The organism is Ensifer adhaerens, assembly GCF_013283195.1.
GTDB classification, from domain to species: domain Bacteria; phylum Pseudomonadota; class Alphaproteobacteria; order Rhizobiales; family Rhizobiaceae; genus Ensifer; species Ensifer adhaerens_G.
On sequence record NZ_JABEKT010000001.1, the window covers coordinates 2,863,473 to 2,919,211 of the forward strand.

General features: G+C 62.8%; 50 protein-coding genes, 1 tRNA gene, 1 pseudogene and 1 other annotated feature. Of the genes and pseudogenes, 20 read left to right on the plus strand and 32 right to left on the minus strand.

The window, feature by feature from the left end; genetic code table 11:
- Nucleotides 1-164: 164 nt before the first annotated feature.
- From LPJGGPFB_RS13685 to LPJGGPFB_RS13695, 3 genes are all read right to left on the minus strand, one after another.
- A complete protein-coding gene (locus LPJGGPFB_RS13685; protein ID WP_173420400.1) occupies nt 165-869 on the minus strand; it encodes an SOS response-associated peptidase in 705 nt (234 codons plus the stop codon).
- 207 nt (nt 870-1,076) lie between these two features.
- Nucleotides 1,077-1,152 (minus strand) — tRNA-Lys (locus LPJGGPFB_RS13690).
- A gap of 267 nt (nt 1,153-1,419) precedes the next feature.
- Complete coding sequence (locus tag LPJGGPFB_RS13695; protein WP_173420401.1) at nt 1,420-2,337, minus strand: PhzF family phenazine biosynthesis protein; 918 nt, start codon at nt 2,335-2,337, stop codon at nt 1,420-1,422.
- A gap of 375 nt (nt 2,338-2,712) precedes the next feature.
- Between LPJGGPFB_RS13695 and LPJGGPFB_RS33045 the strand changes: the two genes are divergently transcribed.
- The 5 genes from LPJGGPFB_RS33045 to LPJGGPFB_RS33715 all read left to right on the plus strand — a co-directional run bounded on the left by LPJGGPFB_RS33045 (nt 2,713) and on the right by LPJGGPFB_RS33715 (nt 5,586).
- Nucleotides 2,713-3,414 (plus strand): DUF930 domain-containing protein, encoded by a 702-nt coding sequence (locus tag LPJGGPFB_RS33045; protein WP_234902807.1) that lies wholly within the window; start codon nt 2,713-2,715, stop codon nt 3,412-3,414.
- A gap of 340 nt (nt 3,415-3,754) precedes the next feature.
- Nucleotides 3,755-4,375, plus strand: coding sequence for a TetR/AcrR family transcriptional regulator (locus tag LPJGGPFB_RS13705; RefSeq protein WP_173420402.1), 621 nt, complete (start codon nt 3,755-3,757; stop codon nt 4,373-4,375).
- 12 nt (nt 4,376-4,387) lie between these two features.
- Nucleotides 4,388-4,924 carry a GFA family protein gene (locus LPJGGPFB_RS13710; protein WP_173420403.1) on the plus strand — a complete coding sequence of 179 codons (537 nt, stop codon included), beginning with the start codon at nt 4,388-4,390 and terminating at the stop codon, nt 4,922-4,924.
- A gap of 132 nt (nt 4,925-5,056) precedes the next feature.
- Complete coding sequence (locus tag LPJGGPFB_RS33050) at nt 5,057-5,359, plus strand: hypothetical protein (protein ID WP_234902808.1); 303 nt, start codon at nt 5,057-5,059, stop codon at nt 5,357-5,359.
- Nucleotides 5,359-5,586 (plus strand): GNAT family N-acetyltransferase, encoded by a 228-nt coding sequence (locus tag LPJGGPFB_RS33715; protein WP_427858240.1) that lies wholly within the window; start codon nt 5,359-5,361, stop codon nt 5,584-5,586. Before LPJGGPFB_RS33050 ends, LPJGGPFB_RS33715 begins: the two co-directional genes overlap by 1 nt.
- 247 nt (nt 5,587-5,833) lie before the next feature.
- Here LPJGGPFB_RS33715 and LPJGGPFB_RS13720 read toward each other — a convergent pair whose 3' ends face one another.
- The 3 genes from LPJGGPFB_RS13720 to LPJGGPFB_RS13730 are packed head-to-tail and all read right to left on the minus strand — an operon-like array spanning nt 5,834 to nt 8,045.
- Nucleotides 5,834-6,568, minus strand: a complete 735-nt coding sequence (locus LPJGGPFB_RS13720) for an NUDIX hydrolase (protein WP_173420404.1) — start codon at nt 6,566-6,568, stop codon at nt 5,834-5,836.
- 2 nt (nt 6,569-6,570) lie between these two features.
- Nucleotides 6,571-7,677 carry an endonuclease/exonuclease/phosphatase family protein gene (locus tag LPJGGPFB_RS13725; protein ID WP_173420405.1) on the minus strand — a complete coding sequence of 369 codons (1,107 nt, stop codon included), beginning with the start codon at nt 7,675-7,677 and terminating at the stop codon, nt 6,571-6,573.
- 32 nt (nt 7,678-7,709) lie between these two features.
- On the minus strand, nt 7,710-8,045 hold the full coding sequence (locus LPJGGPFB_RS13730) for a hypothetical protein (protein ID WP_173420406.1): 336 nt from the start codon (nt 8,043-8,045) through the stop codon (nt 7,710-7,712).
- Between the two features lie 33 nt (nt 8,046-8,078).
- On the opposite strand from LPJGGPFB_RS13730, the gene LPJGGPFB_RS13735 reads away from it, so the two are divergent.
- Entirely contained in the window at nt 8,079-8,945 is an 867-nt protein-coding gene (locus LPJGGPFB_RS13735; RefSeq protein WP_234902809.1) for an amino acid ABC transporter substrate-binding protein, read from the plus strand.
- Between the two features lie 189 nt (nt 8,946-9,134).
- On the opposite strand, the gene LPJGGPFB_RS13740 is transcribed toward LPJGGPFB_RS13735, so the two are convergent.
- On the minus strand, nt 9,135-10,841 hold the full coding sequence (locus tag LPJGGPFB_RS13740) for an adenylate/guanylate cyclase domain-containing protein (protein WP_173420408.1): 1,707 nt from the start codon (nt 10,839-10,841) through the stop codon (nt 9,135-9,137).
- Between the two features lie 530 nt (nt 10,842-11,371).
- Here LPJGGPFB_RS13740 and LPJGGPFB_RS13745 point away from each other — a divergent pair.
- A complete protein-coding gene (locus LPJGGPFB_RS13745) occupies nt 11,372-12,769 on the plus strand; it encodes an MATE family efflux transporter (protein ID WP_173420409.1) in 1,398 nt (465 codons plus the stop codon).
- Nucleotides 12,770-12,867: 98 nt separating this feature from the next.
- Here the strand turns inward: LPJGGPFB_RS13745 and greA are convergent, their stop codons facing one another.
- From greA to LPJGGPFB_RS13770, 5 genes are all read right to left on the minus strand, one after another.
- Entirely contained in the window at nt 12,868-13,350 is a 483-nt protein-coding gene (greA, locus tag LPJGGPFB_RS13750; protein WP_173420410.1) for a transcription elongation factor GreA, read from the minus strand.
- Nucleotides 13,351-13,657: 307 nt separating this feature from the next.
- Nucleotides 13,658-14,479, minus strand: coding sequence for a nucleotidyltransferase domain-containing protein (locus LPJGGPFB_RS13755; protein WP_210264391.1), 822 nt, complete (start codon nt 14,477-14,479; stop codon nt 13,658-13,660).
- Between the two features lie 119 nt (nt 14,480-14,598).
- Complete coding sequence (gene ftsZ, locus LPJGGPFB_RS13760) at nt 14,599-15,639, minus strand: cell division protein FtsZ (RefSeq protein ID WP_112810910.1); 1,041 nt, start codon at nt 15,637-15,639, stop codon at nt 14,599-14,601.
- A gap of 627 nt (nt 15,640-16,266) precedes the next feature.
- A complete protein-coding gene (locus LPJGGPFB_RS13765) occupies nt 16,267-16,875 on the minus strand; it encodes a glutathione S-transferase family protein (RefSeq protein WP_173420411.1) in 609 nt (202 codons plus the stop codon).
- A gap of 261 nt (nt 16,876-17,136) precedes the next feature.
- Nucleotides 17,137-17,934: an aminoglycoside phosphotransferase family protein gene (locus LPJGGPFB_RS13770; protein WP_173420412.1), complete on the minus strand. Its 798-nt coding sequence runs from the start codon at nt 17,932-17,934 to the stop codon at nt 17,137-17,139.
- A 192-nt stretch (nt 17,935-18,126) separates the two neighbouring features.
- Here LPJGGPFB_RS13770 and LPJGGPFB_RS13775 point away from each other — a divergent pair, with 192 nt between their 5' ends.
- Nucleotides 18,127-18,423, plus strand: coding sequence for a hypothetical protein (locus LPJGGPFB_RS13775; protein WP_173420413.1), 297 nt, complete (start codon nt 18,127-18,129; stop codon nt 18,421-18,423).
- Nucleotides 18,424-18,496: 73 nt separating this feature from the next.
- On the opposite strand, the gene LPJGGPFB_RS13780 is transcribed toward LPJGGPFB_RS13775, so the two are convergent.
- The 4 genes from LPJGGPFB_RS13780 to LPJGGPFB_RS13795 all read right to left on the minus strand — a co-directional run bounded on the left by LPJGGPFB_RS13780 (nt 18,497) and on the right by LPJGGPFB_RS13795 (nt 23,316).
- Nucleotides 18,497-19,522 carry an ATP-binding cassette domain-containing protein gene (locus LPJGGPFB_RS13780; RefSeq protein WP_173420414.1) on the minus strand — a complete coding sequence of 342 codons (1,026 nt, stop codon included), beginning with the start codon at nt 19,520-19,522 and terminating at the stop codon, nt 18,497-18,499.
- A complete protein-coding gene (locus tag LPJGGPFB_RS13785; RefSeq protein WP_234902810.1) occupies nt 19,510-21,261 on the minus strand; it encodes an ABC transporter permease in 1,752 nt (583 codons plus the stop codon). Before LPJGGPFB_RS13785 ends, LPJGGPFB_RS13780 begins: the two co-directional genes overlap by 13 nt.
- 29 nt (nt 21,262-21,290) lie before the next feature.
- Nucleotides 21,291-22,271: an ABC transporter substrate-binding protein gene (locus tag LPJGGPFB_RS13790; protein WP_173420416.1), complete on the minus strand. Its 981-nt coding sequence runs from the start codon at nt 22,269-22,271 to the stop codon at nt 21,291-21,293.
- 115 nt (nt 22,272-22,386) lie between these two features.
- Nucleotides 22,387-23,316, minus strand: coding sequence for a peptidoglycan-binding domain-containing protein (locus LPJGGPFB_RS13795; protein WP_173420417.1), 930 nt, complete (start codon nt 23,314-23,316; stop codon nt 22,387-22,389).
- A 250-nt stretch (nt 23,317-23,566) separates the two neighbouring features.
- On the opposite strand from LPJGGPFB_RS13795, the gene LPJGGPFB_RS13800 reads away from it, so the two are divergent.
- Nucleotides 23,567-24,034 (plus strand): carboxymuconolactone decarboxylase family protein, encoded by a 468-nt coding sequence (locus LPJGGPFB_RS13800; RefSeq protein WP_173420418.1) that lies wholly within the window; start codon nt 23,567-23,569, stop codon nt 24,032-24,034.
- Entirely contained in the window at nt 24,034-24,891 is an 858-nt protein-coding gene (locus LPJGGPFB_RS13805) for a sigma-70 family RNA polymerase sigma factor (RefSeq protein WP_173420419.1), read from the plus strand. Before LPJGGPFB_RS13800 ends, LPJGGPFB_RS13805 begins: the two co-directional genes overlap by 1 nt.
- A gap of 73 nt (nt 24,892-24,964) precedes the next feature.
- Here the strand turns inward: LPJGGPFB_RS13805 and LPJGGPFB_RS13810 are convergent, their stop codons facing one another.
- The 3 genes from LPJGGPFB_RS13810 to LPJGGPFB_RS13820 all read right to left on the minus strand — a co-directional run bounded on the left by LPJGGPFB_RS13810 (nt 24,965) and on the right by LPJGGPFB_RS13820 (nt 27,933).
- Entirely contained in the window at nt 24,965-25,762 is a 798-nt protein-coding gene (locus LPJGGPFB_RS13810) for a DUF1194 domain-containing protein (RefSeq protein ID WP_173420420.1), read from the minus strand.
- Between the two features lie 252 nt (nt 25,763-26,014).
- Nucleotides 26,015-26,251: a hypothetical protein gene (locus LPJGGPFB_RS13815; protein ID WP_173421042.1), complete on the minus strand. Its 237-nt coding sequence runs from the start codon at nt 26,249-26,251 to the stop codon at nt 26,015-26,017.
- Between the two features lie 215 nt (nt 26,252-26,466).
- Nucleotides 26,467-27,933, minus strand: a complete 1,467-nt coding sequence (locus LPJGGPFB_RS13820) for a SulP family inorganic anion transporter (RefSeq protein WP_173420421.1) — start codon at nt 27,931-27,933, stop codon at nt 26,467-26,469.
- Between the two features lie 70 nt (nt 27,934-28,003).
- Nucleotides 28,004-28,059: a sequence feature (sul1 is cis-regulatory element that is thought to sense ions involved in sulfur or methionine metabolism; They are found in Alphaproteobacteria), on the minus strand.
- Between the two features lie 157 nt (nt 28,060-28,216).
- Between LPJGGPFB_RS13820 and LPJGGPFB_RS13825 the strand changes: the two are divergent.
- Nucleotides 28,217-28,378, plus strand: a pseudogene (locus LPJGGPFB_RS13825) (RNA polymerase sigma factor SigJ); the annotation flags it as partial.
- 1,768 nt (nt 28,379-30,146) lie between these two features.
- Here LPJGGPFB_RS13825 and LPJGGPFB_RS13830 read toward each other — a convergent pair.
- Both LPJGGPFB_RS13830 and LPJGGPFB_RS13835 read right to left on the minus strand, forming a co-directional pair.
- Complete coding sequence (locus LPJGGPFB_RS13830; RefSeq protein WP_173420422.1) at nt 30,147-31,670, minus strand: M81 family metallopeptidase; 1,524 nt, start codon at nt 31,668-31,670, stop codon at nt 30,147-30,149.
- A gap of 340 nt (nt 31,671-32,010) precedes the next feature.
- Complete coding sequence (locus LPJGGPFB_RS13835) at nt 32,011-32,805, minus strand: transporter substrate-binding domain-containing protein (RefSeq protein ID WP_234902812.1); 795 nt, start codon at nt 32,803-32,805, stop codon at nt 32,011-32,013.
- Nucleotides 32,806-33,052: 247 nt separating this feature from the next.
- Between LPJGGPFB_RS13835 and LPJGGPFB_RS13840 the strand changes: the two genes are divergently transcribed.
- A complete protein-coding gene (locus LPJGGPFB_RS13840; protein ID WP_173420423.1) occupies nt 33,053-33,973 on the plus strand; it encodes a LysR substrate-binding domain-containing protein in 921 nt (306 codons plus the stop codon).
- 38 nt (nt 33,974-34,011) lie between these two features.
- Here the strand turns inward: LPJGGPFB_RS13840 and LPJGGPFB_RS13845 are convergent, their stop codons facing one another.
- From LPJGGPFB_RS13845 to LPJGGPFB_RS13860, 4 genes are all read right to left on the minus strand, one after another.
- Nucleotides 34,012-34,350: a hypothetical protein gene (locus LPJGGPFB_RS13845; protein WP_173420424.1), complete on the minus strand. Its 339-nt coding sequence runs from the start codon at nt 34,348-34,350 to the stop codon at nt 34,012-34,014.
- Nucleotides 34,351-34,607: 257 nt separating this feature from the next.
- A complete protein-coding gene (locus LPJGGPFB_RS13850; protein ID WP_173420425.1) occupies nt 34,608-35,813 on the minus strand; it encodes a TCR/Tet family MFS transporter in 1,206 nt (401 codons plus the stop codon).
- Nucleotides 35,814-36,403: 590 nt separating this feature from the next.
- Nucleotides 36,404-38,056 (minus strand): arylsulfatase, encoded by a 1,653-nt coding sequence (locus LPJGGPFB_RS13855; RefSeq protein ID WP_173420426.1) that lies wholly within the window; start codon nt 38,054-38,056, stop codon nt 36,404-36,406.
- Between the two features lie 541 nt (nt 38,057-38,597).
- Complete coding sequence (locus LPJGGPFB_RS13860; RefSeq protein WP_173420427.1) at nt 38,598-39,410, minus strand: sulfite exporter TauE/SafE family protein; 813 nt, start codon at nt 39,408-39,410, stop codon at nt 38,598-38,600.
- A gap of 104 nt (nt 39,411-39,514) precedes the next feature.
- Here LPJGGPFB_RS13860 and LPJGGPFB_RS13865 point away from each other — a divergent pair, with 104 nt between their 5' ends.
- Complete coding sequence (locus LPJGGPFB_RS13865) at nt 39,515-40,096, plus strand: cation efflux transmembrane domain-containing protein (RefSeq protein WP_173420428.1); 582 nt, start codon at nt 39,515-39,517, stop codon at nt 40,094-40,096.
- A gap of 353 nt (nt 40,097-40,449) precedes the next feature.
- Here the strand turns inward: LPJGGPFB_RS13865 and LPJGGPFB_RS13870 are convergent, their stop codons facing one another.
- The 3 genes from LPJGGPFB_RS13870 to LPJGGPFB_RS13880 all read right to left on the minus strand — a co-directional run bounded on the left by LPJGGPFB_RS13870 (nt 40,450) and on the right by LPJGGPFB_RS13880 (nt 44,549).
- Nucleotides 40,450-40,923 (minus strand): VOC family protein, encoded by a 474-nt coding sequence (locus LPJGGPFB_RS13870; protein WP_173420429.1) that lies wholly within the window; start codon nt 40,921-40,923, stop codon nt 40,450-40,452.
- 149 nt (nt 40,924-41,072) lie between these two features.
- On the minus strand, nt 41,073-42,395 hold the full coding sequence (locus LPJGGPFB_RS13875) for a DUF1214 domain-containing protein (RefSeq protein WP_173420430.1): 1,323 nt from the start codon (nt 42,393-42,395) through the stop codon (nt 41,073-41,075).
- Between the two features lie 195 nt (nt 42,396-42,590).
- A complete protein-coding gene (locus LPJGGPFB_RS13880) occupies nt 42,591-44,549 on the minus strand; it encodes an elongation factor G (RefSeq protein ID WP_173420431.1) in 1,959 nt (652 codons plus the stop codon).
- A gap of 281 nt (nt 44,550-44,830) precedes the next feature.
- On the opposite strand from LPJGGPFB_RS13880, the gene LPJGGPFB_RS13885 reads away from it, so the two are divergent.
- The gene (locus tag LPJGGPFB_RS13885) at nt 44,831-45,514 is read left to right on the plus strand and encodes a glutathione S-transferase family protein (protein ID WP_173420432.1); all 684 of its coding nucleotides are present in this window, start codon (nt 44,831-44,833) and stop codon (nt 45,512-45,514) included.
- 37 nt (nt 45,515-45,551) lie between these two features.
- Here LPJGGPFB_RS13885 and LPJGGPFB_RS13890 read toward each other — a convergent pair whose 3' ends face one another.
- The gene (locus tag LPJGGPFB_RS13890; RefSeq protein WP_173420433.1) at nt 45,552-46,532 is read right to left on the minus strand and encodes a SphA family protein; all 981 of its coding nucleotides are present in this window, start codon (nt 46,530-46,532) and stop codon (nt 45,552-45,554) included.
- Nucleotides 46,533-46,765: 233 nt separating this feature from the next.
- Here LPJGGPFB_RS13890 and LPJGGPFB_RS13895 point away from each other — a divergent pair, with 233 nt between their 5' ends.
- The 3 genes from LPJGGPFB_RS13895 (at nt 46,766) to LPJGGPFB_RS13905 (ending at nt 49,286) form a co-directional block, all read left to right on the plus strand.
- On the plus strand, nt 46,766-47,815 hold the full coding sequence (locus LPJGGPFB_RS13895; protein WP_173420434.1) for an aldo/keto reductase: 1,050 nt from the start codon (nt 46,766-46,768) through the stop codon (nt 47,813-47,815).
- 380 nt (nt 47,816-48,195) lie between these two features.
- A complete protein-coding gene (locus LPJGGPFB_RS13900) occupies nt 48,196-48,600 on the plus strand; it encodes an antitoxin Xre-like helix-turn-helix domain-containing protein (RefSeq protein ID WP_173420435.1) in 405 nt (134 codons plus the stop codon).
- Nucleotides 48,597-49,286, plus strand: a complete 690-nt coding sequence (locus tag LPJGGPFB_RS13905) for an RES family NAD+ phosphorylase (RefSeq protein WP_173420436.1) — start codon at nt 48,597-48,599, stop codon at nt 49,284-49,286. The genes LPJGGPFB_RS13900 and LPJGGPFB_RS13905 overlap by 4 nt, the downstream gene beginning before the upstream one ends.
- Before the next feature lie 382 nt (nt 49,287-49,668).
- On the opposite strand, the gene LPJGGPFB_RS13910 is transcribed toward LPJGGPFB_RS13905, so the two are convergent.
- Both LPJGGPFB_RS13910 and LPJGGPFB_RS13915 read right to left on the minus strand, forming a co-directional pair.
- The gene (locus tag LPJGGPFB_RS13910) at nt 49,669-50,160 is read right to left on the minus strand and encodes a hypothetical protein (RefSeq protein ID WP_173420437.1); all 492 of its coding nucleotides are present in this window, start codon (nt 50,158-50,160) and stop codon (nt 49,669-49,671) included.
- A 386-nt stretch (nt 50,161-50,546) separates the two neighbouring features.
- Nucleotides 50,547-51,446, minus strand: a complete 900-nt coding sequence (locus LPJGGPFB_RS13915) for a LysR family transcriptional regulator (RefSeq protein ID WP_173420438.1) — start codon at nt 51,444-51,446, stop codon at nt 50,547-50,549.
- Nucleotides 51,447-51,606: 160 nt separating this feature from the next.
- On the opposite strand from LPJGGPFB_RS13915, the gene LPJGGPFB_RS13920 reads away from it, so the two are divergent.
- The 3 genes from LPJGGPFB_RS13920 (at nt 51,607) to LPJGGPFB_RS13930 (ending at nt 53,856) form a co-directional block, all read left to right on the plus strand.
- On the plus strand, nt 51,607-52,017 hold the full coding sequence (locus LPJGGPFB_RS13920; RefSeq protein ID WP_173420439.1) for a (R)-mandelonitrile lyase: 411 nt from the start codon (nt 51,607-51,609) through the stop codon (nt 52,015-52,017).
- A gap of 82 nt (nt 52,018-52,099) precedes the next feature.
- Nucleotides 52,100-53,089, plus strand: a complete 990-nt coding sequence (locus LPJGGPFB_RS13925) for an aldo/keto reductase (RefSeq protein ID WP_173420440.1) — start codon at nt 52,100-52,102, stop codon at nt 53,087-53,089.
- 29 nt (nt 53,090-53,118) lie between these two features.
- Entirely contained in the window at nt 53,119-53,856 is a 738-nt protein-coding gene (locus LPJGGPFB_RS13930; protein WP_173420441.1) for an SDR family oxidoreductase, read from the plus strand.
- A gap of 89 nt (nt 53,857-53,945) precedes the next feature.
- On the opposite strand, the gene LPJGGPFB_RS13935 is transcribed toward LPJGGPFB_RS13930, so the two are convergent.
- A complete protein-coding gene (locus LPJGGPFB_RS13935; RefSeq protein WP_173420442.1) occupies nt 53,946-55,607 on the minus strand; it encodes an arylsulfatase in 1,662 nt (553 codons plus the stop codon).
- Nucleotides 55,608-55,739: the final 132 nt, after the last annotated feature.

Below are 55,739 nucleotides of genomic sequence, written 5' to 3' on the forward strand. Positions count from 1 at the left end.
CCCAACCCGAGGAGCAGCATCTCCACACCGCGCAAGGCGGGGCTCATCACGAGCACAAATAGACAATCGCTTCCCACCAAGGATGGCCGCTGCAACGATCCCGCAAATCTGCTCGATCATCGGCCGCGGCCATGGGTGCGCGGATCCACTCGCAACGAGATGGCTCACTCTACCGGGTCAAGAATGTCCACTTCGTTGTTCTTCGGCGATCCGACTTTTGTGCCGATCTTCCACATCATCATCAACTCGGCCGGAAACGGCATCATGAGATCGTGCGCTTCGGTCTCCGGAGACAGCCAGCGGTCGTAGTCCTGCCGGCGCAGGATAACGGGCATCCGATCATGGATCGTCGCCATCATTGCATTCGGTTCGCAGGTAACGACACAGAAGGTGCGGGTATCTTCATCCGTGGCTGGATCCCGCCAGGTCTCCCATAGGCCGGCGAGCACGAACGGTTCGCCTGATTTCATCGCGATGGCATAGGGCTGCTTGTTCTTGCCGGTCCCATGAATGTCCTTCCACTCGAAGAAACCATCGATCGGGACCAGGCAGCGGCGTGACTTGTAGGCGCCGCGAAACATGCCATTCGTTGCGATCGTCTCCGCTTTGGCATTGATCGGTGCGGGCTGTCCTGGCTTGCGTTCCTTGACCCAACTCGGAATGAGCCCCCAGCGCGCGGAGATGAAAACCGGTCCCATCACCCCGTCATCGCGGATCACGTCTCGAATAATGATCGGATAGTACTGCGACGGCGCACCATTGAACCTTGGCAACTGATTTGCCAGGCCTTCGACTCCCTCTCGCTTCGCAAACGAAAAAGCCCGCAACAATCCTTCGAGGTTGGTCTTCAGATAGACACGTCCGCACATGTGCGATCCTCCCCGACAGAAGGTATCGCGACCGCGAAAGTCGTCAACCGGTCACGGTGACAACCGCAATTCGTTTCGCGATCCAACGGTCATGGAAAGGCATGGAAATGCCATCCGGCTTGTCCGACAAAACAATGTCGGAAGCGTCGGAAGGAACCTCGTAAGAATTTTGGAGATTTTATTTTAGTCAGCGTTTTCAAGAAGTTTTGGTGGGTGATCACGGGCTCGAACCGTGGACCCGCTGATTAAGAGTCAGCTGCTCTACCAACTGAGCTAATCACCCATCCGGACCGCCTCGGCGTTTGCCGCTGCGGTCTGGAGGGGCGTATAAAGGCGTTCCCTCACCTTGTCTAGCGTCGATTGCAAAATTTCTGAGAAAAAATTCCAGCGGCCCGGAAAGCCGGCTTTTCCACAGGCGTCTGCCGCACCCCTGGCGCGTTGCGCCCGGGACGCTGGCGGCCAACTCACTGAATCGACACGCCCTCCTTGCCAATATTTGACCGCCACGCCACAGCCAGGCTGATATCTGCCTGCGGCCGCATGCGCCGCGTCAGAGCAAAAGTTCGCCGGCGGCGATCTTCACCGCATGGCCGCCGATGCGCGCCGAGTTGATCCGGCCGCCCGCCACATCGAGATGCAGGTGGATGTAGGACGGCCGACCCATTTCCACCCCCTGCTCGATCAGGAAGGGATGGTGACCATCGACCAGCTGGTCAAAATGGTGGATGGCGCCGGAAAGGGCTGCGGCAGCAGACCCCGTTGCCGGGTCCTCGAAAATGCCCATGTCAGACTTGAACATGCGGGTGTGGAACCGCGCCGTGTGATTGATGCCGCCGCGACAGTAGAGATAGGCCGATGCCAGCCGACCTTCGGCAAGCGGTGCCAGCTGCTCCCAACGCTGCGGGTCGAACTCGACGTTGGCGACGGCGGAGACATCGTGCAGCGGCACCATGACGAACGGCGAGCCGGCGCTCCAGAAAGACGGCGCATGATTCTCGAAGCCGATCTGCGAAGTCTTCAGGCTCAGCGCATCGGCCAGCGCTTGTTTGTCGAAGCGGGCGTCGAGCCGCGCCGATTTGCGCGGCAGGTCGAATTCGGCAAAGCTCGCCTCGCCGGGCTTGATGCGCACGGCGCAACGCACCGGCCCCACCTTTTCCTCCAGCACCTGCACCAGATCGGCATTCTCCTGAGATGTGCCATGCGCTGCCTCGGCGATCGCCACGGCCGCGCCGACCGTCGGGTGCCCGGCGAAGGGAAGCTCATGCCCGGGCGTGAAGATGCGCAGCCGCGCCGTGTGCGCAGCGCCCCCGGGCCTCCGGATGAACACCGTCTCCGAAAGGTTGAATTCCTGCGCGATCGTCTGCATCGCCTGATCGTCGAGCGCATCCGCCCCGAAGACGACGGCCAGCGGATTGCCCTCCAGCCGGTTCTGCGTGAAGACATCGTAGATCGCGTAGCTGAGCGGCATTTATTTCCCCTTGCGCATATACTCCGGCCACGAACTTGCAATGCCATCGGCCGGGCGGCAAGCGCAAAAACGCCATCCCGCGCGGCGCCGTTCGCTATCGGGATACCGCTGCCGCACCCGGCCGAAAGCGTTGCCGCCATTGGCTTCTCGCGACGCCTGAGCGGTACAATCGACCGGTCCCTCCGCCTGCCGGTGACGGGAATGTGATCGCTGCTGTTCGCAAGGCTCGACCGCGACGCGGATTTGGTGTTGATCTATCGCCTGCCGCCCGAACAATGCCTTGGGCTCGGGCCACGACATCCATTCAGCCGGGAGCAAGAAGCACGCCGCATGAGACCGACCCTGGACACCGTGGCTTAGGCAATGCGGCAAGCGATGCAGCGGACGGATGACCGGACGATCTGGGGCGCGTTGGCGCTCGCACTGATGCTGCACGCCCTCGCCTTCACGGCGCTCTCGCGCCTTCCCCCCAAGTCGATGCCGCCACCTCACGCAGAAGGCAGCATCGACGTCGAAATCCTGGCCGAAATGCCGCAGAAGGAGACGCTGATACCGTCGCGCCCCGCCGAGGCGAGCCAGCCCATGAGAGAAACGCAGCACGCGGAACCGAAAGCGCACCCCGATAGCAACGCTCAGCGCCGCGCCGCAGCCACACCCACGCGGCAGCCGCAGCCGCTGGGCATGGTGCACGCCGACACGCTCTATTCCGCCGGCATCCTGGCTTCGCCGCGCAGCCGACAGGCGCGCAAGGGTCTGGCGCAGCTGGCACCTGAAGAGCGGGTAGTGCAGCTCTGCAATCTGGAAGCGATGGAGCAGGTTCACCGTTGGAAAGCGGACTTCGATCCGGACTTCCTCGTCGCCTATGCCTTTTCAGGCGTGCGATTGTCAGGTGGGGTGTTGAAGGCCAATGGCGGGGCGTTTCGCAGCGAGCGGCAATGGTGGCGCATCGCCTATTCCTGCGAGGTCGCTGCGGACGGCAATTCCGTCGTCGGCTTCGCGTTCAAGGTCGGCGACGCGATCCCCCGTGACCAATGGCAGGACCTTGGCCTTCCCGTCGCCGACGCTGCCGGGGACTGAGGGCCCGGGAAACCTGAGCCGTCAGGCCGCATGATCGGCCCGGTGCAAAACCGCCCTTCGGCGCCCGCCAAGCCGCCGTCGCTTGTTGCCGCGGCAGAACTCGAAAACATGCTGCGTTGCATTAAAGACGCCATGTAATTCTCTGAATCGATTCAAGCATTTATCCCTCGCCCCTTGAACCCTGCGGACCGTCCCAGGCTGCACAGCCCTGACTGACCGCGCCGCTTCGATGGCGCGAACACCAATCTCGCGGTTGCATCGACACCGCTGCCTTCGCCCGACTGATCGCTCATAAGAATCAAACATTTGACACATACCAACCGTATGGTATGTTTTCCACATGCCCAGACCGACCAAACAATCACCCGAACGCGGCAACGCCCGGCACCGGCTTCTCGAGGCGGCGCGCGACATCATCCGCGCCAAGGGCTTTGCCGCCACCAGCGTCGATGATCTCTGCCGCGCGGCCGACGTCACCAAGGGCGCGTTCTTCCATCATTTCGCCAGCAAGGACGCGCTCGGCGTCGCCGTCGCCGATTTCTGGGCGGAAACGACGACCGACTTCTTCGCCGCCGCGCCGTATCACGCGCCGCCCGACCCATTGGCGCGTGTTCTCGCCTATGTCGCGTTCCGCAAGGCGATCATCCTCGGCGAGATTGCCGAATTCACCTGCCTGGTCGGCACCCTGGCGCAGGAGGTCTATGCCACCGCGCCCGACATTCGCGATGCCTGCGGCCGCAGCATCTTTGGCCACACCGATACGCTGGTCGTCGATATCGAGGCCGCGCGCATCGATCGCGGCATTGCCGATGACTGGACGGCCGAAAGCCTCGCCCGGCACACGCAGGCCGTCATCCAGGGCGGCTTCGTGCTCGCCAAGGCCGGCAACGATCCCGCGCTTGCCCGCGAAAGCCTCGACCATCTCGACCGGTACATCCGACACCTGTTTCACGTCACCTGAGGAGGATGCGACATGAGCGACACCACCCATATCGGATGCGCCTGCGGACAGACGCGGCTCAAGGTGCAGGGCACGCCGATCCTCGTGTCGGAATGCCTGTGCGACAGCTGCCGGGCGGCGGCTGCCCGCCTGTCGGGTCTGCCCGGCGCCCGCAGCATCCTGACCTCCTACGAGGCCACCCCTTCCGCCGAATATCGCAAGGACCGGATCACGATTGTCTCCGGTGAGGAAACCTTAAGCGAATTCCGGCTCTCCCCCGACGCCGGCTCACGCCGCGTCATCGCCACCTGCTGCAACACGCCGGTCTTTCTGGAGATGAAGGGCGCCCATTGGCTGAGCCTCTACCTGCACCTCTGGCCCCAGGAAACGCGCCCGAAGGCAGCGCTGCGCACCATGGTCGGCGACCTGCCCGATGCTTCGAGGCTGCCGAAGGACATTCCCAACCTGAAGACCCATACCGTGTCGTTCTATGCCAAGCTGCTCTGCGCCTGGATCGCCATGGGCTTCCGCAATCCGAAGATCGCGATCGCACGCAAGATCGAGGCCTGACGGCTGGGCCGAAGCATCGGCGCCTTGCTGTGGCCATCCAGGTGAAAAAGCAGCACGTGAGCGACGAGACCCTGCCGGGCGAAATCAATACTGCAGATTGTGCCGTTGCCTTTGGCATGTATGGTGCCGGCCATGGACAAGACCACGACATTCCCGCTTTCGCTCCCAGGCTATGAAATCGAAGGGCTGATCGAGGCGGACGCGCCGCGGCTGATGCCGCTTTATCAGAGCTGCCGGGATTATGTGGTGCTGGAGCGCGGCCACCCGCCCGACGCCGCCATTGCGCTCGAAGAATTTCAGAGCTTTCCGCCCGGACGAACCGCTGCCGACAAATTCGTCTTCGGATTGATGTCGTCAACCGGAGAGCTCGTCGGCATGCTCGCCTGCGACCGCGATTATCCGCAGGAGAAATCTGGTGGATCGCGCTTCTGCTGATCGACCCGGCCCTTCGCGGGCAAGGCGCGGCGAAAGCCCTGTGTGGCGATTTCTTCGGGTGGCTGAAGACGCAAGGGGCCGACCGCGTCGAACTCGCCGTCTTCGCCGAGAACGTGACCGGACTTCGTTTCTGGCAAGGTCAGGGTTTTACCCTGGCCCGAACGGCAGGGCCGGTCGCAATCGGCGTGAAGCAGCATAGCCTGCAGGTTTTGGCCCGGCCGTTATGAACGGCTGAACGCTGCAAAGTTAGCCTTGAAGGCTGATCGTCCGCTCAAAAACCGGCGCCATTGAGGGCAACAGCGCCTGCGGTTTGCGATCGTTGGCCGCCATCCGCGCGTCGCATGCGCATGCCCCGTGACTGTTACGCCCTGCCGAACGCGCCGCAAAGCTCACGGCGACGTTTCCAGAGCGCTGCAGGTGCCGCAGCAACACGCTGCGGCCACGCTCCCTGTCATCACGCGCTGCCGCGCGGGATCACCGCTTGCCGTCGAACAGCCAGGTAAGGATCGGCAAAATGAACGGCGGATAATTGTGTGCACCCGGGTCCGGCCCCCAGATGGCAATCGCCTCGTCGATCTCCGGTTCGGGATCATCGGCGATATGGGCTGCCACCTTTTCGACCAGCGCTTCGGCCGTTTCTGCCACGCGGTAGAGCCGGAACACCGTCACCGCCCGCCCCATATGGAGCACGTGGTAGCCAGGCTCGGCAGTTGCCGCGTCGAGGTCGATGCCGGTTTCTTCCAGCGCCTCGCGGCGGATATTGCCTGATATGTCGCAGCGCCCGTCGATGATATCATCAGGCTCCAGCGAGCCCGAGGGGCTGTAGACCCGGGCCGGATTGGCCGTGTGCGAGCCCATGCGCACCAGGATCAGCGCGCCATCGGATGACACGATCACCGGCATGGCGAACAGGTGGAAGGCGGCCTCCGTGCGCGTCTTTCGCCACCACAGGAAGGTCGAATAGGGCACCACGTGCCCCTCGCCCACCACGCGGCCGTGCTCGATGCGAAGCGCCCGCTGCAGCACCATTCGCCCGTCGAAGAGGTGCGGGTTGGCGGCGATTTCCGCCCGCCAGTTTTCCTGGGCGGCCCCCACCTGATCCAGATGGAAAGGATGCGGACTGTCCTTGACGTGGATATCGACGCCCGAGATCGGCAGGATCTCGCCTTCGTCAGGCCATTCAGCCGTGTTGCTTTCGAGGATTGCCATCGTCACACGTCCAGCGTCATCGCCACGGGGCAATGGTCCGATGCCTTCGGCCGGTCCCAGCCCGTGCGCGGATAGCGTTCCACCTCCTGTCCCGGCGGAAAGATCGTGCGGAAGGGCTGGCCGCCGCGGATGATTTCCGGCACTTGGGATGCATTGCGCCGGGCAAGGGCTGGCGACAGCCAGATATAGTCGAGCTGGCAGAGGTGCCGCTCCTGCGGCCCGCGGCTGTGAAACAGCGTCCAGCGGTCGAGCACTGGCCGGCGCAGCATCGGGTTCTCGACGAAACCGTCCGCCGTCAGCGCGTCGAGCGCGCTTTGCTCTTCCTCGCGCGGCACGAACTCGTAGCCGTTGCGGCGGTCGCCGAGAATGTCGACCTTCTCCTGGTAATCGTTCATGTCGCCGCAGATCGCGAACATCTTGTCGGCCGTGTGCCCGCGGCCGAAGCGGCTTTCGATGATGTGGCGCACGGCTTTCGCTTCCGCCACGCGCACCGGCATCGTCGCCTGGCGCCCGTCCATCCCGTCGCGCGCCGGGCCCATGGATTTGAAATGCACGACGTAAAGCGTCAGTGGCCGCCCGCCAATGCGCAGATCCAGTTCCAGGCAGTCGCGCTTGAAGATCCGGTCGGTCGGCCGGTTGGAGGAAGCGAGCGCATCGTTGAAGATATCGAGATCCGCATAGGTCAGCCCCGCGTGGCTTTTCACCTCGAGGCACTCGATCGGCTGGCCGTCGCGCGTCTCCTCGCGCATCAGCACCGCCACGTCGATCCCACGCGAATCATTGCCCTCGATCAGGTATTTCTGGCGATAGCCGTTGCCGACCATGCGGAAGAGATAATTGTATTCAAACGCCTGCAGCGACGCCATGTTGTCGGCCTCCTGCAGGCAGAGGATATCCGCATCGCAATCGGCAATCGCGAGCGCCGACATCTGCCGCGTATCGTCCGTATGCGCGATCGTGCGCGCCTCTTCCAGCCGCTGATACTCTGCCTCGCTCTTGACCTCGAAGAGCCTCAGCACCCGATCCTGCTTGAGCTGATTGCGAAAGCCGGAAAAATCGAAGCGGCTCATGAGATTTTCAATATTGAAGGTGGCAAGTCTAAGGGACATCAAGCAATTCCATGACTGAAGTGCCGCGGAGATTAGGCATTGAAGCGCAAATGTCGAGAATGATTTGGCCGGAGCGGCGTGAGGAGGATCGCCTTGCCGGAGGCTGGCGTTGACGCCTCGGCGAAACGCTCATCGTCTGCGATGTCGAATGCATGCGGTCGCGCCTCCTCAAATCGATTGCTGCAGAGCGTCGTTGAGACGAAGCTCAGGAGCACACTGTCGGCAAAAGCGGACGGGGGCCGGTCGACCTTGCCATGGTGGCGATGCCGGCGAATGACGCCATGTGTCTTCTGTTGACATATGAGGGACAGCCCATAAGCTGCGCGCACGCCTTTGAGATCGACACCGTTACCGGAGACAGGGATCATGCAGGTGCCCCTCAGACACGCATGGCCAAGCGCATGAGACGGTTTCTGCTCGTGAGCCTCGCCCTTTGCTTTTCGGCCTTGGCGACCGCCGCCGCAACGCTCGACACCATTACGAAGCGCGGAACCGTGCGGATCGGTTACATCGCCGATCAGGCGCCATTTTCCTCCGTCCAGCCAGGGGCCGAACCGGTGGGATATGCCATCGACCTGTGCCGCAAGATTGCTGACGAGATCGAACATCAATCTCCGCAACTGAAACGCGAATTTGTCGAGATGACGCTCGCCGGCGGCTTCGATGCAGTTGAGAATGAAGATGTCGACTTGCTGTGCGGTTCCATCACGGTGAACTTGAAGAGGCGGGAAATCGTCGATTTCTCACAACCGATCTTCCTCACCGGGGCGAGCGCGCTGCTGCGCAAGGATTCGCCCAGCTACCTGCAGGCACTGTTTCGCACCGAACCGGCCATTCACGCCGTCAGCGAGCGCGCTGCCACAAACGTCATCGGTATGCGCGCCAACACGACGACGGCAGGGACGCTTCGCGAGCAACTCGCAACCCAGGAATCGACGACAAAGCTTGCCGATTTCAACACGCATGAGGACGGGCTCAAGGCGCTGGAGGACCGCCGGATTGATGCCTATATCGCCGATCAGGTGCTGCTCATCAACCTTGCCAAGCGGGCGCGCGATCCATCCTCGCTATCGGTCGGCGATCGCCTGATCACGCATGAACCCTATGCGATCGCCTTGCGCCGCAACGACGCCGACTTCCGTCTGCTGGCAGACCGTGCGCTGACGGATTTCTACCTTTCGGACGAGTTTCTGCCGCTGCTGGAGAGCTATTTCGGAGCCGAAGCGCCGATGCTGCACACGCAGATCATCATGCAACACGTGCCATAGGTCGCGTGCGGCGGGCGGATATCACGCCATATTGAAAACGTGCAGTCCGGCGCATGCGAGGCTCGGGCCGGTCGACGCGTTGTGTGGGGCGTATGAAGACGCTCGGCACTGCGATCGAGACTGCCGTTCTCGCGCAGCGCATAGTCGTTGAGCAAGTCCTCGAACGCGTCGGGATTGTCCCACCCGCTGTCACATCTCCGGCAGGCCGGCCTTTCGGAATCCGTCGACAAAATGGTCTCGTACAGATGCATCGCGCAGCGGCTGGGAGCGGAGCCAATGGCCGATCGTGAAATGAGGGTGGGCGATCAGGAACAATTCTGCTTCTCGCCGCGCCTCCTCGCGGTGGCCCAGCTGCGCAAGCGTAGCCGCCAGGAACTTGCGTGAGTTGGTGCGATAGGTGTCTTTCCTGCGCAGTGTAGCGGTTGCCGCCTCGTAGTCGCGCGCGGCGTATTGCGCCTGCCCAAGATGACAAAGATACCAGCAGGCCGGATAGGGATTGAGGCGTAGCGCTTTTTCGATCTGCGCCAGTCCGTCGGCCACCCTGCCGTCGAGCACGGACATGTCGGACATGGCGGCCCAGGTGTCGGCGTGGTTCGGGTCGAGCTCCAGCGCCTTGGCGAAGGCGGCCTCCGATTCCTCCCATCGCCGCTCATAAGCCAGAATGGTCCCAAGGATGTAACGGCAGCCGGCATCGTTGGGATCAAGGTCGATCGCCTTCTGCGCGAGCGTCACCGCCATCCGGCGGTTGGGATCTTCCGGCTCGCCGAAATGCGTCCAGGCAAGCCAGCGGTTGTAGGCGAGCAGACCGACCGCCTCTGCATAGGATGGCTCGAGCTCGACCGCCCGCTGGAGCAGCATATGGGCCTCACGCTCGGTTTGCGGCGACTCTTCCGTCAGCAAGCGGGCGCGCACGCACAGCTCGTATGCCTCAAAGTTCTTCGGCCGCTTGCGCTGCGTCGGGATGGTCAGCCGGCCGACAAGGGCCTCGACAATCTTGGCGTTCACTTCATCCTGTAATTCGAAAACATCTTCCACCGTCCTGTCGAACCGGTCGGCCCACAAGTGCTGGCCGCCGAGCGCATCGATCAATTGAGCATTGATGCGCACACGGCCCATGGCGCGTCGGGCGCTCCCCTCAAGCACGTAGCGGACGCCGAGTTCCTGGGCGACCAGCCTGATGTCGACCGGCTTGCCCTTGTAGCCCTGCACGGAATTGCGCGCGATGACGAACAGGCCGGCAGTGCGGGAGAGGTCGGTGATCAGGTCTTCGGTCAAGCCATCGACGAAAGGCGCGTCCGCTTCATCCCCGCTCATGTTCGTGAACGGCAATACGGCGATCGAGGGACATTCGGGCAGCGGCAATTTGCTCTGCAGCGCATCCGGCCAATGCCACACGTGGACCGGGCGCGTGAGGTTCTTCAGGTAGCGTTCGCCCGCATCGAAGAACCGCTCGCCGATCTTGCCGACGATCTCGCCGTGAACCTTGGCTGAAATGCAGATACCGCCCGGTTCGGCCTGCGTCTCCAGACGCGCCGCGACATTGACGCCGTCGCCGAGCACGTCCGAGCCGTCGTCGATGACATCGCCCAGATTGACGCCGACACGCAAAAGCAGGCGCCGGTCTGCGGAAGGCCCGACAGCAACAGTCGCCCGTTGCATTTCCAACGCCGCTGCGACCGCGTCGACAGCGCTGGCGAATTCGATCAGGAATCCGTCGCCCATGGCCTTGAAGATGCGACCCTTGTGGCGCATCACGGCCGGCTCGATAACGCCGGAACGCAGTTCCCTGAGGCTCGCCAGCGTTTCGACTTCATCAGCCTCCATCAGGCGTGAATATCCCACCACATCGGCAACGACGATGGCGGCAAGGCGACGCTGAAGAGATTGATCCGTCATGTGAGGACAAGCCTAACGACCGAATTGGCAGGGTATTGTTCGACCGCAGGTGAGTCAACAAGTGGCAGGAGGTCACGCCGGGGCGACGCCCCACCCGCACGATCCCCACCGCCACCACATCGCCGACGCCCTTGCCCGGACGCACGCGTGCCGCCAGCGAGACAGAGGAGATCGATCTGGTCTTCGCGCCGGCCCCGATCTTCGCCTCGAACCACCCTGGCACCCGATCACGCTTCAGCCGGACAAGCGCTTCGCCGTGCAAGGAGCGGTGATTGCCGGAGCTTCACGGAACCTTGACTGGCGTCTTTCAAATAGGCCCAGGCGCAATTCATGCCGCTTGACAGTAGAACGAGCCGACAATAGAGACGCATCCAGGTCCACAGGGTGACCTGCCGCTCGCATGGCGTTATCGCCATTGGTTAACCCCTGCCTTGGACAAGCTGATCGCCATTTCCCCCTAGGGGCAGTTGGAGCGATGGCAATGCGAGCCCCATCAAAATCATCCGACTTGCCCATGACGGGAGTTTTTGATGAGCGACCAATCGTCGTTGCCGGCTGAGCCGGAAAATTCACTCTTGAGTGGATCGATCCGATCCGCCTTCATTCGAACCAGCCTGCCAATCATCGTCGTAACGACGATAAGCGGCCTGCTGACCGTGGCCGATGCCATGCTTCTCGGCGCATTCGTAGGGGCTGATGCCCTGAGTGCGGTGACGTCAGTGTTTCCAATCTCAATGTTATTGGTGGCTGTCTCGACGATGGTCGGCATCGGCATGGCCAGCATTTTGGGACGTCGACTAGGTGCCAAAGACGTGGATGGGGCAATCGGCACCCTCGCTTCGGCACAGGGCCTTGCCCTTGCTGTCGCTGCCCTGGCAATGCTGACTTTTTTTGGACTGGGTGCCCATGTTGTCAGTTTGGCGGCGGGCGGCAACGTCCACCTTGGTGAGATGGGATGGACTTTCCTTGCTATTTCATTTGCGACCGCACCGGCAGGATTTCTGCTTTCTGTGCACGTCGACGCGCTGCGCATGGAGGGGCGGGTTGGCTTCATGGCTATGGCAGGCGTGTTGGTGACGCTCGCCAATATCGGTTTCAACGCATTGCTGATCGGGGTGTTTGATTTTGGAGTGGCTGGGTCGGCCTGGGGTACGGCCCTGGCGCAGGTATTGGGGCTGGGTGTCGTTGTTATCTATCGCATGAGCGGCAGAGCAGGCCTGCCGATGGTCGGCTTGAGATACGACGGTGAATGGCGAGAAATGCTGGCCCTTGGGGCACCGCGCAGCCTCAATTTCATCGGTATTTCGCTCGGCTCGGCGGCGGTACTGTTCACCCTGCTATGGCTGGAGCTGCCGCAATCCGACATGACGATCGCAGCATATGGGGTGGTGATGCGCTTGATGACATTTGCCTTCCTGCCGCTGATGGGTATGAGCCTGGCCCTGCAGGCAATTGTCGGCAATGCGGCAGGTGCCAGGCAGGATGAGCGGGCAAAGCAGACGCTTTATTTTTCACTTGCCGTAAGCGGAGTTTATTGCCTGCTGGTGCAACTGCTGCTGTTTGGTGCACGCGGCTGGCTGGGCGGGCTTTTTGTGCCCGATGCCCCTGTTGGGCTGGAGGTGGCACGCATTGTTCCCCTGTACCTTGCAGCGTACGTCGCTTTTGGCCCGGTCATGATGGCCGCGAGCTATGCGCAAGCCATAGGCAGGGCACGGCAAGCCGCTGTTCTCTCGCTGGGGCGAGCATATCTGTTCGCAATTCCGCTGACCTTGGCCTTGCCCCACATTTGGGGTGAGACCGGTGTGTGGGTCGCCGCTCCGATAGCCGATATCTTGATGCTGATGCTCAGCATGCTGGTTTGGTGGCGTGCCCGCACTTACACCTCGCGAAAGGCCGGCGGCTTCGGATCAGGTTCACTCACTCCATAATTGGGTTATGCCCGCATCGCCACCGGAGCGAGCGCGACATCGGTCGACGTAATCGTTACGTATTTCCCGCTTGCCGGTGGCCCGCCGCCGGCGAGCGCTTACGCAATCGCTGTAATCTCCAGCTCCTGCCCGCCGACTGTCGCCACATCGCCGACGCCCTTGCCCATCAGCACTCTTGCCACCGGCGAGACATAGGAGATCGATCCGGTCTTCGGATCCGCCTCGTCCTCGCCGACGATGCGGTAGGTCTGCACCCGGCCGTCGTCGCGGCAGAAGGTGACCGTGCTGCCGAAGGCGACCACGTCGGTCGAGGTCGGGGCAGAGACGAGTTCGGCGGTGCGCAGCCGTTCGGCAAGATAGCGAAGGTCGCGCAAGGGGCCAGCCGCCTGGCGCCGGCGCTCGTTGACGTCGTCGATCCCGCTCGTCGCATCATAGGCCGCGCGTGCCTCACGCTGCTGCTCTTCCAGCGCCTTCAAGCCCGCTTGCGTGACAAGGTTGGGATGCGGCGAAACCGGGCGGTCAGGCAGAAGTGTTTCCGCAGCGGTTTCGGCACTTTCTTCCTTGGTAAAGGCAACACTCACGATCGAACTCCGTTTCGGCGCAGGCCGGCTTTTACATAGCATCCGGGCGAAAGCCCACCACGGGCAGAACCGAAGCGATGGATGCCCGAGCGCAAACGATGATATTGCCTCATCCGTTCGCAGCGGTCACCCCGCATTGTCCCGATGTCCGCCGATAACACCGTCACCGGCCGGCGACACGCTCTTTTGGCGGGGTCAACGCGCTCGCGGCTCCAACACCGTCACAATGCGAAAATCCTCTGACGACCGGCGGCAAATGCCAGCAGTACGCCTCCATAAAAACAACGGGATACCGCGATTTTCTGACTCAGTTTGTGACGCGAAAGACCAAGCCCGGCAAGCCACCCTGCCGCCGCGCTGCGCTCGGCGCGGCGCGCCGGTCGCCCTCGAACAACGGCCCGCCCTGCAGCGCGAGTTCATCGCGCGCCAGTGCCACCAGCGCACCGGCCTGCCCCGCGGCCGCCAGGCGGAAGGCCTCGTCGAATCGGCCGGCCAGTTCCGGATCGAGACGAAGCAGCAGCCGCGGCAGCCACTTGCCCTTGCCGGACCAACAACCGCGTCCAAGGAGCGCTAGGTCGCACAGCGGCTGGTGAAGGGCGCTAGCAATCGCCCGCACCTCCGCCTCTGGCCGCTCGTCCTTCAGGTCGTCGAGCAGGTCGGTGATCTGGTAGCGCAAGAGGTTGCGCCGCTCGGCGCCGATCTCGCCTGGCCCTCGCGCAAGCGCTGCGCTTGCCTCGGCCTGCAGGCTGCTGCCGCGTTCGATATTCCGGCCGATCACCGCGCCGCCCGCCAGCATGTCGAGAAGCACGGGGTGGCCGCCCGCAGCATCCTGATCGACGAACCAGTTCAGCGTTTCGAAATCGTGGACGAATGCCTCGACGGGAAACGCGTCCGTCGTAAAGCTTTCGCGCCAGGCGCTTTCCAGGGTCTCATGCAGCACGACGAGATCGATATCCGAAGACGGCGTGCCCTCGCCACGCAGGATCGAGCCCGCGACGATGGCAAAGGCCGCGTCCGGGAAGCGCTCGCGCACAATCGTTTCCGCCGTGCGCACCGCCGCCAGGCGCTGCTCCACCTTTCTTGCGTCTTCGGCGAGATCCGCCTGGCTGCTTTTTTCGTTGTTCGACAAACCCGTCCCATCCCCAAAACGAAAAATCCCCCCGCGGCCGTCATCTCACGGGAGGATCTTGATCGAAAGGCAAAACCTGCCGTCGCCGCTTTTCGGCGGCAACTCGGGCGCTCCTCGTGTTACTGCAGCGTGCGCGTCGGCGCCTGGCCGGGCTGGCCGGCCGATGCCGCCGCACCCGCCGGGTCTGCCGTGTTGCGCTGGCCGTCGAGGCCCGTTGCCACCACCGACACGCGGAACGTGCCGTCGAGTGTGCGGTCGAAGATCGAGCCGACGACGATGTCGGCCTCGTCGTAGACTTCCTCGCGAATGCGGGTCGCCGCTTCGTCGACTTCGAACAGCGTCATGTCCATGCCGCCCGAGATCGAGATCAGCACGCCCTTGGCGCCGCGCATCGACACTTCGTCGAGCAGCGGGTTGGCGATCGCGGCTTCCGCCGCCATCAGCGCGCGGCCCTCGCCGGTCGCCTCACCGGTGCCCATCATCGCCCGGCCCATGCCCTTCATGACCGACTTCACGTCGGCGAAGTCGAGGTTGATCAGGCCTTCCTTGACGATCAGGTCGGTGATGCACCCGACGCCCGAATAGAGCACGCGGTCGGCGATCACGAAGGCGTCGGCAAAGGTGGTCTTGGCGTCGGCGATGCGGAAGAGGTTCTGGTTGGGGATGACGATGACGGTGTCGGCTGCCTCGCGCAGGCGCTCGACGCCCTCTTCAGCCATCTGCATGCGGCGCTTGCCTTCGAAGCTGAACGGCTTGGTGACGACGCCGACGGTCAGGATGCCGGCCTTGCGGGCTGCCGCTGCAATCACCGGGGCAGCCCCCGTGCCGGTGCCCCCGCCCATGCCGGCGGTGACGAAACACATATGCGTGCCGCCGAGGTGATCCATGATCTCGTCGATCGATTCCTCCGCGGCCGCCCGCCCGACTTCCGGCAGCGAGCCGGCGCCCAGTCCCTCGGTCACCTGCGCGCCCAGCTGGATCAGCCGCGATGCCTTCGACATCGCCAGCGCCTGCGCATCGGTGTTGGCCACGATGAAATCAACGCCCTGCAAGCCCTCGGCGATCATGTTGTTGATGGCGTTGCCGCCACCGCCGCCGACACCGATCACGGTGATCTTCGGGCGCATCTCGGTGATCGTCGGCTTCTTGAAATCGTTCATGGCTTTGTCTCCTAGGGCGAACGCCGCCAAAACAACGGATCGGGGCGAATCGGGCAGCTGTTATTTTAGGAATTGAAAAAAGCCACGGAGAAGGCAAGAGAAAAGGGGAATGTCACTTTCCACACATGATTTGTAATTTGGCGTCACGGCGGAATTTCAGGTTGCCGGCCGGATCGCGCCGTCGGACAAATTAAGTCATTTTATCAGAGACTTGATTTATCTGCACCGCCGCAACCACCATTTGCCCCGGAGCGAACCAGCAGCACTCTCTTCTGGCTTCGACAGACCGAAAAGGTGCAGCACATCTCTTCCCGCTCCCTGTCAATTGGGAAACAGCGTCATCGCAGCACCCAAATGACGCAGACGCGAACTCCGAAATTGCGGCGAGGTTTTGCCCCTCACCCCAACCCTCTCCCCGCTTGCGGGGCGAGGGAGACCCGAGATTGCGGCCCCGTTTCAATCCCAGCACTTCTCCCATTCACTCCTGCTGGATGAAACGCTGGGCGCGCCACACGCCCCTTCTCCCCGCCTGCGGGGAGAAGTTCCCGGTAGGGGGATGAGGGGCTGAGCGGAATGCGCGGGACGACAGTCGCGGCGCCGGTGGCGGCAGTCGCGCCAATCTCCCTCCTAACCCGCAAAACTCGGCCGCGCCCGCACCCGCTCCAGCCAGCGCTGGACGTTTGCAAGATCGCCCGGCACCTCCATGCCGAAGACATCGCCGAGCCAGGCGCAGACGCCCGCGGTGATATCGGCGATCGAGAATGTCTCGCCGGCAAGGAACGCCCGGCCGTCGGCAAGCTCCCGGTCGAGCCAGGCCCATTTTTTCGGCACCGCCTGTCGCTCGGTCTCGGCAAAGGCAGGAAACTGGGTCAGCCTCTCCTTGAAGAAGGCATCGGAATGCAGCGCCACGTTGCCGATCGTGCCGAAGATTACCAGTTCGGCGCGCCGGTTCCACATCTCCACCCTGGCGCGGCTGACGGCGTCGCTGCCAAAGAGCTGCGGCTCGCGGTGCGTCTCCTCGATATAGCGGCAGATGGCGACGCTCTCGGTGATGACGGTGTCGTCGTCGAGTTCCAGTACCGGGATCTGGCCGAGCGAATTGAGCACCAGAAACGCCGGCGCCCTGTGCTCCGCCTTGGAAAAATCGACATCCACCATCGGCAGATCGATCCCCTTCTCCGCCATGAAGATGCGCACCCGGTACGAATTCGGTCCCATGCCCTGATAGAGTTTCATCGCTTCCTCCCATCGACTTGCGCGACACCACCGTCGCCCGTTCGCTGATCCCATCACTATGTCATACCAGTTGCTTTTAGCAACCAGTTTTATTTAACGTATCGGTTTACCTCCGGGAGAGAGGATAGACCGCGGGGTAAGGCAAGTCGGAAAGATATGATCAGCCAATCCAGCTGGGTCAGCCGAGTTGACCTGGGTCAACTGAACTGACCAGGCCATATCGGGCAAACGCATGCAGGCACATGCGAGCGGCCGCGCCACCTATGCCAGATTTGACAGGAGCTGATGTCGGTGGGCCTGGAACGCGGCCCGCTCCTGACGCCAGTGTTCGAGATGGCCGTCGCGCGCCAGCCGTTCGGCGACATCAGCTCCGAGCATCGAGACCATCGCCGCCTCGTCGCCCATGTGCTCCAGCACGGCCTCAACCATGGCAGGAAGTGCGGCGTCACCGGCGATGCCGTAGCTGTCGCAGAACAGCCGCAGGCGCGCGCTGCCGTTGCGCAGATCATCGAATGCTGCAGCAGCCATTTCGCTCGAATGAAACGACAGCGGCACGGTCCAGTAGGCGAGATAGGCAACGTCCCTCAACCTCGGCCCCGGCCCGGCGAGATCGAAATCGATGACCGCGGCCGGACGACCGTCGCGAAAGATCAGGTTGTAGGGCGCAAAATCATTGTGGCAGATGACCTCGTGGCGCGCGCTGTCCGGATACCGGAAAGCCCAGTGATCGGACGCTGTGTGGACGAAATCGACCGTTGCGTCGTGATAATCGCGAAGCAATCGGGCAGCAGCAACCAGCGCCTGCCCGTCCTGCCACAGTTCCGGCGCGCAGTCGGCCTGACCGTCGAGAAAGGCGAGTATCTCGCGCCCCTGCCCGTCGATCCCGAGAAACCGTGGTGACGCGCCGAAGCCCTCCGCTTCCAGGTGAAGCAACAGCCGGTGGATGCTGGCGCTTTGCGGCCCCATCCGCCGGCGCACGGTGTCGCCGATCCACACGACACCGGCATTGACGTTGCCGCCCGAAAGCGTCGTCGCTGCAGCATCCAGATCTTGGCTCATCGGCTCACCTCTCGCGCAACCCATGGCCGCGGCGAGAAGGTCGGCTGCCGGCGCGCCGCTGTCAATGCGGGGCGCATCGCACCGTCTCCAGCCGCCGACCCTCTGGTGTTGCGGGGTGGTCCGTTCGCATGCACACAAGCGGGTTGATTGCCGCCCGGCCACATGGTCTGTTGCCGCAAACAGGAGCCGCCCATGTCAATCAGAGCCCTCGCCCTTGCCGCCATTGCATTTTTCAGCGCCGGCGCTTCCCAGGCCGCCCTTGCCCCCAACTTCCAGCGCGCCAACGAGTTGACCGCCATCATCACCGCGGTGGCAGAGGCCGTGCCGAAATATCCGATCGACAAGATCATCAAGCAGGGACGTGATCGCTACGCGGTGATCGCCGGCGAGTGCACCGTCATCGCCCGCATCGTCGGCCTGCCGGCAAAGCCTGGGCTGGTCGGGCCGAAGCAGTTCAAGGTCGAGCTCGAAAGACCCCGCTGCGATTGATGGCTCTGGCGCCCCTTCGAACCGGCGCCGATCCCGCCGACATGCGGGCGCCATCAACGCCCGCCTGTCGCCCTCAAAGCCGCCAGGCGCTCGCAATCGCAAAATTCGCCTTCTGCCCGACGGGGATCGCGGTATCGCCATAGGCCTTCAGCGCCTGGCCGTCCGGCAGAGCCAGCGTCAGGGCGAAGCGTTCGCCCTCATAGACGCAAGCCTTCACTTCCAGCGCAATGCCCTCGGCATCGGGCCGCACATGCTCCGGCCGCACCAACACGTCGCGGTGAAGGCCGGCAGGCGCTGAGCCGATCACCTCGCGAAGCTGCGGCCAGCCGAGCACCCGAGGCGCATGCTCGGCCACGGGCACCTTCAGGATCGAGCCGCGGCCGATGAGCCCACCGACGACGGTGCCCTCGGGCCGTGCGTAGATGTCCGCCGGCGCCGCCAGCTGTACCAGCCGGCCCTCCGACATCACGGCGACGTCGGTCGCCAGCGCCATCGCCTCCGACTGGTCGTGCGTCACATAGACCATCGTTGCACCGGAGCGTTCGTGGAAGATGCGGAAGGTTTCCTCCATCGACTTGCGCAGATGCTGGTCGAGATTGGCGAGCGGCTCGTCGAGCAGCACCACGTCAGGCGACGTCACCAGGCAGCGCGCCAGCGCCACCCGCTGCCGCTGCCCGCCGGAAAGGGCTGCCGGCCGGCGCTCGGCATAATCGGTGAGTTTCACCAGCGCCAGCGCCTCGCCCACCTTACGCCGCCAGGTCTCGCCGGAGATGCCGCGCACCTTCAGGGGATAGCCGACATTTTCCGCCACCGTCATATGCGGCCAAAGCGCATAGGACTGGAACACCATCGCCATGTTGCGCTTTTCCGGCGGCAGCGCCCGCGAAGCATCCGATAACCGGCGTTCGCCGTAGTCGATCGAGCCGTCGGTCGGCTGTTCGAAGCCGGCGATCATGCGCAGCACCGTGGTCTTGCCGCAGCCCGATGGTCCCAGCAGCGCCAGAAACCCGCCTTCGCGCACCGTCAGCGACACGTTGGAGACGGCAGGCCGGCCGCCGCCGAAATCCTTGGTGAGGTGATTGAGGATCAGTTGCGCCACGGCAGCACGCCTTCCGGAAGGTAGTTTGCAAGGGTTTCGAGCGCCGCCATCAGGGCCATCACCATGATGACGACCAACACCGACAACGCCGAGGCGAGATCGGACGAGCCGCTGTCATCGAGATTGAAGATGGCCACGCCCAGCGTCTGCGTGCCCGCCGACCAGAGCAGCGCCGAGACCGTCAGCTCATTGGCGGCAATCAGGAACACGAGGATGATCGACGCACCCGCCGCCGGCGCCACCAGCGGCAGGATCACGTCGCGCATGCGCCGGAAGAAGCCGGCGCCCGACAGCCTTGCCGCCTCCTCCAGCGACGGGTCCATCTGCAGGAAGGCGCTCATCACGGGCTTCAGGCTGACGGCGAGGAACGAGGAAAAATAAGCAATCAGGATGATCCAGATGGTGCCGTAGAGCGAGACATTCAGGAGCGGCAGCGGTGCCGCAAAGGTCAGGATGAAGGCAACCGCCAGCACGATACCGGGCAGTGCATAGGGGATCTCGATCAGGATGCCGAGCGTGCCGGCAAGCACACCCTTGCGCCGGTTCATGAGATAGGCGGTCGGCGCGGCAACGACCAGCAGCCCGAGGGCGGCCGAACTCGCAAGGAACAGCGAATTGCCAAAGGCGCTCAACGTCATCGTCTGGCGAAACAGGATTTCCTCATAGGCGCGCAGCGACACCGTCTGCCAGGTGAGCGGCACGCCATAGGCCGGCACCAGCGAACTGGCGATCAGCGCCGCGAACGGTGCCACCAGAACCAGGAACAGGATCGCCGCCAACCCAAGTTCAACCAACACCCGGAAACGCCCGAGCGAAAAGGCGGCATTGGCGCCGGAAAGGCCGATGATGCGGTAGTCTTTGCCCGAAAGCGCCCGCTGCTGCAGGATCAGCCCCATGGCCGCGATCGCAGCAATCAGGCTCGACAACAGCGCGATCTCGCCGAAGGTGCCCGAGCCGAAGCTTGCAAGCCGCGTATAGATCAGCGTCGGAAGCACCGTAATCCCGGCGGGAATGCCGAGGATCGCCGGAATGCCGAAATTGCCGACACCGGAGACGAAGGCGATCGCCGCACCGGCGATCAGCCCGGGGGCGGCCAGTGGTGCGACGATATCGAGGAAGACGCGAAACGGCGATGCGCCGGAAAGCCTTGCCGCCTCCACCCCGTCGCGCGGCGAGGCCGAAAGCCCCGCCTTCAGCGCCAGGAACACCAGCGGCGCGTGCTGCACGCCGAGGAGCAGCGAAATGCCGAACAGCGAATAGAGCGGCTGCGGACTGCCGAGCGGCGGCGCGATGCCCAGCGTCTTCAGAAGCGGGCTTGCCGGCCCGGTCATCTCCACCCAGGCAAGCGCTGTCACCTGCGGCGGGATCATCATCGGCAGCATGAAGGCGAAGCTCAGGAAAAGCTTGCCCCTGATATCGGTAAGCGCCACGGCAAAGGCGAAAAGCGCGCCGATCACGACTGAGATCACCATGCCGCCCGTCGCCGTCAGCAGCGTGTTGCGGATGGCGGCATAGGTCGCAGGCTCGGTAAGCACGCCAATGGAATTGCCGCTGGCCAGGCCCGCAAAGCCGGCCTTCACCAGGCTGATGAGCGGCAGCGCGCAGAGCAGGAAAAGGCAGGCGAGCACGAAAGGCACGAGCCAGCGCGGCTCGCCGGCCGGCGACGCGCCCGGCTTCACCGGGCTCGTACGAGACACCCCCGCATTGGAAAAGCGCAGCCAGCGGGGCCGGCTGCGCATGGTTTCACTCTGTTTCGACATTCAGGCGATCAGTTCGTGCCGAAGATGCCGGAGAAGGTCTTGAGATCGGCGTCGGAGTTCTTCACGGCCGCCGCCGCGTCGATCGGCAGCACCTTGATCGTCTCGCGCGCCGGATACCCCTCGGGCAGCGCCACACCGTTGCGCGCCGGGATGTAGCCCATCTTCACCGCCGTCTTCTGCCCCTCTTCCGAAATCAGGAAGTCGACAAACTTCTTGGCGGCGTCAGGGTTCTTGGCGGTCTTCAGGATGCCGACCGGCTCGGTGACGGCGGACACGCCTTCCGCCGGGAATACGAACTCGACCGGCGCGCCCTTGGCCTTCTCGCGGATCGCCATGAAATCGACGATCATGCCATAGGCCTTCTCGCCGGTGGCGACAGCCTTCAGCACGCCACCATTGCCGCCGGCAGCCGTCGCGCCGTTTTCGGCCAGCGCCTTGTAATAGTCCCAGCCGAGGCCGTCGATGCCGGCGAGCGTCTGCGCGTGGATGAGTGCGGCACCCGAGGTCAGCGGGCTCGGCATCGTCACCAGACCCTTGGCGTCGGCCTTTGCCAGATCCTGCCAGCCCTCGGGCTTCGTCGAGGCCGCGGTGTTGTAGATGATGCCGGTGGTGATCATCTTGGTGGAGTAAAAGGCGCCGTCGGCGTCATAGAGCGCGGCGTCGTAGTTGGCCGCTTCCGGCGACTTGTAGGCGAGCAGCTGGCCCGCTTCCTTCAGGCGCTGCATCGTCACGGTGTCAGCGATGAGGAGCACGTCGGCAACCGGGTTGCCGGCTTCGATCTCGGCCATCAGCTTGGCCATCAGCTTCGTCGTGCCTTCGCGCACCCATTCCACCTCGACGCCGGGATTGGCCGCCTTGAAGGCGTCGACGGTTGCCTGCGCATCCTCGTTCGGCTGGCTGGTGTAGAGCACCAGGCTCTCGGCAAAGGCGGCGGTGGAAAGCAGCGAGGCGACAAGCGCACCGGCAACGACGGAGACAAACGATTTCATCGACATATCCTCGGTTCAAGATGGCGCCGAGGCTTAGTGCGGATGTTTTACAGCGGTGTGACAGGTTCGCTCATGGGCGTTCGCTCAAGTCCCGACCTGTGGATGCAGGCGAAGTTCATCGGGGCGTGGAAGGAAGGATGCCGCGGTAGCGCACATGCACGTTCGCCAACATATACAGGAACTCGCTATCACTATACTGCGCATAGTCGTAAACCTTGTAGACGCGAGCGAAATTCTCTGCCGCAAGCTTGGACTCCGGACCGAATATGTTGTCGACTTTACCAAAGTAGAAACCGAGATCCTTGAGATATCGCTGGATCAGACGAACGTCGGCCCCTGCCGCGTGAGCTTTCAGCTTCTCGAACTCCTCCTTTACGAACATGGACAGACGATCGTCGCTCTTCTTCGTGCAAAGCAACGTACAGCCGAGGTTCCCCACCTCGATCGCTGTGCTTATCGCATTCAGGATGAGATCGTAGTTGACGTGCGCTCCGCTCAAGGGCGCGGTGGCCACATTGAAGGACAGCATCAGGGAGGCAACCATCGACTTCACGGAAAAAGGGCTATTCAGGGAATAGCTCAGCACTTCGAAGACGCAACCGTCACCTTTGTAATCCGACGACAGATCAAGAACGCTGGCGAGATAGTCGCTATCGACCCCGCTGATCCGGTTGTTTTCGTCGTACCGAAGGCGCCCCTTCGCATCGTCGCTGCCATCCCCGGCGACCAGCACCTGGGTCGCTTCCAGAGAAAGCTCTCTGAGAGCAACCCCAATACGGCGCATGAGGATTGTGGCCATGACCGCCTCTGCCGCAGTCTTTTCCATTCCATGCGCGGGAACCAGGGCAGTCGCTTCGCCGATATACGCTTCAAGCGTGCCGAACGTAGCGTTGAACTCACCCTCTAGCCGACCGTACCAAAGTGGCGACCGCGCTGTCAGAGCAAAGCTCTGGCTTTCCAGTTTCCGCCAGAGCGCCTCGAAGTCATTGATTGTGAGCTCGAACACGTAGGGAATGTCCAAAGCAACATTAAATTCATCCGCCATTGGTTGCCTCCCGACGAACCCGGCACCGCCACCTGAAATAGAGTGCTCCCCAAGGTTACACTCACACATTGGCTGAGGGCGGCATAGCTATCCAAACGGGTTACAAGGCCGCGTCGGCGGCAACGGGCCATGCGTCCGTGCCCGCATCTGAACCCGCCAGGGCGCCTCCCTCAAAAAAAATCGGCGCGCATGTCACACCGGCTGATCCTGTCTCGTCATGGTATCGGAACCAACGAAAGGAAACGGAACCATGACTGCCAAGATCGACCTTTTCGCCGCTGCCCCGCAACTGATGAAGAGCTGGACCAGCGTGTCGATGGCCATCGCCGCCAGCCTCGAGCCCGATCTCATCGAGCTCGTCAAGATCCGCGCATCCCAGATCAATGCCTGCGCCAACTGCATCAATATGCACACGCAGGAAGCCCGCGCCAAGGGCGAGACCGAACAGCGCATCTACCTGCTTTCGGCCTGGCGCGAAGCCCCTTGCTATTCCGAACGCGAGCGTGCAGCACTTGGCTGGACCGAGGCGCTCACGCGCCTGTCGGAAGGTCATACCCATGAAAGCGCCCGTCAGGCGCTCGCCGAACAGTTCACCGAGGAGGACCAGGTGAAGCTCACGCTCATGATCAATGTCATCAACGGTTGGAACCGTCTGGCCGTCGGCTTCGGCCTGTGGATCGAGCCGGCAGCGGCAAAGTCTGCGCAGGCGGCCGCCTGATGGCGGGCAATGCCCACGAGGACGCAGCGGCGGGTTTTGACCCGCTGCGTCCGAAACTCATCCGTGTCGCCTATCGCATGCTCGGCTCGGTCGCCGACGCAGAGGACATGGTGCAGGAGGCCTTCATCCGCTGGATGGGGGCCGACCGCTCAGCTGTGCGCGAACCCGAAGCGTTCCTGCGCCGCACCGTCACCCGGCTCTGCCTCGACCAGCTGAAGTCGGCGCGGCTCAAGCGCGAGACCTATGTCGGCCCCTGGCTTCCCGACCCCGTCGTCGAGGAGGAGCCGGAGGAAGACGTCACCCTGCCCCTGATGCTCGCCTTAGAGCGCCTGTCGCCGCTCGAGCGCGCCGCCTTTCTTCTCCACGACGTCTTCGGGCTGGGGTTCGAGGAAGTCGCCGCCACGATCGATCGCGATCCCGCCGCCTGCCGGCAGCTCGCCGCCCGCGCCCGCACCCATGTGCGCGACGGCCGGCCCCGTTTCCAGGTCGAGCAATCGCGTGGGCTCGAACTGGCGCAGGCCTTCTTCACCGCTTCGCGCAGCGGCGACCTGAAGGCGCTCGGCGCCATGCTCGCCTCCGATGTCAGCATCCACGCCGACGGCGGCGGCAAACGCTCGGCCGCCATGCACCCGATCCTCGGCTTCGATGCAGTCATCAAGGTGCACGAGCAATTGGCCGCACTCTTCCGCAAGCACGGCTCCGATCTCGTGCGCGCCGGCTTCATCAACGGCCTGCCCGGCTTCGTCACCCGCGAGGCCGATGGCGAGCTGCAATCGACCGCGCTTGAGATCGAGGACGGCAAGGTGGTCGCGATCTACATCGTGCGCAACCCGGACAAGCTTGGACATCTGCATTAGCAGATGTCCGCCAGCGGCATGAAGCCGTTGCCCTGATGCACTCACACGCTCAGGCGCCAATTGCTGCACCGGCCTATTGCCCGATGCGGCGCTCCTGCATCTCTTCGCCGACGAAACAATTGTAGCCGGCTTTGGCGTCGACGCGTCGCACAAACGGCTCGGATCGCTGAAGCCGGGCAACGTTCGGCCCCCGTATCTCGACGATCAGCTTGCTGAGGATCGCCTCCCCAAAATCGCTCGTATCCGAGACTTTCAGGAGAAAGGCGCCGTCTCCACCGATCACGCAATGCTCGTAATAAGCGTCGAGATCCGGGATCGATTCCAGGTCCCGGCGTGGCAACAAGATCGGCAGTCCGTCGATGACGATGCCCTGGGCGACAGTCGAGTTGCGGGCGACGGGCGCCGGTACGCCGGAATTGTTCGGCCCGTCCCCCGAAATGTCGATCACGCGGCGCACACCGCGAAATGGGCTCAAGCGGAAGAGGTGTCGGGAAAACGCAAGCGCGTTGGAAATCGAGGTGAAGGATATCCGCCGTGTCGGTTGCCGTTGCAAAGTCTCGGAAAACTGGCGGGCGGTGTCGACGCCGTCGATCAGCGTCCAGGGCAAGACCTGCACGGCTGAGCCACCCCACTCGACATAGGTCACCGCGATCCTGCCGATCGGCCCGCTCCGGATGGCAGCGACCAGTTCCGGCTGAAGAAAGGCATCCACATAGCCTTGGCGCTGCAGCTGCTGCTCGTCGATCTCCATCGAATAGGAGACGTCGACGGCAAGGACCAGCTCGAGATCGACGTCAAACGAGGACCGCTCGGCGGACGTGCTGCCCGCCAGGAGACCGACGCAGACAAGAAGGGCGCAGTGCAGTTTCATCGCGGTCGCGAGCCCGTTGCGCGATGATATTACGCCCGTTCGGCGCGCTCGCAATGCGGGGGCGGCGCGCGCTCCATATCGTCGAAGGCGTAAACCACATGGAGCTTCACGACGGTGAGAAATACGTCGACCACGGCGGAACGGACCGCGCACCTCAGCTCGCGTCCGAAGGCCCAAGCCTGGTGTCACCCCTCATCGAGAGTGTTCAGGCCGGCCGTCAGACTGCGGCCTGTTCGGCGTCACAGGAAGGCTTCAGGAAGCCGAGAATTTGACCGTTACGCCGCGCTGCCGAAAATACGCCTGCATGAGCTTCCGGCCGGAACGGTTGTTCTGCACGAGCCTGGCCGGGTCGAATACAGCCTCTTTCAAACCCGCCCGCGTCAACGCGGCCTTGAGCGTCGCGATATGCACGTCGATATCGGCATTGTCCGCCTGGAGCGATTCATAAATCCGGTTTGTTGCATCTGCTACGGTCGGTTCGCTCACGATTACACTCCTGTCATTGCCTGGCTGGCGCTTACCACATTTTTCGGCTTGACCCTATTGTGCTGAAAAACGCCCACGTCAATGGGTGGCGGCAAATTGGAGGATTGCGCCCGCCTTCGAAAAGGCAAGCACCGGAAGCATACCAGCGGGAACCGGCCCCTTGCGGTCGAAACGCATTGCAGCTTCGCACCGGAAGGGTCTTTTGTTCGGGGCGGAAATCAGATTTCCTTGAGTTTCGCTGGGCTGTCGAGGCTTCCGATCAAAGTTGCGCTTGCATCATTCAACCCCAAGACAGTGGTTGCGATATCGTGGGCTCGAAAACGATCTACGACCTTGTCGAGCGCCGCCACTGCCGTGATATCCCAGAAATGGGCCTGCGAAACATCGATAACCACGCTCGTGCCCTTGGCTTCTTCGATATCGAATGCGTCGATGAAGACATCGGCCGAGGCGAAGAACACTTGCCCTGATACGCGATACTTCACCTGCCCGCGACTGGCATCGGTCTCTGTTTCCACCTTCATCAGGCGGGCAACCTTGAAGGTGAAGAACACGCCGCTCAAGAGAACGCCGATGGTGACGCCGAGAGCAAGGTTGGCGCTGAACACCGTGACAACAACGGTCACCACCATGACGGCGCTGGACATCTTCGGGTGAACGACCAGCGTCTTCAACGACGACCAATCGAACGTATCGATAGACACCATTACCATGATTGCAACGAGGGCAGCGACAGGAACCTGGGAGACCCATGGCTTCAACAGAACCATAAGGACGAGCAGGAACGCGCCGGCGAATAGCGTGGAAAGTCTTCCCCGTCCGCCATATTTCACGTTGCTGACAGTCTGGCCGATCATGCCGCAGCCAGCGATCCCTCCGAACAGGCTCGCGGCCGTGTTGGCGATGCCAAGGCCCGCACATTCCCTGTTCTTCGAACTTGGCGTGCCCGTGAGATCGTCAACAACACTTGCCGTCATCATCGATTCCAAGAGGCCAACCATGGCTATGGCAAGTGCCGGGCCGGCGATGATCGTCAGCGTCTCCAGCGTCATCGGCACGGCGGGCCAGCCAAAGACCGGCAGGGAATCGGGCAATTTTCCGAGATCCGCAATTGTCATGACCGGCAGCTGCAAGGCGATCGATGCGACTGTCAGGACAACAATGCAAATCAACGGGGATGGGATGGCGGTCGTGATCCTCGGTACGAGGTAGATGACTGCGAGGCCCGCCGCCAGCATGCCGTAGGCAAGCCAGTCTCCCCCGACAATATGCGGCAGTTGGGCTGCGAAGATGAGGATTGCCAATGCATTGACGAAGCCCGTCCGCACGGATCTCGAAACGAAGCGCATCAGGACCCCGAGACGGAGAAGCCCGAAAACGATCTGGATCACCCCGGCAAGCAGTCCGGCGGCGAAGAGATAAGCAAGTCCGTGAGCATGAACCAGGGGTGCCGCGACAAGGGCGACCGAGCCCGCAGCGGCAGATATCATTGCCGGACGGCCACCTGTGAAGGCGATGACGATGCCGATTATGAAAGAAGCAAACAGGCCGACCTGCGGATCGACGCCTGCAACGAAGGAAAACGCGATAACCTCTGGAATCAGCGCGAACGTCGCGACGGCCCCAGCGAGCATTTCGCGCATGGGATTGGCGGACCAATCCCGGCGGATCGAAGAAAATTGCATCTGAAGAGTTCTCGCAAAGCATGGCGAACGCGCTCTGCTGAGCGGTCGTTTGAATGGCATGCAGGTTTTGCGTGGTCTGGCGGATCGGCGGCCAGAAGAGCCACCCGGAATTTCACCGGGTCCGTGGTGAGTAAATTCGTAATATCGCAAACTTTCTGCATTGCAATATGAAATTGCAATGGCGGCGATCGGCGCGAAACGGCCGTTCACACGATGAACGGCGGCTTCTCCATTGCGTATGGGTCGAGGCAGGAACTGTCCGGCTACCGCCAATCGGCGATCAGGCGAGGACCTGGTGCGCGCCGGCTTCATCAACGGCCTGCCCGGTTTCGTCACCCGCGAGGCCGACGGCGAGCTGCAATCGACCACACTCGAGATCGAGGACGGCAAGGTGGTGGCGATCTATATCGTGCGCAACCCGGACAAGCTGGTGCATCTGCACTGACGCCGATTGCGCCCAAGTGCGGCTCAGCGGACTGCGGCCGGTGCCGGCGGCGACCCGTTTTACGATGAGCGAGAGCCGGGTCAGCGTCACCGCATGGAACGCACGTCGTTGCCAGTGCTGTGGCGTATGGCGCTGGGCCGATCTGGCGGCTCGACATTGGTGAAATCGGCGACGGCGGAGCAACCATCGACCCGCCTGTTCCCGACTTTTTGGCAATCTGGTATGGTTGCGTGCCATGAGCTTGAGCGTAGGCCATTCGCCATCGAAACGACGAGATGGGTGACGACAGGCCAGGGTAACAGCAGGCACGAGGGCACTTTCGGGGCCACTTCAATGTCGCCATCGCCATCCATCGCAACGCTCGACACCAGAGCGCTCAGGCAGCATTCCGAAGCGCTTTTCAGCCGCTGCCAATGGTCACGGGAGCAATTGCTGTCCTTCCAGGCGACGCAACTGCAATCCATGTTGCAGCACGCCATCCATTCCTCGCCCTATTATCGCGACACCATCGGTGCCCTCGTGGCGCGGGAGGCGGCGCTCGCCGCCTTTCCGGTATTGAACAAGCACGCGCTCATGGAAAACTTCGACCGGATCGTCACCGACACGAGGCTCGACCGACATCAGGTCGAGCGGCACCTCGACGGCGACGATCCGGGAAGCCTGCTGCTTGGTGAGTTCAGCGTGGCCGCCACCGGCGGAACGACGGGCGAGCGCGGGATCACCGCGTTCGACGGCGCTGCCTGGCTGGCTGCGATCGCCACCATGGTGCGCTTTCAGAGAATTATCGGCATCGAGGAAACCACGCGGAGCATGGCGGTCTTTGCGTCGTCCCCTGTCCACATCTCCCATAGGATCGGCGCCGAGTTGCGGGCGATCCGGCCCAAGGCACCCGGGCTGAACGTGCTGATGCCGACCGAGACGATCGTCGAAACGCTCAATGCCTATCAGCCCGAAGTCATTTCGACCTATCCCTCATTCGTACGCGTGCTGGCCGCTGAGCAGGAGGCCGGACGGTTGCGGATCAGGCCAAGGCTATTTCGCACCAGCGCCGAAACGCTGACGCAGGATGTGCGCGCTATCGCAGCCGAGACCTGGCAGGCGACCGTCGCCAACAGCTATGTCTGCACCGAGGCCGGGCCGATGGGTCACGAATGCCTGCGCGCCGATGGCCTGCATCTCGCCGAAGATGCCTTCGTCTTCGAAGTGGTCGATACCGACAATCGCCCCGTCGCTAACGGCACCCAGGGCGCAAAACTGCTTGTGACGACGCTGACCAACCGCACGCTGCCATTGGTGCGCTACGAGATCTCCGACATGGTCACCATGGCAAGCGAACCCTGTCCATGCGGCCTGCCCTTCTGGCGCATCGCCTCGATCGCCGGACGCCGGGAGGAAATGCTTCGTTTCGCCAAACGCGGCGGCGGCACGATCGATGTCCACGCGCACCGCCTGCGCTCGCCGCTGACGGGCACGGCCGGCGTGCGGCAATTCCAGTTCGTGCCGCTGCCCGACGGGCTGGAAATCAGGATCTCGGTGTTTCCAGGGATCGTCGCCGATGCCGTGAGCAGGAAGATCGAGGACGCGATCCGCGCGACGCTCGACGCGGTCGACGCCCAACCTTCAATCCTTGCCGTCAAGGTGGTCGACGCCATCGATCGCTCGGGCGCCGGGGCAAAGGTAAGGCTGGTGGCAACAGCGGCCGCGCGCTCCCCGGATAAAAGAGATAACACCCGGCGCTGCGTCGTCTGCAGCCCCGGCCACCGTTGCGTCACGCAATCGCACTGGCGGCGACCGCCACGTCGTTGTCCAGCGGATAGACCGGCCGGCGGACGCGTCGGTACGTGCGTGCGCCGATATTGGCGGTGCTCAAACCATCGGCGTCGACCTCGATGATCTCTGATGCGATCGGGCCGAAGGCGGCGCGGAAATGCTGCTGCGACTTGACGACGACGACGTCGTAGGTCGCGGGCTCGATGCCGACGGCGCGAAAGAGGTTCTGGTCGAGCAGCTGCTGGCGCTCGCTCGAAATCAGGATGTCGATGCCGGAGACGCGGAAGCGCACGCTTGGGCCGAGAGACGCCGGCAGGCCCTTAAACATCGGCCCTTCGAAGATGATCCGCCCGTCGGAGATCGCCTGCACCGTGCCCTTGACCCGGACCGGCCCGCCGCCGACGGAAGGGTCGATCTTGCAGCCGAGCGTCACCTCGCGCTCGGCCCCGAGCCCTGCTTCGATCAGCTCGGCAACGACCGCCGGGTCGCACATCGCCCCGAAGGCGGCATTGGTGACACCCGCCTGCAAGAGGCCCGAGAGCAGGCAGGTGGAATCGCTATAGGCGCCGCAGCCGGGATTGTCGGAGAAATCGGCGATCACCAGCGGCCCGGGCTTGCGCTTGACTGCCAAATGTTTCGCGATGGCGCCCGGCAGTGCCGTCAGCGGCAATTGTTCATCCTGGTGTTCGCGCCGCTGCCAGATCTCGTCGCAGAGCCGCTCTGCATGCGCGATCGCATCGGCGTCAGCCACCTTCGCCTTGTCGTAGCAGATGACGGCCGAAGGGCCGGTGTTGTGGATGTCGGCGTCGTAGAAGCCGGCATTGATGGAGGTCGCGAGAATACCGTCCTCGCGCGCGATCGCATCGGCGATATCAAGCAGCTCGGTCATGGCGCAGGCATGGGTGGTGCGGCCGTCGTTGCAGCCGTTGATCATCGGCGGCTGGCGAATGGCAATGGCGGGCGCGATCTCGCGGCGCATCGCCGCTTCCAGCAGGGCCCCCGCTTTCGTCGCGCATTCCGCCATGTCCACATGCGGATAGGTGCGGAACGAGACGGCAATGTCGAGAAGGTCAGCCATCTCAGGCGCCGAATTGGCGTGCAGGTCGAAGGTGGCGGCAATCGGCAGGTCGGACCCGACAATGCCCCTCACCACCTGAAGCAGCTGGATCTGCGCGTCGTCAGATGTCTCCGTGCACATGGCGCCGTGAAAGACGATGAAAACGCCGTCGAGCTTTTCGCCCTCAAGCGCTGCCGTCACGTCTGCGACGAAGCGCAGGCGCGTCGCCTCATCGATCCGGCCACCGGGCTCGGCCCGGGCCGCCACCGTATAGACCGGCTCCCAGCCAAAACGGTCGCAACAGTCGATGAAGCCGCCGATTTCCGAATTGGTGCCGCGGCAATTGTCCTCGATCGCCGCCCCTTTGAAATAGTGGCACATCTCGAAATCCTTGAAGCCGGTCTTCAGCTTCGAGAACGTGTTGGTTTCCTGGTTGAACTCGAGAACGGCGACCTTGAAGCTCATGGCATGCACTTTCATTCGGGGAATGGGAGAAGATCGAAGAGACGGGCGCCGGGGAAGCGCGAACACCCCGGCGCCGCGCCCGTCGCATGTTGCGCCCTGCGTGAAACGCAGCACGCGACATGCGAATTCCTTGGGAGAGGCTTGCCGCTCACAGTTTCCTTGTGAGGCTGCAGCTCATCCATCACCCAGGAGAGACCATTGAAGTGCCGACAGCGACTATAGTTGCGAGCGGTTGCCGCGATGTCCCTTCTCCCCGCACGCGGGGAGAAGGTGGCCGGCAGGCCGGATGAGGGGCTTTAGTAAACCAGGCCACGAAGCTCGCCTGCCCGCCCCTCGCTATCTATCGGAAATATTCGCTCGTGCTCTTCGGCCGGGCCATGATGTCGAAGTCGAAATACTGCTTGCGGATCTTGTCGTAGGTGCCATTGGCCATGATCGCCTCCAGCCCGCCGTTGAGCTTGCCGAGCAGCTCTTCGTTGCCCTTGCGCACCGCCATGGCGTTGCCCTGCGCCGTATCGAGGATGAAGCTGTCGCCGACGAAATCGCAGCAGCCGCTATCGTCCTTAGCCAGCCAGTCCGTCAGCGCCATCTGACCCTCGAGGATCAGGTCGAGCCGGCCATTGGCCATATCGAGGAACACTTCGCTGAGTGTCGGGTAGAGCTTGACCTCGCTGTCGGGGAAGAACTCCTGCAGCGCCTCGACGGCCACCGAACCGGACTGCGTGCCGATCACCTTGCCCTTCAGCGCTTCCGGCGAAACGTCTGTTAGCCCCAGGTCCTTGCGAGCAATGAAGCGCATGGCGTTGAAGTAATAGGGCTTGGTGAAGTCCACTTCCTTCTTGCGGTCCTCGTTGATCGCCATCGAGGCGATCATCACGTCGAATTTCTTGGCTTGAAGTGCGGGAATGATGCCGGACCACTCATTGGTGCTCCACACGCATTCAACCTTGATCTCGGCGCAAACCGCCTGGCCGATGTCATAGTCGAAACCTTTGATCTCGCCACCAGCCGTCACATAATTGAATGGCGCATAATCGCCTTCCGTGCCGATCGAAAGCTTGTCCGTCGCAAGGCTCGTGCCGGCCATGGCGCAGGCGAAGAAAAGTGCTGTCGCACGCATGAACTTCTTTTGCATGTCGTTCCCTTTGTCATCAGTCTCGGCGCCTCCGGGTTATCGCCCGCAAAGCCGCGCATCGGGCCGGACCCAATGTCGATTTCGCCTGCCAATCCCTGAATTTACTGCCGATCGTTGTTGCGTTTTCGCTTTATTATTCGTCGACAATGGGCGACGTTCCCGCGCTTCGCAATGCCAAAGAAATAATCCCAGACATCTAAAGAATTCATATATGGTGGCGCGGATCGACCGCCTTCCGGAGAACCCCATGCGCGATCTGCCAAGCCTCAAATCCCTGCGCGCCTTCGAGGCGGCAGCCCGCAATGGCAGCCTGACGGCGGCGGCAAACGAGCTCTGCATCGGCCAGGGCGCCATCAGCCACCAGATCCGCATCCTCGAAGACAATCTTGGCCTCAGCGTCTTCATCCGCAAGCAGCACGGCGTCGAGCTGACGCCCGAAGGCGCCCTGCTCTTTGCATCCTGCAACCGCGCCTTCGACGATCTCGAAGGCGTTGTCCAGCATATCCGCCCGCGCAACACCCAGAAGATCCTGCGCGTCAAGGTCGGCCCGTTCTTCTCGATGAAGCTGATCGCGCCGCGCATTTCCGCGTTCCTCAGCGAAAATCCGGGCCTGCAAATCCACCTCTCCCATCTCGAAACCAACACGCCGGCGACCGGCACCGCCGACGTGATCATCGACTATTGCCTGCACCCCCCGCCCGCCCGGTTTTCGCAGCGGCTCCTGCGCGAGCGCCTGGTGCCGGTCTGCGGCAGCTCCATTTGGCAGGCACAGGCCGGCAAGCACGACCTTCTTTCCGGCAACCGCCTGCACTATCGCGGCCTGCAGGAATGGCAGAGCTGGATCGCCTCCTCCGGCCTGAGGCTCCCGCCCAGCCGCCAGGACCTGATCTTCGACGACCAGCACATCATTCTGGAAGCGGTGAAGGAAGGACAGGGCGTCGCGCTGATCGACCGCACCATGGTGGAATACGAACTCAGATCCGGTCAGGTCCGCCTGGTGCACGACCACTTTTACGAACCCAACGAGACCTACCAGTTCGTCTGCCAGGAAGAGCTGTTCCGCACCAAGCCGGTGACGAAGAGCTTTCTCGGCTGGCTCCTGCAGGAAATCGACGACCGCCAGCGGCGCTATGCCGAGATTGCCGCGGCCGCCGGCTCTTCCCGTTAAGCCGCTCACGTGCCCAAGAACGGCACAATCCCATGCCTTCAGAGGCTGCAACCCGGATGCTTGTAGAGGTCCGCCTGGGAGAGATCAGGTGGGCATTGCGTCTTGGTGCCGCCGCTCTGGCCGCACGCCGCAGCCTTGATCTGGGAAATCGCGGAGTATTTGCCCTGGGAAACATGCACCCGCACGCAAACCTTGGTGCCGGCGTTCCACCACGTATTGTTGCCGCCGACGTCCTCATAGCCGCGCGCCTGCATTTCGCTTTCAGCTCCCGGTGCGCGCGCGCCCACGAGATCGGCGACGTCGGACGGGGATTTGGCGAAAGCACCTGTTGCGAATGTCAGCGATATCGCCGCGAAAATCAGGGTTTTGCTAGACATGCGATCTGTCCTCCACAGTGGCGCCTACGGGCTCTTGAACTTGCGCCTGCAACGCTCAAACCAGCTTGAAGCAATCGTCCGACAAAAGCCGGAACGGGCGATGGCTATCCGCCGCCCATGCGACGGCGGCAAGCCGTTTGGCCGTTGCGGCGTGACGCGGTTGAACCAGACGTCGAAGCCGTCGAGGTAAATTACCTAGCACTCATGTGACGATCGGGAAGTACGTAACTGTTAATTGTAACCATATGAGTTCGTAATCACGCCACACCCGGTTCGCCCGCCACCGCCGGCTTGCGCCCCAACCGCAAGCCGAAAATCAACGGCACGGCGATCGCATAGACAACGACGACCGACAGCCAGATCGCACCCGGCCATTGCTCCCTGACGGCGAAGTAGAAGCTCGAGAACGCCAGCGGGCTGACGATCGAGGCAAGGCTCACCACCGACGCCAGCACGCCCTGGAACTGGCCTTGTTGGCTGTCATCGACTTCTCCAGTCGCCAGCGCCTGCAGCGCCGGCACGCCGATGCCGCCGAGCGCGAAGACCGGCATGATCGCGAAGATCATCCAGCTCTCCGTCGCAAGCGCCATGACGATAAGTGCTGCGCAGACGCTGGCGACACCGGTCAAGATGGCCGCGCGCTCGCCGAGCAGCTTGACGGCCGGACCGGGGAGAAAGGCCTGGGCAAGGGTCTGGCAGACGCCGAAGGTGCCGAGCGACAGCCCGACCCAAAGCCCGTTCCACTGGAAGGTATCGCCGCCCCATAGCGCCCAGCAGGTGCCGTAGGCCTCGCCGGTGGCGCTGAAGATGAAGAAGATGACAATGATTGGCATCAGGCTCTTCACCGAGAAAACCCAGCGCAGGGGCGCAAGCGGGTTCAGCGCCGAAAGATCGAGTTTCTCCCGGCTGGGCGTGCGCGATTCCGGCAGGATGAACAATGCCAGCAGCAGGTTGCAGCCGTTGAGGACCGCCGCCGCGATGAAGGGCAGCCGTAGCCAATGATCACCAAGAGCGCCCCCAAGAACGGGGCCGATGATGAAACCGATGCCGAACATGGCGTTGAACAACCCGAAGCGGCGGGCACGCTTCTCCTCAGGCGAAATGTCGGTGATGTAGGCCATCGCCACGGAGATGTTGGCGCTCGTCAGTCCGGCAATGGCGCGGCCGATGAACAGCACGAGGAGATTGGGCGCAAAGGCCAGCAACAGGTAGTTGATGGCAGCGCCGCCAAGCGAAATCAGGAGCACCGGCCGGCGGCCGAGGCGATCGCTGAGCGCACCGAGCACCGGCGCGAAGACGAACTGCATGGCCGCGTAGAGCGCGGTCATCACGCCGATATAGGGCGCGACGTTGTCGGTGTGGGTCACCTCCTTCAAAAGCGAAGGCAGGATCGGGAAGATGAGGCCGATGCCGACGGCATCGAGCACGATGGCAATGAAAATGACGATAAGGGGCCTGGTCATGGCACGCTCCGGCAGACGCAAGCATGCGAACGCCTTCAAGCGCCGATAGCTCGCGATCAGGGCTATGCACAATTCCCCGCTTCGGATCGATTCCGGCGGGAATTACGCAGCGAGTTTAAAGGCTTGCAGCGAATAGTGCGCCATAGGTGAAGCGCGACGCTACAAGGTGTGTCAGTTATTGATTTTGGGAGCCGCTGGCCGATCCCTGCCCAAGAGCGCAGGGATGACATGTGCTTGACCGCCTGGACGCCAATTCGTCCACCTGTTTACTCCGCCACTGAGCGGATCAAGGGAAGCGGTCGCTTTTCGCGACGACCGACAATTACGCCGATCGGCCACGCGCGACAAGTCTCTTTTTTCGAGGGATCGATCACGATTGCCCGGCTGCATTCAGCAAGCCGTGACGCATCGGAAATGCACGTGCCGCAATCAGCTGAGCCGCCAGACCTTGACGGCAGAGATCAGCAAAATCACAGTGAGAGCCCGCAGCAGGACGCCGTTCGCCACGATGCGGCGCGGTTGAAGAACATAGACGCTCCAACCGCGCCGCGCCGTATCCGCTGCTTCCGACTGCGGATGTCGATGCGGGCTTACTGCCCATGCTGCTTGCGCATCGCCTCGGCGATCTGTGCTTTGACGCCGTCTATTCCGAAACTTGCACCCTTCTGCATCGGCGGAAATTCGATCGCCGACTTTGCCAGTTCCTCAACTCTTTGCTGGACGAGGACAAAGCGCCAGAACTCGAACTTGTACCATTCAAAATACTCTTGCGAACCGACGTTGCCCTTGAAGAAGGCCGTCCGCTCGAACGGATCAAGGCGCAGGTTTACAACGGTCGGCACATCCAGCTTGATGGTGTTGCCGATCCAACCATCAGGCTGTTCCATGAAGGTGTATTTGTAGTCATCGATACGGGCCGCGCCGAGCACGCTTTCGGCGAAATACCAGATCTCGTGGCGGTTCGACGGGCCGGTTCCAGCGAGCAGGCTGGTCTGATCATAGCCATCAAGGTGAACCTTGTAGGTCTGGCCACTGAGTTCCTTGCCCGCTCTCAGTTCGACGGCAATGTTGGTACTCCCGGCAGCGGCCACAAGTGTGGGGAACCAGTCGAGGCCGGACATCAGCCCGTTGCATATCGAACCCGGAGGAACATGCCCTGGCCACCGGATCATTGCCGGAGCGCGGAAGCCGCCTTCGTAGGTGGTGCCTTTTCCGCCGAAGAACGGTGTCTGTCCGCCATCGGGCCAGGTAAAGTTTTCCGTGCCGTTGTCGGTGGTGAATATGACGATGGTGTTGTCATCGTCGCCCATGTCCTTGAGCTTTTGCATGGTGTCGCCGACAATGTCGTCCAACTGGGCCATTCCTGCTTCATGGATGGTCCAGCCGTTCTCCGAGTTGCGCATCTTCTCGTACTTTTCCGACAGATGCGTAACGATGTGCATCCGTGTCGGGTTTAGCCAAAGGAAGAACGGCTTGCCGTCGGCCTTTGCCTTGTCGATGAACTTGAAGGACAGGTCCCGAATTTCGTCATCGACCGTCTCCATGCGCTTCGGGTAGAGCGTGCCGGCATCCTCGATCTTCTGTTTGCCGATCTTGCCCCATCGCGGCATTTCCGTCGGGTCGTCCACTTCGGTGGCCCAGGAGTGGACCATGTTGCGCGGACCGACAACGTTCAGCAATTCCTGCGGATAACCAGGATGCGCAGGGTCTTCCATCGCATCCAGGTGGTAGAGGTAGCCGAAGAATTCATCGAACCCATGAACGGTCGGCAGGAACTCGTTGAGATCGCCGAGATGGTTCTTGCCGAACTGTCCTGTGGCATAGCCCATCGACTTCAGTACCGTTGCGATAGTGGGCGCAGCAGCAGGCAGACCGATGGGCGAGCCTGCCTGTCCGACCGTGGTCATGCCGGTTCGAACCGGAAGTTGCCCGGTAATGAAATTGGCCCGTCCCGCCGTGCAACTCGCCTCGGCGTAGTAATCTGTAAAGAGCATCCCCTCTGCGGCAAGCTTGTCGAGATGGGGAGTGCGGCCCGCCATCATGCCGCGATTGTAGGCACCGATATTCCAGATGCCGACATCGTCCGCCATGATGACCACTATGTTTGGTTTCTTGCCGGCTGTTTGCGCCATCGCGCTGCGGCTCAAGGTAACGCTCGCAGTGGTGCCAATTGCCGACATCGCCAGCAGCGACCCGCCGGTTAACAGTATATCTCTTCGCGTTGGAGTTGCATCGCTTGCCATGCTCATTCCTCCGTTTGGTCAGGCAAAAACAGAGCAACGCGCGGTGCGGCGGGATTGTAATGGGGAGGCCGTGGCTTCGGATTGCTCTGTCGTGAGAGCCGCGCGAAATCGCGTTCCTTGCCGATCCTGGCAAGGCCTGTCGGCTCGCCTGATCCAACACTATGCTACCACAAACGAGCCGATTGCAAGTCACGGTAGGTAACGGGCCCGATTAAAGCGACGCGGCCAAGAAATGCAACTCAGGATGGATCCCCTTGGTTGCCCAAAGATGCCTTGATGATACAGTAGCCGCAAGGTCGAAAGCGACCCTTGTCGCATTTGCTGTCTACTATGCTCTGGCGCGAAGCGATCAACGATGGTTCATTCAGTTCCGGCAAGCCCGCCGGGGCGGCGTCGGCTCCAAACACAAGCCGAAAACCAACGGCACGCAGATCGTGTCGATAACGACGACCAAGAGAAACCGACATTGATGCATCAGGCACCAGGATGACAACGAAGGTGCCAAGTGTTGCATTTTGTGATGCAAATGAGAGTGCTTCAATCAGCTGTGCCGCCAGACCTTTGCGGCAGAGATCAGCAAAATCACAGCGAGGGCCGGCAGCAGGACGCCGTTAGGTACGACACCTAAAAGCAATCCACCGATGAAGGTGCCGACGATCGAGCCGGCCGCCATCATGAGGAGGAAGCGCGTGTTGCGTCTCAGAACGGAGAAGCTTTGGTCTCGACTGTATCGGGTAAAGCCGACCAACATCGTCGGCAGGCTCACGGCCAGTGAAAGGCTGCCCGCCAGTTTTATGTCCGCGCCGAACAGAAGCACAAGGGTGGGTATCAGCAGTTCGCCACCGGCGACACCCAAGAGCGAGGCGACGATGCCGATGACGAAACCTGCCACGACACCGGCAACGAGTTGCGCCGATCCGGTCAGGAGTGACTGCCCCGCTGTCGCATCATGGCCCGCAACCAGAATGACCGCGATCACGACGAGCAAGGCCGCGATGACCTTATAGAGGGTTTCGGACCGGAGACGCGTCGCCCACCCTGCCCCGAACCATGCGCCCAACAGGCTGCCAGCGAGCAGATTGACCACAATGGACCAGTTTTCCGCAATCGCTCCAAACGGAACGGTGGCGGCCCGGAACGGCAGGGCTGTCGCAACGACGACCAGGCTCATCGCCTTGTTGAGGATGACGGCTTCCAGCGCGGCAAAGTTGAACAGGCCAATGAGCAGCGGCAAGCGGAACTCTGCCCCGCCAAGGCCGATGAGGCCGCCGAGTGCGCCGATCACTGCGCCGCCGCCGAATGCTGCCGGCGCGCTGCGCGCAGGAGTGGTGGACGTGTTGGCAGAGGTTTCCATGAGCGATAGGAATATATCCAAATGTAACGCTTCGGATAATCAACAGATGCTGACAGGTGTGCCACAGTATCGACGGTCTATCTCGTCAGCGAAGGAACCTTTTTGTGGATAGCAAGCTGCGCCGCGTCGTTCTCATCGTCGCCCTGTTGAACCTGGCCTATTTCGGGGTTGAATTCCTCGTAGCGCTTGCGATCGGCTCTGTGTCTCTCCTCGCCGACAGCGTCGATTTCCTGGAAGATGCGTCCGTCAACGTGCTGATTTTCTTTGCGCTGGCCTGGACAGTGCGCAGCCGCGCCCGGGTCGGCATGGCGATGGCATTCATTCTGCTTGTCCCCGCGCTTGCCTTCTTGTGGACGGCCTGGGCGAAGTTCATGGACCCGATCCCGCCCGAACCCTTTGCCTTGTCGCTGACGGGCTTCGGCGCGCTTCTGGTCAACCTGTTCTGCGCCTACCTTCTCGTCCAGTACCGTCATACGAGCGGCAGCCTGACGCGGGCAGCGTTCCTGTCTGCCCGCAACGATGCCTTCGCCAACATCGCGATCATCGGCGCGGGCCTGGCGACGGCTTACCTGTGGCATTCGGCCTGGCCGGATCTGATCGTCGGGCTGGGGATCGCGCTGATGAACATGGATGCAGCGCGGGAAGTCTGGGAAGCCGCGCGCGAGGAACACGACGCCGTGGCATAGTTCGTGCCGACTGGCGCCGCAACCGCGCGCCAAACGCGGCCGCAGCCGACGAACGCCGGCTGAAACGGGTGACCGAAGCACTAAAGCATTTCCAGGAAAAGTGCGGAGCGGTTTTCCGTCAGGAAATGCGTAAAAACAGAGACATAGAGCGTTTCTGTGTTTCCGTCCAAATCGGAAACGCTCTAGGGGCGCCCGCCAGTCCGGCGTCCCCGACCTCGCCCTCTGTCCAAAAAACGGCGCCCAACCTGACGGTGGTCGCGGACGGTTTGCTTCGCTGTCCGGAGCCACCCGCCCTGCACCACCCACCCCATTTCGCACCAGGGCCGGCCGAACACGCGCGACGGCCGGAGGCCTCAGCCGCGCCTTGCCGCTTCGATCGCGGCGACATCGATCTTCCTCATAGTCATCATCGCGTCGAAAGCACGCTTTGCCTCAGCGCCGCCAACCGCAAGCGCCTCGGTCAGCACCCGCGGCGTGATCTGCCAGGAAATGCCCCACTTGTCCTTGCACCAGCCGCAATCGCTTTCCTTGCCGCCGTTGCCGACAATGGCGTTCCAGTAGCGGTCGGTTTCCGCCTGATCGTCGGTGGCGATCTGGAAGGAGAACGCCTCGCTATGCGTGAACGCGGTGCCGCCGTTGAGCCCGATGCAGGCAACGCCTGCAACCGTGAACTCGACGACCAGGACGTCACCCTGCTTGCCGGACGGATAGTCACCAGGCGCGCGAATGACGGCCCCCACAGCGCTGTCGGGAAAGGTCTGGGCGTAGAAGCGGGCTGCCTCCTCGGCGTCCTTGTCGTACCATACGCAAATCGTGTTCTTGGCCATGCCTGTCTTCCTCTCGCTGTTCGTTTCCCACTTGGCGGTTGAGATAAGGCGCTGCCCGTCATTCTCCAGTCCGGGCCAGCCATTTGGGGAAAAGCCAAGCGGGCACAGAACCGGCAGGCCACACCTGCCCCTTGATCGCTTGCGAGAATTCAGTTCAGCTTGACGAGCGCCGGCGGCCAGTATGTGCCGTTCGCAACGCCGTCGAGCGGGCCATAGAAGCGGAACGTCAGACGGAATTTTTGCCCCTTGGGGATCGGGAGCCAGTTTCCATCCGGCGCGTCGGCGGGCTTGTCGGTTGCGAAATAGAGCGTCAGCGAACCATCCGAACCAAACTCCGGATGCGTCTGCTCATTGAGCAGGAAGCGGTTCAGAGGGTTCGGCAGAACGCGGAAGTGGACGTTGTCGACGGCGATAACCGACCAGAAATACTTGGCAAAGCGCGACGGCAAAGCGTCCTTCGGGAAGGTCATCTTGTAGGCGTGGTCTCCGGTCAGCTCGTCACCGCCATCGTCCTTGCTGCCACGATAGTAGAGAACCTCGGGCTTGACGTTTGCCCAGATGCCGCCGTTGTTGACCAGCGTCCGCGCCAGATAATCCAGCCCATATTCTCCAACGACACCCGGACGCGCCCAGCCGTTTTGAACGACGCCATGCCCGATCGTGAGCCCCGCCTTGCCGATCTGCGCGAAGGCCTGTTGCTTGATGATGTCGTCCACGCGGCTGCGTTCCTGCGCATTGTCTTTGATCGCCGACGCGATCGCGCGCGCATCGGCCTGCCGTTTCTCAAGCCCGACGCTTAAATCCGGTTCGCCATCCAGCGCCGCGGCAGCGGCCTCGAATGCCTCCACACCCGGAAGCTTGTCGAGATCGAAGATCGGCGTCTTCGGGATATCCGGCAGCTTTGGCGCGCCGGTCGCGCGCAGCTTGAAATCATGCTGTAGCGCCACGGCCCGCTCCGAATCGTTGCCAAGCGCCACGCGGGCCAGAACCCGGGCATGCGGCACCGGCAGATCGATGCGCATCATGTTACCGGGCAATTCGACCTTCGCGCCCTGCAGGCATACGGCAAAATCCCCCGAGGCTCTGCCGGGAAACAGGCGCTCGTTGATGTTGGCGAGCGTCTCGCCCCAGCCGTTCAGGAACTGGACCGTGTAGTAGCGGTCGTTGATTTCGGGGACCGTGACGATGGTGCAGCTATTCTCGTCCACCGCAACCCAGGCCTCGGAATAGGCGACATCCAGGTTGGGGTTGGGCCAGTCGACCGCGCCGGGCTTCCGGTGGATCAGTTCGTTCCACTTGAAGCCCTCCTGGAAGTCGAGCTGCTGCTGTCGCGTGATGAGCAGGCGGCCAAGAAGATAGATGTAGGCTTCGCTGACTTCCTCGTCGGTCGGCTGCTGAGCCAGCGCCGGAGAGCCGACCGACACGAGGCCGCACATGAGCAACAGGCTGACGGTGGACTGCAATCGGTTCATGGTCGGTCCTCCCTGTTTTCGCAGCGACGATGCGCTTTGCCGTGTCCCAGGGAAAGTACGTTACGGTTACATCGCCGCCGAATGGTTTCGGCTCACCAGCGCCCCTGCCACACGCGCGACCAAACAGCTTTCCCGCTCAAAGTTAGGGGAAGATCGCTTCGCAGCCCGCGCCCGGCGAATGCCTTTCGCTTGCGCTCATCCCGCCTGCGCCGTCCCATGGGCATGGATCACCGCGTCTGCCTCCTTGCCGTAGAGCTCCTCGAAGTGGTCGAAGCTCTTGGAGAAATAGCCGATCCCTTGCGTTGCCGAGCGCAGCGCCCGCGCCAGCTCGTCGAGAACTGCTCCCGGCACCAGCGCGCGAAAGACATCCCAGCCCTTGGCCGCCTCGTCGCGGTCGAAACCCAGCACCTGCCCCTTGTAGGTGGAAACGATCGGCACCAGGCTGCCGGAATAGATCGACGGAATGTGGATCTCGACACGCACCACCGGCTGCATCAGCACAGCGGAGGCTTGCGACAATGCCTGGCGCACCCCCATCTTGGCGGCGGCGCGGAAGGCGAATTCGGAGCTGTCGACGGCGTGATGTTGTCCGTCCGTCAGCGTCACACCGACATCGATCACCTGGAAGCCGAGCGGCCCCTTTTCCATCGCCTCGCGCGCACCCGCCTCGATCGCGGGAATGAAGTTGCGCGGCACAGCGCCCCCTTTCACCGTTTCGTTGAAGCTGAAGCCGCCGCCGCGCTCGTTGGGGTGCACGCTGAGCTTCACGTCGGCAAACTGCCCGGCGCCCCCCGTCTGCTTGCGGTGGCGGTAATGCACATCGGAGGGTTTCAGCACCGTTTCGCGATAGGTCGGGCTCGGCGGCCGGTCGGTGACCCCCACATGGAAGACGTCGGCCAGCGTCTTGCAGAGATCGCGCAAGTGCACCGGCCCCTGCACGCAGATCAGCTGCGCGCCCGTGCCCTCCTCCTGCATCACCTTCAGGCTGCGATCGGTCTCGGCAAGCTTGGCCAGCGTGCCGGAAAGCTTGGTCTCGTCGCGCTCGCTGTCTGGCACCAGGATGCGCTCCAGCATCGGCGTCGGCGGCACCGTCCAGTCCGGGGCTTCGTACGCGGCCGTGGCGGTCAGAAGGGCCGGCACCGGCAAATGGTCGGATTTGACGGCGGCAAAGATCGTACCGGGCTCCGGCGTCCCTGTCGCAAGCGGCTTGCCGGTTGCCGGGTCCTGCACCGAGCCGACACCGCCACCGCCGAGCGGCGCCCCCTGCTTGATGCCACCGGAAAGTGCCCGCACCAGCACGGTCTTGCCGACATTCTGACGGTGGTAGGCGTGGAAGCTGACGGCGGCGAGGCCCGTCTCAGGGATCTTGCTTGCTGCGCCCAGCCGTTTTCGCAGCATGTCGACCGGCGGCGCCTCATGTCTCAGCGCCTTCATCAGCCGCAGGATGCCGTTGCTGTGGCTAGCAGCCCCGACAAGGACAGGAATGATCCGGTTTTCCCTGAGCAGCCGCGAAGAGATGGCATAGATGGTGTCGCTTGCCGGCTCGCGATCCTCGATCAGCTCTTCGAGCAGCCAGTCGTCGAACTCCGAGAGGTGTTCGAGCAGCTCGGCGCGCGCTTCCTTCTCGCGCTCCAGCGTCGTGTCCGGGATCTCGATCAGCGCCGAAGTCTGGCCCTCGCGATAGCGCCAGGCGCGTTCGGAGATCAGGTCGCAGCTGCCGACGATCCTGTCGCCCTCGCGGATCGGCACCTGGCGCAGGATCAGCATGTGGCTGGAATAGTCCTGCAACGCCGCGATGACGTCGCGCAGCCGCCCGCGCGGCTCATCCATGCGGTTGACGAAGATGATGCAGGGCGTGCCCGATGCCTCGATCACCTTGAGATAGGGTGCCGCCAGCACCGCCTCCTCCGGCGCCGGCGAGACGCAGAGCACGCAGGCGTCGCTAGCCAGAAGCGCGTGCTGCGCATGGGCGAGCGCTTCGGTGGCGCCGGGCGCGTCGAGCGCACACCACGCCTCCTTGCCGATCTCGAATTCGGTGACGTTCAATCCGTAAGGTGACATGACCTTTCTGGAGCTTTCCCCCAGCGCAGCCAGTTTTTCCACCAGCGTGGATTTACCTGTCTGCGAAGGTCCAACTACCGTGAAGCAGCGCATCGGCGATCCTCCCCTATCGAGATCGCGAGAGCGCCGTGCGTTGCAACGCCCCGCCTCCTCTTAATTCTAGGGCAGCTTTCTGACTTTCAAAGGCGTTGCGCAAAAACGTGGGGCCGCAGCAGCGCGCAATACCGCGGACCATACGGGCGTCACCGCACAAACTGATTGCAAAACAGTATCAGTTTTGCAATAACATCACGCGGGAAACCAGACCCCTGCGCGTTGCACGGCGCTGCCGGACACAACGCGCGCCCGAAACGTCAGCATCGGAGGCCGTCCGCATGTCGCTCACGCTTTATCTGCATCCGCTCGCCTCTTTCTGCCATAAGGTGCTGATCGCGCTCTACGAGAACGACACGCCCTTCGACGCCAGCCTGGTGGACCTTCTGGACCCTGAGGAGGCGGCCCGCTTTGCCGAGCTCTGGCCGGTCGGCAAGATGCCGGTTCTGCGCGACAGCGCCCGCGACGCGACGATCCCGGAAACCTCTGTCATCATCGAGTATCTCGATCGCCACTATCCCGGCAGCCAACCGCTGATCCCTGGGGACGTCGACGCGGCGCTGCAGGCGAGGCTCTGGGATCGCTTCTTCGATCTCTACATCCACGTGCCGATGCAGAAGATCGTCACCGACACGCTGCGCAGCCCCGGCGAGAACGATCATCGCGGCGTCGCCGACGCCCGTTCGGCGCTTGGCGTCGCCTACGGCATGGCCGACCGGCATTTCGCCGCCAACGCCTTCGCCGGCGGCGCAGCCTTCAGCCTTGCCGATTGCGCGGCGGCGCCAGCGCTCTTCTATGGCGGTATCGTCGAGCCCTTCGCCGACAGCTACCCGCACCTGTCGGCCTATTTCGAACGGCTGCTCGAACGCCCGTCCATGCGCCGCGTGCTGGCCGAAGCACGGCCCTACTTCCACATGTTTCCCTACAAGGATCTCATGCCGGCGCGGTTTCTCACCGGCGGCTGAAGTCGGCCGCCGGCGAACTCCAGGATACGGACTGAGACTACTCGACCTGCTTCGGCGGCGTGCCGATTGGAAACGCGATGGTGACGAAGCCGGCGGTGCCTTCCGGGCGGTTCTTGGCTGCGAATTCCTGGAAGACCTTCAAGGTCAGCGACACGGGCGTTTCGGCCACCTTGAAATTGTAGCCGAGCGTACCGCCGACGGCGGCGATGCGACCCTTGAAATCGCCGAGTCTTGCCCCTGAGCCACTATCGCCCGTCACCTGCTGGTAGAAGTAGCCGGCGACACCGGCGGAAAACTGCGGGCTGAAATGCTGGGTAACGGCCCATTCCGCGTGGAATTCCGTGCCCGTGCGATAGTTCGTCGCCGGGTTCTCGCCGTTGAAGGTAATACCGGTGGCACCCGAAAGATCGAAGCCGGTTTCCGGGTTGAACCACGTGCCGGCAAACGTCAGGTCGCCTGCCCAGCGGTTGAAGGAAATGTTGGCAAGCTCGCCCTTCTGGTAGTCGCCGATCGGAATGTTGAGGCTGGCATTCGCCGTCCAGTGGAAATCGCCCTCATGCCAGCCGAGCGAGGCGCCGAGCACAGGGTCGCCGATGGTAAAGACCGAGTCGGAGGCCGAGGCCGAGCGGCCGGCACGCGGGGCTGAAAGCGTCGCGTCGACATTGGGCCCACCGAAGGGCACGATCGCGCTCAAACCGAGATTGCCGCCAAGCACCTCCTCGGGCATGACCCAGAGGCCGGTGCCGAAGACGCCGACCAGGTTCGCCTTGACGTCGCCGACGATCTCGCCGCCGAGGGGAAGCTGCTTGTTGCCCTTGAGCTCGCCTACATAGAAGTAGTTGTCGTTCTGGAAATAGGTTCCGGGCGGCGCAAGCAGGCCGGCCAATGGGCCGCGGGCACCGAGCAGATAGAAGCCCGCGCCGTTTTCGGCGGCCTCGGCCACCGAAAACGGCGCGATTGCCAATGTCAGGCCAGCGGCAACAGCCGACGCGGAAGCTAGGCTTTTGGCGTATTTCATGACAGTGATTCCCCTCGAATCTCAGCCGTGACGATACCATTTCACCGTGTGTGAGCCAGCCCTAAGAAAACGGGAGGTCACTTTTGGGTCACGCGGGAAGCCGTCTGCGCGCAACTCGCGCCCGCGGCCTTGCAGCCGCCCTCGGCGCCGCTACCTTACGCCCGACGCCTCGCCTCTCGCTGTAGGGGCGCTTCGCCCCATCTGGCGACATCGACCAGCAAAGGAGCCTGACCATGGAATACCGGCTGCTCGGCCGCTCCGGCCTGAAGATCTCGACACTGACAATGGGAACGATGACGATCGGCGGCGGCGGCAAGTTCGCGCAGGTCGGCAATGTCGGCCTCGACGAGGCGCGCCGCTATGTCGACATGTGCCTCGATGCCGGCGTCAACCTGATCGACACCGCCGACATCTATTCCACCGGCGGCTCGGAGGAGATCATTGGCGATATCCTCGGCGGCAAGCGCAAGAACGGCGTGCTTGTCGCCACCAAGGCGCGCTTCAACATGGGACCGGGCCCGAACGATGGCGGGCTCTCGCGCCATCACCTGATTGCCGCCTGCGAGGCGAGCCTCAGGCGGTTGAAAACCGACGTCATCGATCTCTACCAGGTGCACGAATGGGACGGCCAGACGCCGCTCGAAGAAACAATGGAGGCGCTCGACACGCTCGTCCATCACGGCAAGGTGCGGTATATCGGCTGCTCCAACTATTCCGGCTGGCACATCATGAAGGCGCTCGGCATCAGCGCGCTCGACCGCCGCCATCGCTTCGTCAGCCAGCAGATCCACTACACGCTCGAGGCGCGCGAGGCCGAATACGAGCTGCTGCCGATCAGCATCGACCAGGGGCTCGGCGTGCTCGTCTGGAGCCCGCTTGCCGGCGGCCTGCTTTCCGGCAAGCATCGGCGCAACCAGACGCCGGATGGCACCCGCCAGCTTGCCGGCTGGAACGAGCCGCCGATCCGCGACGAGGAGCGGTTGTGGAAGATCGTCGACATGTTGGTGGCAATTGCAGGCGAACGCGGCGTCTCGCCGGCACAGGTTGCGCTTGCCTGGCTGATCGACCGCAAGGGTGTGACCTCGGTGATCATCGGCGGGCGCAAGGAGGAACAGTTCCGCGACAATCTCGCCGCCGCCAGCCTGAAACTGACCGACGAGGAGCGCGAACTGCTCGATGCCGTCAGCCTGCCGCCGGTGCTCTATCCCTATTGGCACCAGCTGCGCAGCGCCAAGGACCGGCTCGGCGAGGCCGATCTGTCGCTGCTGGGGCCGCATGTTTGAAAATGCCAGGTTGCGGTCTGGACAAAAGCCCCTCATCCGGCCTGCCGGCCACCTTCTCCCCGCAAGCGGGGAGAAGGAAATCCGCGGCAACTGGCCGTACTCAAGGTTATGCTCTGACGGTGGCTTCGTTTCAGCAGCCAACGTGATGTGCCGGTGCCACCGCGATTCACGTCCCCTCTCCCCGCCTGCGGGGAGAGGGTTAGGGTGAGGGGCAAACCCGAGGTATGGGCAATCAGGCCACGCTTGACCCATTGTCAGCCAGCGTTCCTAAACCGGTGCCAGTGCCGACGCACCCGAAAAAACCACGGCCCCTTGACTTCCCGCCCGAACCCTCCAATTTATATCATATGATACGACAGGCGAATTCATAGGAGACGATCATGCCCAGCGCGCAGCCGGCTCTTGCCCCCGAACGGGATGCCGCAAGACATGAGGAAGCCGTCATCGTCAAGGCGGTGGTGAGGGCCTGCGACTTGTGGAAGCTGACCAACAAGGAAGCATCGCAGCTCTTCGACGTGCCGATCGCCACCTGGAACCGGATGAAGGCTGGCGATTTCAAGGGCCGGCTCGATCAGGACAAGCGCATGCGTGCCAGCCTGATCGTCGGCATCTTCAAGAGCCTGCGCCTCTATTTCAACGGGCCGCTGACCTACCAATGGCCAAAGGCAGTCAATACCGGCCCTGTGTTTGACGGCCAGTCTCCGGTCGATCTGATGATCGAGGGCGGCATACCGGCGATGATGAAAGTGCGCCGCTATCTCGATGGCCTGCGCGGCGGCCTATGATCCCTGAGATCGATTTCACCGATCCCGCCACCGTCCGGCTGATCTCGACCGCCTATATCGACGAGCCGGCCGTCAAGCCGCTTTGCGACGACGAGGACGATATCGAGATCCTCAACCGGCTGGAAGCCTTGACGTCTGCGCGGCTGAGCCCGCTGGCGCTTCCCGCCGGCGTCAGCCCCGCCGAGCTTCTGAATGACAGTTTCGGCTATGGCTGGTCGCTGATCAACGCCGCCTTCTGCCACGCCCGCCCGCCGGGCAACCGCTTCAACACCGAGGATCGCGGCGCCTGGTACTGCGCCTTCGGCGACAATGCACTCGAAACCTGCCAGGCCGAGATCGTCTATCACCGCACCCGGGCGCTGGCCGACGCCGGCATCTTTCAGGATATCGGCGCCTATCGCGAGCTGATCGCCGGCTTCACCTGCCGCTTCCACGATGTGCGCGGAGAAAAGGACGCCGCCTATCTCGGTCCCGACCCGGCCCTTGCCTATCCCGCCGGCCAGGCGCTCGCCGCGACAATCTTTGCCGATGGTGGCAACGGCCTGATCTACCCCTCCGCCCGCCATGCCCAAGGCGAATGCATCGCCGTCTTCCGCCCCGCTGTCATCCAGAACATCCGCCAGGGCCGCACCATCACCTTCGCGTGGAAGGGCACGCGGGAGCCGGAGATCCGACGCGAAGGCTGAGGGTGCCGCAGCCGTGCTGCGTAAGCCAAGAGTTGCACGAGCCCGAAGCGTTCAGCCGATCGTACAATTCTTGCCCTCATTCCGGCCCTGTGCCGGAACCCAGCCAGCCCAAGTCCTTGGGCTGAAAGACGCGTTCCTGACGTGAACGACGTCAGGTCACTCGATTCCGGCACAAGGCCGGAATGAGGGAAGTTGAACCGGTCACCCTCCCCGTCGAACATTTCGCGGTGGCCAACCGCCCGGCGTTTGGGAACTGGCCGAAACGCCGCCCGTCGGCAGGCTGGCGAGTAGCTGAGCCGTACCAGCGGCGGGTGTGCACACCATCACCGGCAGATGTTCCACGGTTCCCGCCCGCAGTCCCTTCGCGTTTGCCGGGGCGCCATTACTGAGCGGCCTGGCAAGCCCGCAGCGCCTTGAAGGCGGCATCGGTTCCCGCCAGTTTCACGACAATGGGATTGCCGCCCGCCGGCGTAATCGTCACAGCCGTCTTCTTGGCCAGGTCGTAGATGAAGTCAGGATTGTTGACCCACACAAACGCACCGCGATAGCCGTCCATCACCTGGCCCTTCGCCTCGCCACTGAATTTCTCGCCATCGACATCGAACAGAACCGCGAGCTTCTCGTCGGCTGCAACATTGGCATCAGCCTTTGTGTAGAGCGCCATGTAACCGCGCAGCGCCGCCGTTGCATCGATACCCATCTGAACTTGTGTCCCGTCTGCATTTGATTTCGTAATCAAGCATCCCGGTCCCATGTTGTCCTTCACCAGAATGTCCCAGCCGGCTTCCGAGCCGAATTTACTCTGGGCCATCGCACCCGTTGCAACGAGGGCGGTGAAAGCCACTGTCAGTCCAACTGCAATCTCCGTTTTCATAGCAATCTCCTTTTGGTTAGCAGAAATTACCTAGCCAAGCGCGGAGGACGCCGTTGGGGGCGACGCCAAAAAGGGTGCGCCGCAACGGCTTCAACACGAGTTTGCGGGCGAGAACAGAGACTGCAACTGCGGCATTCTAATGGAGCCGAGAGAAATACTGTCGGCGTTACCGCCTGGATTGCACCGGCAATAAAATAATTCCGTGTATTAACCGCTCATTAAACTTGGAATCACCGGAAAGTTGATAACGTGAACGCGGCGGCTTGCTTTCGGGCATAGCCGTCAAACGCAGATCACGCAGGCAACCCTAGGGCGTTCGGCAACGGGCGCCCTTTGCGTTTCTCCGTCAAACGGGGCCGAGCAACGACACCAGATGCGATAACATCCTAACGCGAACCACGATACCGGAGCGCGTCGGCCACCAGCGCGAAGGCGGGCGAGGTCTGGCGTCGGCTTGGATAATAGAGGTGGTAGCCGGCAAAAGGCGGGCACCAATCTTCGAGAACCTGCAGCAGCCGTCCCGAAGCAAGATCGGCCGCCACGGCATCCTCAGGCAGATAGGCGAGCCCCAGCCCGCCGAGTGCCGCGTTCAGCCTGAGCGCGATGTTGTTGAAGACGAGCTGGCCCTCGACGCGCACCTTCACCTCGCGGCCTTCCTTCTCGAATTCCCAGGCGTAGATGCCGCCATGGGTCGGCAGGCGCAGGTTGATGCAATTGTGCTCCGTCAGTTCCTGCGGCGTCAGCGGCGCTTTCCGCGTGGCGAAATAGGCGGGTGCACCGACTACGGCCATGCGCATGTCAGGCCCGATGCGCACGGCGATCATGTCTTTCGCCACCTGCTCGCCAAGGCGCACCCCGGCATCGTAGCGCTCCGAGACGATATCGGTCAGGCCATAGTCAACGATCACCTCGACATGGACATCCGGATAATCAGGCAACAGCCGCGCCAGCGCCGGCCAGAGGATGCGATCGGCCGCGTGCTCGCCGGCGGTGATGCGGATCGTGCCCGCCGGCTTGTCACGAAATTCGCTGAGCGCTGCCAGCTCCCGGTCGATCTCGTCCAGCCGCGGGCCGATCGACAACAACAGCCGCTCGCCGGCCTCGGTCGGCGACACGCTGCGCGTCGTGCGCGTCAAAAGCCGCAAGCCCAGCCGTGCCTCGAGCCCGCGGATCGTGTGGCTGAGCGCCGATTGCGAGACCCCGAGCTGCGCTGCCGCCTTGGTAAAGCTGCGTTCCCGTGCGACAGCAAGGAAGGCGATGAGATCGTTGATCTGCTGACGCGGCATTCATGAATTCTCCTCATAAGCCCTTGCGACATTTACCATCTAATCCTGATCAATCCCACGCCTTAAATTGCCTGAGACGACACAACCACGTCAGGCCCACCATCGGACCCCACATCAGGCCCAATTGGGGGCCACGCGGCATTTACAAAGGATCGAGGCCATGAACATCAAACGCAGCGGCTGTGCAGCCTCGGCCAGGGGACCAGCCGAATATTTCACCGGCACGGTGCGGATCGACGCTCCCTTCAGCGCTGCCGCTCCGGCGCGCGTCGGTGGTGCCACCGTCACTTTCGAGCCCGGCGCGCGCACTGCCTGGCACACGCACCCGCTCGGCCAGACGCTCATCGTTCTTTCCGGCCTTGGCCGTGCCCAGCGCGAAGGCGGCCCGGTCGAGGAGATCCGCCCCGGGGACATCGTCTGGTTCGACCCGGGCGAGAAACACTGGCACGGCGCCTCACCGACCGCCGCCATGACCCATATCGCCATCGCTGAAGCGCTCGACGGCAAGGTCGTCGACTGGCTGGAGAAGGTCGACGACGCGGATTACGGTGCTGAAATCAAGGCAGAATAATCGCCAGCCCTTGCGGCCCCCTCTCCAATCCCTGCCCCTCTCTATCCCTGAAACATCGTCATTCGCGACAAGGAACAGCCCCATGGAAAAGCGCACACTCGGCAAAAGCGGCCTTGAAGTTTCGGCCCTCGGTCTTGGCTGCATGGGCCTCAGCTACGGCTACGGCCCGGCGACGGAAAAGCAGGCGGCCATCACCCTGATCCGCACCGCCCATGAGCGCGGCGTCACCTTTTTCGACACCGCCGAAGCCTATGGCCCGTACCTCAACGAAGAGCTTCTCGGCGAGGCGCTCGGCCCCATCCGCGACAAGGTGGTGATCGCCACCAAGTTCGGCTTCGACTTTGACGAGCAAGGCGGGCAAAGCGGCATGAACAGCCGGCCGGACCAAATCCGCAAGGTCGCCGATGCAGCCTTGAAGCGCCTGAAGACCGATGTGATCGACCTGTTCTACCAGCATCGCGTCGACCCCAACGTGCCGATCGAGGACGTGGCCGGCACTGTGAAGCGGTTGATCGACGAGGGCAAGGTCAGACATTTCGGCCTGTCGGAGGCCGGGCCCCAGACGATCCGCAAGGCCCATGCGGAACAGAAGGTCGCAGCACTCCAGAGCGAATATTCGCTTTGGTGGCGCGAGCCGGAGGCCGAAATCCTGCCGCTGCTCGAAGAACTCGGCATCGGTTTCGTTCCCTTCAGCCCGCTCGGCAAGGGCTTCCTCACCGGCGCCATCAACGCCGACACCACCTTCGAAGCCAAGGACTTCCGCAATGTCGTGCCGCGCTTTGCGCCCGAAGCGCGTAAAGCCAACCAGGCGCTGGTTGATCTCCTCGGTCAGATCGCCGCCCGCAAGGAAATAACGCCGGCGAAGGTCGCGCTCGCCTGGCTACTGGCGCAAAAGCCCTGGATCGTGCCGATCCCCGGCACCACCAAGCTCCACCGGCTCGAGGAAAACATCGGCGCTGCGGCCGTGCGGCTGAGCGCCAGCGATCTTGGCGAAATCGACAGTGCACTCGCCGAGGTCACCATCGAGGGAGATCGCTATCCGGCCCACCTGCAGGCACGCGTCGGCCGTTGATCGCCAACAGCATGAAAGGACCAACAGGGATGGAAGGTATCAGGGACAAGGTCGTCGTCATCACCGGCGCCAGCAGCGGCCTCGGCGAGGCAACGGTTCGCCGGCTTGCCCGGGAAGGCGCCCGGCTAGTGCTGGGCGCGCGCCGCATCGACAGGCTGCAGGCACTCGCCGACGAACTCTCGCTCGGCAGGCAATCAGCACTTCAAACCGACGTCACGTCGTTCGAGGAGGTCACGCGCCTGGTCGACCATGCGGTCACCCTCTATGGCCGCATCGATGTCATGCTCAACAATGCCGGGCTGATGCCGCATTCGCCGCTCGAGCGCTGCAAGGTGGACGATTGGGACCGCACCATCGACGTCAACCTGAAGGGCGTGCTCTACGGCATCGGCGCGGCACTCCCGCACATGAAGGCGCAGATGGGCGGCCACGTCATCAACGTCTCGTCGGTTGCCGGCCACAAGGTCGGCCCCGGCGGTGCGGTCTATGCCGCCACCAAGCATGCCGTGCGGGTGATCTCGGAAGGATTGCGGCAGGAGGTAAAACCCTACAACATCCGCACGACCATCATTTCGCCCGGTGCCGTTGCGACCGAACTGCCCGACAGTGTCACCGAAACGGACGTCGCGCAGAATGTGCGCGCCCTCTATGAGCGCGTGGCGATCCCCGCCGACAGCTTCGCGCGCGCCGTCGTCTTTGCCATGAGCCAGCCTGAGGATGTCGACATCAACGAGATCCTGTTCCGCCCGACCGCGCAGGAATACTGACGGGCATTGCTCTGGCTGCCCGAAGAAGTTCGGCCGGCGCAGGGCGCCGGCCGACAATCGTCGAGAAAACCGGATAGGACCGCCCGGACTTACCGCGGCGCCAGCCCCTCCAGCTCGTTCAGCCGCTTCATTGCCGCCTGTTGTGCCAGCAGACCGTAGTTGATGCCGCTCGCGTTCAGCGTACTGCCTGCCTGGTAGGGGAACTGGTTGAAATCGGAGAAGAACTCCTTGATCTTGCCCTGGACCGGGACGAGCAGCCACATGTTGCGGGCGAGGAAATCCATGGCTCCGCCCCCTTCCTTGATGCCGCGTTCGTAAGGATCCATTCTAAGATTGGCAATGTTTGCCCAGCTTGGCACCTCGCGCGTCGCCGTCGCAATGTTGCCCTCGCTGTTGATGGCGAAACTCAGCTTCCAGTCGTTCCAGCGGATGGCATTGAGATTGCCGCCCTGGTCGAAATAATAGACGGAGTCGCGCGGCGGTTCCTTTGCCTCGCCCTTGAGAAGTTCGGTCAGGTCAAAGCCGTCAAGGTGAACCTTGAAGGACTTGGTTCCCGCCTGGAAGCCTTCCTTCATCTGCCCCTTGACGTCGTTGATGCCGGCGGCCGTGGCGAAGGTCGGCAGCCAGTCCATCAGCGTCACGGGATCGTTGATCTGCGTGCCCGGCTTCACCACGCCCGGCCAGCGCACCATCATCGGGATGCGGAAGCCGCCCTCCCAGGTGGTGCCCTTTTCGCCATGGAACATCGTCATGGCACCATCGGGCCAAAGCGCGATCTCGGCGCCATTGTCGGTGGTGTAGAGCACGATGGTGTTCTCGGTGATGCCGAGGTCGTCGAGTTGCTGGAGAAGCTGCCCGACGTGGCCGTCATGCTCCACCATGCCGTCGGCATGGATGCCCTTGCCAGTCTTGCCAAGCGAGTCCGGCTTCAGGTGCGTGAAAATGTGCATGCGTGTCGAGTTGAACCAGACGAAGAACGGTTTGTCGGCCTTGTGCTGGCGATCGATGAAGTCCTTGGCGGCAGCCAGGAATTCCTCGTCCACGGTCTCCATGCGCTTGGTGTTGAGCGCGCCGGTGTCCTCGATCTTACCGTCGGCAAAGGAGTGGATGACGCCGCGGGGCCCGTACTTCTTCTTGAACTCCGGATCCTTCGGATAGAAGTAGCCTTCCGGCTCTTCCTCGGCATTGAGGTGGTAGAGATTGCCGAAGAATTCGTCGAAGCCATGGTTGGTCGGCAGGTGCTCGTCATGGTCGCCGAGGTGGTTCTTGCCAAACTGACCTGTCGCGTAGCCCTTGGTCTTTAGAACATCGGCGATGGTCGGCATCCAGTCCTGGATGCCGTGCGGGTCACCCGGCATGCCGATGGTCAAAAGCCCGGTGCGGAACGGCTCCTGACCGAGGATAAACGAGGCGCGGCCGGCGGTGCAGCTCTGCTGGCCATAGCTGTCGGTGAAGATCGCGCCCTCGGCCGCAATGCGGTCGATGTTCGGCGTGCGGTAGCCCATCAGGCCCATGGTGTAGGCGCTGATCTGCGGGACGCCGATGTCGTCGCCGAAGATGACGAGAATGTTCGGCGGCTTGCCGCTGCCGGCGGCGGGCTGTTGCTGGGCCCTGGCCGCGTTGAGCGGCGCGCCGGAGCCGACCATGGCGGCAGCGGCAAAGATCGTGCCGCCGAGAAGCAGGCTGCGACGATCGACGTCGAGTGAAGTCTGGGTTTCGCTGCTGGATGGCTTATCGACATTCTCTACCATGCTGATCGTCTCCTGTTGGTGAGGATTGCAGTCGTCGATTGCGCTGAAACTCGGGTTTTCGAACTTTTCTGAAAAGCCTGTCGGCATGCCGAAACGCGTCATTAGTGACGGACATCGCTGGCGGCTCGCCAA

Bases quoted from the DNA above. Each gene is read 5' to 3' on its own strand.
- LPJGGPFB_RS13685 (WP_173420400.1), bottom strand. From the start codon at position 869: ATGTGCGGACGTGTCTATCTGAAGACCAACCTCGAAGGATTGTTGCGG.
- LPJGGPFB_RS13695 (WP_173420401.1), bottom strand. From the start codon at position 2,337: ATGCCGCTCAGCTACGCGATCTACGATGTCTTCACGCAGAACCGGCTG.
- LPJGGPFB_RS33045 (WP_234902807.1), top strand. From the start codon at position 2,713: ATGCAGCGGACGGATGACCGGACGATCTGGGGCGCGTTGGCGCTCGCA.
- LPJGGPFB_RS13705 (WP_173420402.1), top strand. From the start codon at position 3,755: ATGCCCAGACCGACCAAACAATCACCCGAACGCGGCAACGCCCGGCAC.
- LPJGGPFB_RS13710 (WP_173420403.1), top strand. From the start codon at position 4,388: ATGAGCGACACCACCCATATCGGATGCGCCTGCGGACAGACGCGGCTC.
- LPJGGPFB_RS33050 (WP_234902808.1), top strand. From the start codon at position 5,057: ATGGACAAGACCACGACATTCCCGCTTTCGCTCCCAGGCTATGAAATC.
- LPJGGPFB_RS13720 (WP_173420404.1), bottom strand. From the start codon at position 6,568: ATGGCAATCCTCGAAAGCAACACGGCTGAATGGCCTGACGAAGGCGAG.
- LPJGGPFB_RS13725 (WP_173420405.1), bottom strand. From the start codon at position 7,677: ATGTCCCTTAGACTTGCCACCTTCAATATTGAAAATCTCATGAGCCGC.
- LPJGGPFB_RS13730 (WP_173420406.1), bottom strand. From the start codon at position 8,045: ATGATCCCTGTCTCCGGTAACGGTGTCGATCTCAAAGGCGTGCGCGCA.
- LPJGGPFB_RS13735 (WP_234902809.1), top strand. From the start codon at position 8,079: ATGAGACGGTTTCTGCTCGTGAGCCTCGCCCTTTGCTTTTCGGCCTTG.
- LPJGGPFB_RS13740 (WP_173420408.1), bottom strand. From the start codon at position 10,841: ATGACGGATCAATCTCTTCAGCGTCGCCTTGCCGCCATCGTCGTTGCC.
- LPJGGPFB_RS13745 (WP_173420409.1), top strand. From the start codon at position 11,372: ATGAGCGACCAATCGTCGTTGCCGGCTGAGCCGGAAAATTCACTCTTG.
- ftsZ (WP_112810910.1), bottom strand. From the start codon at position 15,639: ATGAACGATTTCAAGAAGCCGACGATCACCGAGATGCGCCCGAAGATC.
- LPJGGPFB_RS13765 (WP_173420411.1), bottom strand. From the start codon at position 16,875: ATGAAACTCTATCAGGGCATGGGACCGAATTCGTACCGGGTGCGCATC.
- LPJGGPFB_RS13770 (WP_173420412.1), bottom strand. From the start codon at position 17,934: ATGAGCCAAGATCTGGATGCTGCAGCGACGACGCTTTCGGGCGGCAAC.
- LPJGGPFB_RS13775 (WP_173420413.1), top strand. From the start codon at position 18,127: ATGTCAATCAGAGCCCTCGCCCTTGCCGCCATTGCATTTTTCAGCGCC.
- LPJGGPFB_RS13785 (WP_234902810.1), bottom strand. From the start codon at position 21,261: ATGCGCAGCCGGCCCCGCTGGCTGCGCTTTTCCAATGCGGGGGTGTCT.
- LPJGGPFB_RS13790 (WP_173420416.1), bottom strand. From the start codon at position 22,271: ATGAAATCGTTTGTCTCCGTCGTTGCCGGTGCGCTTGTCGCCTCGCTG.
- LPJGGPFB_RS13795 (WP_173420417.1), bottom strand. From the start codon at position 23,316: ATGGCGGATGAATTTAATGTTGCTTTGGACATTCCCTACGTGTTCGAG.
- LPJGGPFB_RS13800 (WP_173420418.1), top strand. From the start codon at position 23,567: ATGACTGCCAAGATCGACCTTTTCGCCGCTGCCCCGCAACTGATGAAG.
- LPJGGPFB_RS13805 (WP_173420419.1), top strand. From the start codon at position 24,034: ATGGCGGGCAATGCCCACGAGGACGCAGCGGCGGGTTTTGACCCGCTG.
- LPJGGPFB_RS13810 (WP_173420420.1), bottom strand. From the start codon at position 25,762: ATGAAACTGCACTGCGCCCTTCTTGTCTGCGTCGGTCTCCTGGCGGGC.
- LPJGGPFB_RS13820 (WP_173420421.1), bottom strand. From the start codon at position 27,933: ATGCAATTTTCTTCGATCCGCCGGGATTGGTCCGCCAATCCCATGCGC.
- LPJGGPFB_RS13830 (WP_173420422.1), bottom strand. From the start codon at position 31,670: ATGAGCTTCAAGGTCGCCGTTCTCGAGTTCAACCAGGAAACCAACACG.
- LPJGGPFB_RS13835 (WP_234902812.1), bottom strand. From the start codon at position 32,805: ATGCAAAAGAAGTTCATGCGTGCGACAGCACTTTTCTTCGCCTGCGCC.
- LPJGGPFB_RS13840 (WP_173420423.1), top strand. From the start codon at position 33,053: ATGCGCGATCTGCCAAGCCTCAAATCCCTGCGCGCCTTCGAGGCGGCA.
- LPJGGPFB_RS13845 (WP_173420424.1), bottom strand. From the start codon at position 34,350: ATGTCTAGCAAAACCCTGATTTTCGCGGCGATATCGCTGACATTCGCA.
- LPJGGPFB_RS13850 (WP_173420425.1), bottom strand. From the start codon at position 35,813: ATGACCAGGCCCCTTATCGTCATTTTCATTGCCATCGTGCTCGATGCC.
- LPJGGPFB_RS13855 (WP_173420426.1), bottom strand. From the start codon at position 38,056: ATGGCAAGCGATGCAACTCCAACGCGAAGAGATATACTGTTAACCGGC.
- LPJGGPFB_RS13860 (WP_173420427.1), bottom strand. From the start codon at position 39,410: ATGGAAACCTCTGCCAACACGTCCACCACTCCTGCGCGCAGCGCGCCG.
- LPJGGPFB_RS13870 (WP_173420429.1), bottom strand. From the start codon at position 40,923: ATGGCCAAGAACACGATTTGCGTATGGTACGACAAGGACGCCGAGGAG.
- LPJGGPFB_RS13875 (WP_173420430.1), bottom strand. From the start codon at position 42,395: ATGAACCGATTGCAGTCCACCGTCAGCCTGTTGCTCATGTGCGGCCTC.
- LPJGGPFB_RS13880 (WP_173420431.1), bottom strand. From the start codon at position 44,549: ATGCGCTGCTTCACGGTAGTTGGACCTTCGCAGACAGGTAAATCCACG.
- LPJGGPFB_RS13885 (WP_173420432.1), top strand. From the start codon at position 44,831: ATGTCGCTCACGCTTTATCTGCATCCGCTCGCCTCTTTCTGCCATAAG.
- LPJGGPFB_RS13890 (WP_173420433.1), bottom strand. From the start codon at position 46,532: ATGAAATACGCCAAAAGCCTAGCTTCCGCGTCGGCTGTTGCCGCTGGC.
- LPJGGPFB_RS13895 (WP_173420434.1), top strand. From the start codon at position 46,766: ATGGAATACCGGCTGCTCGGCCGCTCCGGCCTGAAGATCTCGACACTG.
- LPJGGPFB_RS13900 (WP_173420435.1), top strand. From the start codon at position 48,196: ATGCCCAGCGCGCAGCCGGCTCTTGCCCCCGAACGGGATGCCGCAAGA.
- LPJGGPFB_RS13905 (WP_173420436.1), top strand. From the start codon at position 48,597: ATGATCCCTGAGATCGATTTCACCGATCCCGCCACCGTCCGGCTGATC.
- LPJGGPFB_RS13910 (WP_173420437.1), bottom strand. From the start codon at position 50,160: ATGAAAACGGAGATTGCAGTTGGACTGACAGTGGCTTTCACCGCCCTC.
- LPJGGPFB_RS13915 (WP_173420438.1), bottom strand. From the start codon at position 51,446: ATGCCGCGTCAGCAGATCAACGATCTCATCGCCTTCCTTGCTGTCGCA.
- LPJGGPFB_RS13920 (WP_173420439.1), top strand. From the start codon at position 51,607: ATGAACATCAAACGCAGCGGCTGTGCAGCCTCGGCCAGGGGACCAGCC.
- LPJGGPFB_RS13925 (WP_173420440.1), top strand. From the start codon at position 52,100: ATGGAAAAGCGCACACTCGGCAAAAGCGGCCTTGAAGTTTCGGCCCTC.
- LPJGGPFB_RS13930 (WP_173420441.1), top strand. From the start codon at position 53,119: ATGGAAGGTATCAGGGACAAGGTCGTCGTCATCACCGGCGCCAGCAGC.
- LPJGGPFB_RS13935 (WP_173420442.1), bottom strand. From the start codon at position 55,607: ATGGTAGAGAATGTCGATAAGCCATCCAGCAGCGAAACCCAGACTTCA.